This window comes from Pseudomonas sp. Pseusp11 (assembly GCF_047304405.1).
Classification (GTDB): Bacteria; Pseudomonadota; Gammaproteobacteria; order Pseudomonadales; family Pseudomonadaceae; genus Aquipseudomonas.
Map to the genome: position 1 here is coordinate 1 of NZ_JBGLZF010000037.1, position 57048 is coordinate 57048.

Sequence of the window (57048 nt, forward strand, 5' to 3'; positions counted from 1 at the left end):
TTTTTTTTTTTTTTTTTTAAAAAAAAAAAAAAAACCCCCCCCCCCCCCCCCCCCCCCCCACAGCTCCTACAGTTCCTACAGCGCCCACAGGGGTTTGCAGCGCCACTCATAGTTTTTTGAGGTTTTTGAAATGAATGTTTTGATCATTGGCAGCGGTGGCCGTGAACACGCCCTGGCCTGGAAAGTGGCTCAGGATCCGCGCGTGCAGAAAGTGTTCGTTGCCCCGGGCAACGCAGGCACCGCCATTGAAGCCAAGTGCGAGAACGTCGCCATCGACGTGCTGGCCCTCGAGCAGCTTGCAGATTTCGCGGAGAAAAACGTTTCCCTCACCATCGTCGGCCCGGAAGTGCCGCTGGTTGCAGGCGTTGTCGATCTGTTCCGCTCCCGTGGCCTGGATTGCTTCGGCCCGACCGCGGGTGCCGCGCAACTGGAAGGTTCGAAAGCCTTTACCAAGGATTTCCTGGCGCGTCACAAGATCCCGACCGCCGACTACCAGAACTTCACCGAGATCGAGCCGGCCCTGGCTTATCTGCGTGAAAAAGGCGCACCGATCGTGATCAAGGCCGATGGCCTGGCCGCCGGCAAAGGCGTGATCGTGGCCATGACATTGGCTGAAGCTGAAGACGCGGTGCGCGATATGCTCGCTGGCAACGCGTTTGGCGATGCCGGTTCCCGCGTGGTCATCGAGGAGTTCCTGGACGGCGAAGAAGCCAGCTTCATCGTCATGGTCGACGGCAAGAACGTACTGCCGATGGCCACCAGCCAGGACCACAAACGCGTCGGCGACGGCGACACCGGTCCGAATACCGGCGGCATGGGCGCCTACTCCCCGGCACCGGTCGTCACCGCCGAAGTCCATCAGCGGGTCATGGACCTGGTGATCTGGCCAACCGTGCGCGGCATGGCCGAGGAAGGCAACGTCTACACCGGTTTCCTCTATGCCGGCTTGATGATCGACAAGGCTGGTAACCCAAAAGTTATCGAGTTCAACTGCCGTTTCGGCGATCCTGAGACTCAACCGGTGATGCTGCGCTTGCAGTCGAGCCTGGTGTTGCTGGTCGAAGCGGCCCTGGCGCAAGCGCTGGACAAGGTCGAAGCACAGTGGGATCCACGTCCGAGCGTCGGTATCGTATTGGCCGCTGGCGGTTACCCGGGTGACTACACCAAAGGCGTTGCCATCAACGGTCTGGATGCAGCCGCGGCACTGGAAGGCAAAGTCTTCCACGCCGGCACTGCACTCAAGGACGGTCAGGTGGTGACGGCCGGTGGTCGGGTACTGTGCGCAACCGCCATGGGCACCAGCGTCGACGCAGCCCAGCAGCAGGCTTACAAACTGGCGGCTAAAATCGACTGGGAAGGCTGCTTCTATCGTAAGGACATTGGCTACCGCGCCATTGCCCGCGAGCGTGGCGAAAATCAGGAATAAGCCATCCATTCGGCCAGGCAAGGGCTTGCAGCCCTTGCCGGACTATTCCGGCGCCGCGCATAGTTATAATCTGGCATCAACCTACGAAGGGATTTCGCCGTGCGCTGGCTCAGGATTGCCATAGGCTTCACCGTCACTCTGCTGACCTTGCTCTGCATGCTCCCGGCCCAGGCCACGCAAGGCAGTGGCTGGGCGGTATTGCTCGACGAACAGGGCGATCTACAGCTGAGCGACATCCGCTCCGGCCGCTACACCAATCAATTCAGTCCCGTCGAACTCGACCGCCTCACCGCAGCCGGGCCCGAGGGTGCGCTGTGGCTGCGTTTCAGGCTGGCACCCGGCAAACACGAACAGTTGCTGAGGGTGTTCGCCCCCGACCTGTCGCACCTCAATCTGTATGTGCTCGACGGCGACCAGCTGATCGATCAATTGAATACCGGCACCGGGCAGCCTCAGGCTGAGCGCCCCCTGCCCAGCAACGACTTCATGTTGCCGCTGCCACAAAGCGACAAAACCCTCGACATCTATATGCGACTGGTCTCCGAACACCAGTTTCGGCCTTACATCACCCTGCAATCGGCGGTCATGAGCGCAGCCACTCAGAACCAGACGTTGATCTACGGTCTGCTCTTTGGCTGTCTCGGGATGCTGATCCTGCATAACCTGACCCGCTACACCTACACCCGCTCGCGTAGCAGCCTCTGGCTGGCAGCGTGCGAAGGGTTGCTGCTGCTCAGCCTGGTGCTGCTGCTGAACCTGGCCCGCCCATGGTTGCCGAACTGGTCCGTCGTACAAACACCCGGTGCCTATCTTGCCTTGCTGCTGACCGCACCTTGCGGCCTGATGTTCGCCTACCGCTTCTTCGCCCCGCTCGGCCCACACCCGCTGAACAAGCTGCTGCTGGGGGACATCCTGTTCATCGTGGCCTGCGGCCTGCTGCTGTTGTTCGTCAACACCCTGCCGCTGAACCTGATCACGTACGCACTGGTTGCCCTGGCCGGCCTGAGCATGCTGTTCGTCAGCGCCCATCACTGGCAAAAAGGTTATCGCCCGGCCCGCCTGTTCGTGGCGGCCATGGTGGTGTTCAACCTTGGCACGTTGATTATCCTGCCGGCGCTGCAGGGGCTGACCCTTGTCGCCCCGCAAGGCCTGATCATCACCCTGCTGGTGTTTATCTGTATCAGTGGCCTGTTGATGAGTGTGGCCCTGGGCGAGCGACAGCGTAGCATCACCGAAGACCGTTTCAGCGTCAGTCGCGACCTGGCTGCCAGCAATGCCGAAATAAACGCCAAAGCTGAATTCCTGGCGAAAATCAGCCACGAAATCCGCACCCCGATGAATGGTGTGCTGGGCATGACCGAACTGCTGCTGGGCACACCGCTGTCGGTCAAGCAGCGCGACTATGTGCAAACCATCCATAGCGCCGGCAACGAACTGCTGACGCTGATCAACGAAATTCTCGACATCTCCAAGCTCGAGTCCGGACAGATCGAGCTGGACGACGTGCAGTTCGACCTCAATGCCCTGATCGAGGACTGCCTGAGCATCTTCCGCGCCAAGGCCGAACAACAGAACATCGAACTGATCAGCTTTATCCAGCCGCAGGTACCGCGCGTCATCAGCGGTGATCCGACGCGCCTGCGCCAAACCCTGCTGAGTCTGCTGGAAAACGCCCTGAAGAAAACCGATGAAGGCGAGATTCTGATCGTTGTCGCCCTGGATGAACGCAGCGCCAAACCGCGGCTGCGCATCGCCGTACAGGACAGCGGCCAGCCGATGGAAGCTGAAGAACGCGACGCGCTGATGCACGCCGAGCTGCACAGCAAGCATTTCCTCTCGGCCACCAGCCTGGGGGGCAATCTGGGGCTGGTGATTGCCCGTCAGCTGATCCGTTTGATGCAGGGCGAATTCGGCATCAAGAGCGGCGCCAACCAGGGCAGCACATTGTGGCTGACCCTGCCACTGGACCCGGACCGTCTCGAGCATCCGACCTCGGACCTGGACAGTCCGTTGCAAGGCGCACGCGTACTGGTTGTGGACGACAACGACACCTGTCGCAAGGTGCTGGTGCAGCAGTGCAGCGCCTGGGGCCTGAACGTCAGCGCCGTACCGTCCGGCAAGGAGGCCCTGGCGCTGCTGCGCACCAAGGCCCACCTGCGCGATTATTTCGACGTGGTCCTGCTGGACCAGAACATGCCCGGTATGACCGGCATGCAACTGGCCGCCAAGATCAAGGAAGACCCGAGCCTGAACCACGATATTCTGCTGATCATGCTCACCGGCATCAGCAACGCGCCGAGCAAGATCATCGCGCGCAACTCCGGGATCAAGCGCATCCTCGCCAAGCCAGTGGCCGGCTACACCCTCAAGACCACCCTGGCGGACGAACTGAACCAGCGCAACAACGGCCCGGCCACCTCGCAGCACCTGCCCACCGGCCCTACCCTTCCGGTCAAGGTACCCAGCGACTTCCGCATCCTGGTGGCCGAAGACAACAGCATCTCGACCAAAGTCATCCGCGGCATGCTGGGCAAGCTCAACCTGCAACCGGATACCGCCAGCAATGGCGAGGAAGCCTTGGTGGCAATGAAGGCCCAGCGTTACGACCTGGTGCTGATGGACTGCGAAATGCCAATCCTTGACGGCTTCTCCGCCACCCAGCAATTGCGTGCCTGGGAAGTCGGCAACCAGCGGATTCGCACCCCCGTGGTGGCGTTGACCGCACACATCCTCGCCGAGCACAAAGAGCGCGCGCGTCAGGCCGGCATGGACGGGCACATGGCCAAACCGGTCGAGCTGTCGCAGTTGCGCGATTTGATCGAGCATTGGGTTGCCCAGCGTGATCAGCAGAACCGCACAGTGTCGACCCTCTGAGAGCCCTCGGGCTGGGACTCGGTCAAATGTCCAGAGCGCTCAAGTATTTCAGGGACTGAGACACCACAGACTTCTTCACTTTCTCCCGAAACGTGCCGTAATGAAGCGTGTTGAACGTGATCGTGGTTATCTGTTCGGTGCTTTTTTGCTCGAGCGAATCATTGTTGCTGAACAGGAACCGAGAGATATCTCGCACTATCGAAAACTTGCGGTGATAGACCGCCATATCCACCTTGTGCGTGCCGTTCATCACGCAAGGAATCATCTGAAAGTAAGCCATATCTCCCTTCAGGGTCGTGGATTCAAACATTTCGAGCGCCAGCGAATTGCGCTCCAACGCTGTCAGGGCGCGGCTGATGGGTATTGAGAATCTATCACCGATGGACTCCCGGATACGTTGTATCGCCTTGCTGCCCATCGGAGCAGCTGGCGCGGGCGAAAACGTTTGAGGTGCGGGCACATCCCATCCCAGAAAACGAAGTTGCCCGCAGTAGTAGTCGAACCAGTCGCCCGATAATCCATCATTAATTGCATCGCGTGTGGCTCTTTGCGCAAAAGCCGTGCTCATGTAGACGTCTTCGCGGTGGGACGCCGGCAGATCGCTGGCGAACGACACGATACTGCCGCCAACCACCGCTGCCGGTGGTGCAATCAGATCCGTCATGACCGAACCTCCTCTGGCTGCGTGGTGCTGCAGGCATCGTCGCGCACGGTCAACATTGCAACATTGGTCTCAATCCGGTCCTTGACCTTCAGAGCAATTTGATCTCGTACAGGTGCATATACCGTTTCCGATAGATTCGCCCGGACGTAACGGCAGCTAATGATGCCTTGTACGTCTTCGCCCCAATAGAGGTGCGCCAAAGGGCTGGAACTCAGCAATTGACGGGTTTTGAGCTCGATACATACACTACTGAACGAAGTCGGTGTTGGCGCCACGATCACCAGCAAACGAACATCCATCGCAGGTGCCGACACCTCGGTGGACTGCTCTTCGGACACTTTTTGCATATGGCTGCGCAACAAGTTGGCTGCCGGGTTGATGTCCGATTCGTTGACAATTTGTGACAGCACTTCTGCAGTCACATGCCCTTCATCTGCCCCTACTTTGGACATCGCTGCGGCCACCCACTGAACCGCCGATTCAACACTCTCTGGAGGGAGACTCAAGTCTTCGCGCGCTTTACCGCGCCACATCCAGATACCATCCAAAACTTTCATGTAGGTGTCATACCAACTCACACCCGGCTCTAGTTCTGTTTTTTTATTGGCTGCCAACTGTGCATACAACACCGTATTGACCACATCATCATAAGCGGTCAAATCCTCTGATTCGGGCACTATCAAAACCGCAGCCCCGACAATCAACACTGAATAATCACATCTCATTTAAATACCTTCATACAGAGAAGGGCAGTCGTTTTTTTTCGACCGCCCTTCCAAGCATTCATCAAATGTCGTAATCGAGCTTATCAGCCGAGTACTTCACAAGTTTCGTTGCAATCAGCTCACGAGTAGCCGCAGCCAAAAGATCATTTTTTTCGAAAGCTGCCTCACCGCGATACAGACTTACGTCACGAACATCCGTATCGACGAACATTACTTTTACCGATGAATTCCGGCGTGTAAAACGTACTGCGCCAATGGCAAAAACAGTGGTCCCGTTCACATCGATACACGAGCCGGTCGTTACTCCACCCACACCTTGTGCCAGCAAGTTGCGCTCATAAAGCGTCAATGCGGTATCGCGTTTTTGCAGGGCGGCAATCGCATCACCCGCGGTTTTCAGCATCAGTGCAGTAGCCGGACCCGGTACGGCAAGGCCTGTGACTACCGAAGCAAGAATCTCCAGCACCATCTTGTCCATGCGGACACTGGTTCCCGACACGTTCAGATCGTTGTAGTACTTGCTGATGGTCATCCAACCCGTTTCACCCATGACTTTACAGAACTGCGCATACCATTCTTTGCCCTGGTGCTCCAGTGGAAACAGTTTGTTTGCCACAAGCGACGCATAGTGAAACGCATTCTGCGCGTCACTGCGGTTAATACCGGTGAGGTTACCGCTGAAACTAATGAGGCCTTCGCCTACAACCGATCCTTTCGACGGCGCTTCAATTTCGTCACCCGGCGCCAACAAACCACGAGATCTAATAAGCGGCGTCTCACCCAGATCATAACCCTGAAGATTTTCCAAGCAGGCAGCAATATAACTTTCACTAAACATATTATTCATAACTTCTTCCTTATTGACATTAAAGCAAGCTCCTCATGAACTTGCCGAAATAAACAATAAACAAATTAACCCACTACGACAAACCCAAACATGTAACATCATCCACAACAGCAATCACACAACTAACCATTCAGACTCAGCCCAACAGCCTACACATGAATAAAAATAACTTTCAGACCTTATAAACTCGACCCCCACAGGCACTTGACCAACTGATAGACTCCGATTCACCCGTCTCTGGATGCGAGCCAAAACCATGCTCCATGTGTTATTCAGCGTTTACCTGAAGATGTTGGTGCTCTACAGCCCGTTCTTCGTGTTGTCCTGCTTCATCAGCCTGACCCGCGGTTATTCGCGCAAGGAACAACGTCGCCTGGCCTGGAAAGTGGCAATTGCCACACTGGTTTCCAGCGTCTTGCTGTACCTGTTCGGGAGGGTGATATTTGACGTGTTCGGCATTACCGTGGATGCATTTCGCATCGGCGCCGGCAGCGTGCTATTCATTTCGGCGCTGGGCATGGCTCAGGGCAAGTCGGTGGTGCAGACCGACAATGTGCAGCAGGACGTGACCATCGTCCCGCTGACCATCCCCCTGACCGTCGGCCCGGGCACCATCGGTGCACTGTTGGTGATGGGTGTCAGCCAACCGCACTGGGACGACAAACTCACGGCCATTCTCAGTATTGCCCTCGCCAGCTTCACCGTTGGCGTGGTGCTGTATTTGTCGAACCGCATCGAACGGATTCTGGGTGACCAGGGGTTGCAGATTGTCAGCCGATTGATGGGATTGTTCGTGTGCGCTCTGGCGGCACAGATAATCTTCACCGGGGTGAAAGGTTATCTGGTGCCTTAATCAGCCAAGGAGCTCTAAAAAGCCGGTTCTGCAAGCGCCTCGATCTGATGATTCGACATCAGCTCCGTTAGCATTGCGCTGCCCGAAACGCCCTTTTGCCTCAGCAACTCGGTCACTATTTCCGAAACCGCGCGCGATCGATAACCACTGAGCGCAAGGAACACGTCCCCCCGCAACGTCACATCCGATGAGTAAACACCGCGAAAGATCAGACTGTGCCCGCTGTCCAGGCCGTTCATTACCAGGTGTTCATCGACCAGGCTGACCCATAACTGATCCATGATTGAAGCGTCCAGAATCAGCTTCCCCGGAATCAAGGGTGGGAGCTCAAGCGGGTAACGACAATCGACGATAACCGATTCAAGTTTCAACCACGCCGCCTGGGTCAGCCGGCTAGTCGTTGTCCCTTGACCCATTTTGAGCACCAGGATGCTGACATCATCGGCAATCAACGGGAATAGGTCATCGGCCGTCTTCAGCCCCTCGACCACCAGTACTTCGGCGTTTCGCTGAATATACTCAAGCGGCCCGACCGTATTTTTTTGCGGATAGGTGTGCAACAAACCATTCCCGATCTGGTGCAGCATCACATTGGTTTGATGCCGGGTACCCACCAGTGTGTATTGCGCAGGAAGGGTGGTTTTCGGAATCCGGATCAATCGTCCGGTCCGGACCACATACCATTGAAGGAAGTCAGGATCTTTGACGGACAGAAAATCGGCGCATCGATGTTGGTTCGCCAGCGCCGCCAGCCGCTCACTCAATGGACCGTCCAGTGCAGCGACCCAGAGGCTGTCCACACCTGTAACCCGTACCGGTTCGTTGTGCTGTAAATCCACCTCCACGCCCTCGAGAGTCGTCGCCCTCAGACCCGCGCCCTCTACCGTCACGTCGGTAAAGGTCCAAGGGGTCCACACCTGTATCGGGGCCGGCAATGCCTCTACTTGCAAAAGTCTGGTGCCCTGGGCAAATGCCGTACTCAAATGTTTCGTATCAATAAAGCGCTGGCTGAAAATCTTGCCCGTTGAAAGATCGAACAACCAGGCGGCCTGATTATCTGGAGCAATACTCAGTAACCGTACTTCTTTTCCATGGCCAGGATCCGAGAGCAACAGCCGTTCGTCCAGGTACCAGGCGCACAAACCGGCATCCCCCGTAAAGTTGGTCAAGCCAAGGAGGGCGAAACTCGACACCGGATAGCGCGTCGACACTTGCGGCAGTGCGGACCACCATTGGGCTCGATCCCTGAACCAGGTGTCGGTGAGTCCGCCCAATCGAAGCGTGCCATCAGGCATCACATTGAAGAACAGACCGGAATCGGTCAGAGCCAGGTAGCCCTGCTCAACGGCGACAACATTATTCAGGCCCGAGGGTGCAATTTCTGTGGAAGACCATTGCACGCGGCCATCCACCATCGACCTTTGCTGTCGCACGAGGCGTTGGTCAGGCTGGTCGTAGGTAACAAATACTTCGCCCTCGGCACCGGCAGGAACAATCAGTCGAAGATCATTCAGAATCGAATCTTTCCATCCCCGCGCATGGCGACGTCGGGCCGGCGCACGGATGATCAACCCGTCAACCTCTCGGACCCAGACCAGATCGTGCCACTTGTCTTCGAACTGCCAACAAATCGAAACCAGCGCACCGGGGCGCCAATTCACGGTATCGATGGACTCTGCCGGCAACACATAGTTGCCCAGCACCTGCTTCCAGTCCGTGAGCGTGTTGACCTGTAGAACAGCCTGCAATGCCGGATCGTGACCGCGGGTGAGCGAGCCAAGCAACACCGCACCGTCATGGATCATATATGTCAGCTCATCATGCGGGCCTTCCTTTGGAATGGACCGCTGCACGATCTGAATGCCGCCATTGGCCACGGCCTCACAGCGGACAATGGTCAAGCCTTCTCTTACCAGCAAACGGTATCGTTGAAGCAGCGTGCCGGTGATCGCGTCGACCTGCCAGACATCGAAGTTCTCGGGGTGATAGAAATAGGCCGAGCCCTCGACCACCGCGCCCAATACGACCTCGTCGGCCAACAGCACATTCGGGTCGCGGATATACAGAAAACGATCCTCAGCCGAGTCGTAATACGCAGCCACCGTCCTCGGTTCGTCCGGCTTTTCAAACGGCACCACAAAGTTGTGAACGGGGGTGTAAGGCATGGCCAGGCGATGTTCACGAGCCAGTGATTTGAAGTGATCCAGCAACGCTTGCTCTCCGAGCGCCGGATCGGCCGTTTCTTCGACAACCTCCAATTGCAGGGCAACGAGATCAACGCGCACGATCTTGTTACCTGCCAGTTTGAGCAACACATCGTGAACCCCGCTACCTGTGAACCTCACAGCCAGAGTGCCCAACATGAGGCTGCCCGCAGGCTCTATCTGGATATCTGTCTCCGCCAGCCAGGTAGCCAGCAACACCCAGTGCATGGCCGCGTGACCCGGTGCGTCGAGCTCAAGACTCACCCCCTGATTGAGCAGCACGGAACATTGAGCACCGGCACCCGCTATCCGATAGGAGACCAGGCCGTGCCATGCCTTGGGTAGCACAGGCACCACCAGCGAGCGCTCAACATTATCGAGACGAACGTTGAAAACTGTTGGTTTGCAGACAGGGTTCAGTCGGTGGACGACGTACTCACCCGGAAACGAATAAAAGGAAAACAGGAACTGCCATTTCCCCTGTTCATTCTTTTTTTCCAGCCGACGTGCCGTATCGAATCCGTCAGCATGACGAAACGTGACGAACGGCAGCAACTTGTACTCATAGCCATACCAGGTTTTGGGTGTGCACGGCAAAACGATCGTCTGCCCAGGCTTCGGCGAAAAAAGCGCCGAGCCCGGCAACTCAAGGCCCAAGCGTATATCAATAGCGCGGTGGTAATCCTCATCGTAATCCGGAACCCCGAAATGATCCCGAAGCGGGAACAGTTTAGGGCTGTCGAAATGGACCGTTGATGCGCGTAAATCCAGTTCGGTGAACACCAGCAACGGATGTGCAATCCAGGCATCCGACGCCTTGTCCAAGTGAAAGCCGCCCTGAAGATACGCTTTCTCCAGTCGTTCAAAAAAGAGGCCGACCCCTTTGGCCTCCTCGGCAATGGTGGCAAACCCTTCGGCCAGCGCAGCGACACCCACCGCCAACCCGCCCAGAATCACCCCGACACCGCCCAGCACCGCAGATACGGCGCCTGCGCCGGCCAATCCCGCACCCAGCCCGGCCGCCCCCAACACAGCGCTCGCAGAGTCGAACGCCAATTGCGTCCCGAATTGCGCCTTTTCAATGTCATTGCCGGCATGGCTCAACTGGTAAATATCAAACCCGACATTCACCATTCCCAACACCGTGCCAACGCCTTCATTCGCCACATGCCCCAACGCCTTTTGCACCAATGGCGCACTGGTGCGAGCGATCAGCTTTTCATCATCCAGGGCCTGTCGCACCAGTGTCACAACGCCAATCACATCCACCACATTGCCATGGACCAGTTGGGCGTAGTTGACGTAGGCATGCAGGCGAATGGCGGTGGTCAGTGCCTTGTCGCTACCGCCGGCCGCGCCTTCGTGATGACGCAGCGAGTTCATCAAGGCTTGTACGGTGAAACCGGCATTGAGCGTATGAACACTACCGGCGTCCACAGGATCAGGCGAGTTGGCCGGCGCACGCGGTTGAGCCGCCAAGGAATGGAAGGTTTGCGAGAGGAAGTTTTTAATCCTGAGGAGTCGATGATCATCGGTGGTGACACGCACAATGGTCTGCGCTGGATCGTTATTGACCAGACTGATCTTGTAAGCGCCTGTCGGGGTGATCTCCAATGTCTCAAACAATGCAATGGCACCCGACGATAGCCCGTGTTTCTCCTGTAGCTGCCATGTCGCCTGCGCGATCTGCCCGCCCCACCAGTGAGCGTCCAGTTCCAGCAACGAACTGCCCAATACCCCATTGTTGACCAGTGACCGTCCTCGCGCGCTGGCCAGTCGCTGTCTTGCCCGGGGCGTCTGTTCAGGCAGGCTGCCTGACTCGGAAAGACTGGACACCCGGACACCCGACGGCAGCACTCGTTCATTGAGTCGGCCAGCGTCGAGGTCAATCAAATCAAAGGTTGGACGCGCAGGCTCTCCATATGCTGCGTAAGGCTTGGCCATCTCTTGCCGAACGAAAAAATGTGTCAGCGCTTTGCTGAGCGCTTCAGCGGTATCAAACTCGAAAACACTAAAATTCGGATCGTAGAAATGATAAGTACTGCGGCCTCCACTGAGTGTTTTAGCCACCAGCATCGAGTGGTTGTCAGAGTTGAGCATCAGGGTGCTACTGCCGGTTTTACCTTCGAGCGTCGCAATGACGTGTGCCAGATCGGAGCGCACCACCGGTCCGCCCAAGTCATGGACGTCAACATCGCGCAGTTCCTCGATAATGCTCACAAACGCTTTCGAATGGCCGGTGTCAGGTTCAATGACCGCCAGGTAAAACCGTTCACGCAGTGTGTTGGCAGCTTCATCACCCTTGCTGATCGCCGCCGCCATGGCCAATGCCAATGGGTAGCAACGCCCCGCGATCCGGTCGCCGACCCCCTGAAGCAACAAATCCTGCGGCACCAGTTTGAAGCTGCCGTGATCGAAACTTTCCAGCACATCGGCCATGCGCTCGGCAATCCGGTCACGGAATTCGAGTTTTGCTACCTGCTGAATACGGGCGACCTGACGCCCCCATTGCAGCAAGGTCAGAGCCCCCTCCAGCGCCTGCTTCTTCAGTTCAATGCTGGTCTCGGACAACGCCAAGGAAGGTATCGAAGCGCTGGCCAAACCGGCAACGAATGCGGGGTGATTTTCTTTGAACAGCTCCCGTTCAATCGCCCCGTAACGGTGTGACACGCCCAACTCAGACACATTGTTGGCGAGGTTTTCCAGGCGTGCGTTGACGTGTCCGAAGTTGCGTTGATCCATTGCCCGCGCGCCCAGCAACGAACCGATCAACCACCGCTGCAAGGGGTTAAGCTGTTCAACCTGCAAAGTGCCCCGGCCAATTCGATGAAGCAATTCATCAAGCGGCAGATCCCCGTCTGCCGGCTCTCCGACCAACGATGGCGGTAGCGTGATCTCCTGCGTGAGGATGGACTGGCGCTCGTCAAAACTCAGCTGCACTTGCTTGTCGAAAGTCACTTCACCAGAGACACGTTGGCTCATCGCTCGCAAAAAGGGTTCACCAAGGTGCTGCGCCAAGGACTGCAACAAATCGGTCGACATCACATGTCGACCTTCGATGACTGGCCAGCCATGGTCGAAATGGATTGTCTGACTCTTTAGTAATTGATCCACCTTGCCGACGTAACGCGCCTTGAATTGCCCGGCCTCCCAACGTTGTTTTTCCCTGCGCAGCCACTCGACGGTGTCGCTTTCGTTTTCTTTCCAGGAATGATCCAGCTCCTCCTCGGTGTCCCGGTTCACCATGGCGGCGGCGACAATAGCCACATCCTTTCGCCACGCCCCCGCTGCTGGAGGTATGGAGTGGATTTTTGCGTAATCCGCGAGTGCATCGCGCATCGCAGCAGGCCCGGTCAGATAGATTGTCACTTCGCTCTGGGGGCGAATGCCGTCGCTGTAGTAAATCGCTGCGGCTTCCACCAAAAAAGTGAGGGCGAGTTCTTCTTCAGGCGGGAGTGCATCCAACGAACCAAATTTTTTCTCGACCACCTCCCGCGCAAAACCGCTCATGGCCTCGCTATCAATCAAGGCGACCTGGTTCTCCATAGCCAAGCGGGTCGTGGCATCAACAATCTCATAGTTGAGTTTGAAACGATCGATGACAGCACTCAACATTGCCGATCCGGCATGAGCCATGAGAAACGCATTACTCAGGCTGGCCTGCTCGGCAACTGCCCGCATTCCATCCGGACGTACGAGACGTTCGACGGGGGCGCGAAAAACGCTGTTCAAGTCCGGGCGACTTTTCGCGAAACGCTCCAGTGCGGGACGATGCTCTGCAGGGATGACTTCGAAATAGTTTGTATATTTACCTCTTAACGCTTCTCGACCTGGCATCCATCCAGGATTTTGATCGAGCAACAACTGCAACACGCCCAGGCGCTCATCACTGCTGAATTGATTGATCTCCACATCGCCCAACTTTTCTACAAGAGGTGGCAAGTTATCGACATCTGCGTAAAATCCGCCTTCAGCCATCAAAGCTTCAATGCGCACCACATCGGAGGCGGCGGCAAAATTGCCTCGCAAACTTATCTCGCGCTCATAAATGCTCTGCAAGTGCAGCGGTGTTGCATTCTCCGCCAGGTTGCGGAGTTCCACTCCCGCCAATGCCAAAATGCTCTGACCATTCTTTTTCCGCAACATTTCCAGGGCCGTTTTATCCTGGCCATACCCACGGACCAGAAGATCAATCCGGGCATCATCCGCTTTAACACCGCGTTCCACCGCCTTGTTGATATGTGCGAACATTTGCTGCTTAAGAACAATGGCTCGCTCTTCATATTTGTCACCCAGCTCAAGAAATGTTCCCGTGCTATGTCCGCCATTAATCATCGCATCGGCCTTCGCGGCCTCGACAATGATCCGATTGGTTTCATAGGCCAATAACGCATCGCTGTCATACCAGAGTTTCACGGCATAATCGTGCCCGGCCAAAACCTTGCACCAAACATTAATGTAGTCGCGCTGAATATTTCCAAGCCCCCCTCCAAGCCAAACGAAGTGTAGATTTTTCGGCACTTCGGTTGCTGCGGCAGACAGCTCTGCAATGCTGGTGGACAGGCGCGTGTGAAAGCCTTCGACTCTGTCGCGGATTTCAGTCAAACCCGGAGCTTCAGCGCCCTCCGGCGCAGCTTTCGGCTCCACTTCCACAGCACGTCGATGCCGGCTCTTGGATTCAACAAAAGACCCCAGGGCTTCGCGCAGCAAACCAAGCGGTGGAAGCATTCTCGGAAAATCGAGCATGCCGATACAAGAAAAGTAATATCGAAATACCGCATCGTATTTCTCTGTACCCTTATGTTCCTGTAACGCCTTTTCAAGATCAGACAGTTTAAATAAGTCAATAAAATTGACGTAACCGCTCACACGACGAGCCGTTTGCTCACCCATAAAGATACTTCCCTGTAAAAATAAAGATTCCTCACCCATTAAAATGAATGGGGGCGTCCGACACTCATTCAACACTAACTGAACAGCACTTCAGCCCGGAAGCAAAAAACAAACAACTGATGACCAACCGAACACCCAGAAACATTAAAGCCATCAAACACAACAAAAAAAGACAAGCGAAAAAGCAACCATCAACAAACGCGACAGTTTCTTTTGCACTAGAGAAAAACAAACTTACATCAAGACATCTAATCGCCTGCCGCAAAAACTTCCTGTTTATCAACGCCAGGCCATTTTGAAACGCGGCCTCCAGCGAGGCCGCCGACACTCATGATGTTGGCTTGTCGCCATACCAACGAGGCGTATACACCCACTTGCCGCCCTCGGCACGAGGAAACACGCAAGTGGTGGAGGAGCCGATCAGCACCATGGTGCGCATGTCGACCTGATCGGGGGTCAGTTCGCCGAGCGTTGTGACCCGGAGCGTCTGGCCGGGGCGACCGATGTCACGGCCCAGCACCACCACCGTTTCCGGCGTTCGATGCCGGCCGACGATGTCCAGCGCCTGGCCCAGTTGCCATGGCCGTGCGCGGGAGATCGGGTTGTAGAACGCCAGCGCCAGATCGGCCTCGGCCGCCAGGTCCAGACGCTTTTCGATGATCGTCCATGGTTTGAGGTTGTCCGACAGCGACATCACGCAGAAGTCATGGCCCAGCGGCGCACCGGCCTGCGCAGCAGTGGCCAGAGAAGCAGAAACGCCTGGAAGGATCTCCAGATCAACGCTGTGCCATGCAGGCTCACTCGACTCGTGTAACGCCTCAAGCACCGCCGCCGCCATGGCGAACACGCCCGGATCCCCGGATGAAACCACCACCACCGAGCGTCCTTGGGCGGCCAGCTCAAAGGCGTGGCGAGCGCGTTGCATTTCCTCGCGATTGTCGGTGCAATGCAGCACCTGATCGTCGCGAAACGGCCCCGCCATGCGCACGTAGGTTTCATAACCGAGCACGTCATTGGCGCGCGCCAGTTCGGCCTTGACCGCCGGCACCATCAGTTCGGCAGCGCCAGGGCCCAAGCCGATCACAGCCAAACGACCGCGCGCACGACCGATCTGCGCAAGCTCCAGTGGCTGACTGGCCACCGCGATGGCGATCCCGCTGTCCGCCGTCACGATTGTGGCGTTCGGTACGGTGTGGCGGGCCAACTCGCTGACGCCGCTGACCGACGCAAACCGCAGCGGCACGCCCAACTCAAGCGCCGCCTCGCGCAACGCAGGGTTGGCCATGTCCAGGTCGCTGGCCAACAGGCACGCCAGCGATTGCACGGCGATTTTCGCCTGATGCAAAGCCATTCGAACGGCGCTCGGCAGGTCCGCCACCTCGGCGCTCACCGCCACCAGCACGCTGCGCGGGTAGATCATCAATTCATTGGCCGCAGGCGTGCGCTCGGCACTGCCGACATGAATCGACAACCGAGCCTGGGGATCTTCCGGTAACTGTGCCTGATCAAGCCACGGCGCAGCCCCTTCAATGCGCACGCTTTGGCCCGCGAGCAAATCCGAGACGAAGCGCTTGCCCAGTTCCAGATCACCCAGGGCGTAGCCGCTTGGTGGATTGAGCAGGCAAGTGCCGAAGCGCAATTCACCGCTGGTGGTGATCGCCGCCGCGACGTCCAGGCCGGCGGCAATCTCGCGCGCCATGACGTTCACCCCGCCGAGACCACCGAGCAGCGGCACCACCGCGCTGCCGTCCTCAGCCACGGCCAGCACCGGCGGCTCGACACCCTTCTCCAGCAACAATGGCGCCAGGGTGCGGATCACGATCCCTGCCGCGCACAGGGCGATGATCGGTGTGTCTTGTTGATAAAGCTCACGCAGGGTCGCGCCGAACTCGTGATAGACACGGTCCGCGCCCTCAACCCGCTCGGCCAGGCCGTGGATCATTGCGCCGGGATACACCTGCTGGATTTTGCGCGCGGTCGCGAGGCTGCCATTGCCCAGAATGACGATCGCCGGAACGGGACGGGACATCAACCTTGCCACCTTTCACCGGGAACGATGATCAGCGAGAAATACGGCGAGGACATCGGCTCGACCTGATCCAGCGGCACGATTTTCTGGTTGGCCATGGTCGCGCGCTCCACATACAGCGCACGCTCTGCCAGACCGAGTTCTTCGAGCACCTGACGGACCTTGGGAAAGTTGCGCCCCAGTTTCATGATCACTGCCGCATCGGCATCGGCCAGGCGACGCTTGAGGTCTTCGTGGGGCAGCACGCCGGACAACACCGACAGGCTCTGATTGCGATACACCAGCGGCGCGCCCAGTACCGAGGCGCCACCGAGCATCGAGCAGACACCCGGCACGACTTCGGCTTCGTAACGCTCGGCCAGTCGATCGTGCAGGTACATGTAGGAGCCGTAGAAGAACGGATCGCCTTCGCAGATCACCGCCACATCACGGCCGGCGTCCAGATGCGCGGCGAGTTGTTCAGCGGCCGTATCGTAGAAATCGCTGATCACTTGTTCATACGACAACGGCGCCGGGAGCGCTTCGGTGGTCACCGGATAAACCAGCGGTAGCAGGGTTTGTGGATCTTGCAGATGCGCTTCGATGATGCCGAACGCATTGCCCTTCTTGCCCTTGGCAACGAAGTACGCCACCACCGGCGATTCGCGCAGCAGGCGCAAGGCTTTGACAGTAATCAGTTCCGGATCACCGGGGCCGACGCCCAGGCCGATCAAACGTCCAGGTTGCTGCATCATTCGATCTCCGTGGCGAGGGCATTGACGGCGGCGGCGGCCATGGCGCTACCGCCCAGCCGGCCTTGCATGATGACGAAAGGCACGCCACGGCTGTCCGCCGCGAGCATCGCCTTGGATTCGGCGGCGCCGACGAAGCCCACCGGGAAGCCGAGGATCAGCGCCGGCTTCGGCGCGCCGGCATCGAGCATTTCCAACAGATAAAACAGCGCGGTCGGCGCGTTGCCGATCACCACCACGCTGCCTTCCAGATGCGGGCGCCACAGCTCCAGCGCGGCGGCGGAACGGGTATTGCCCAACTCGCGGGCAAGCTCCGGCACGCTGTCGTCGCGCAGGGTACAGATCACCGGGTTGTTGGCCGGCAAGCGCACGCGGGTCACGCCTTCGCTGACCATCCGCGCGTCGCACAAAATCGGCGCACCGGCCGCCAGTGCATCGCGCCCGGCCTTGCCTGCGCCTTCGGAAAATTGCAGACCGTCGATGGCTTCGACCATGCCGCAGGCGTGGATCACCCGCACGGCGAGTTTCTCCAGATCGGCCGGAATACGGTCGAGGTTGGCCTCGGCACGAATGATCGCGAAGGAGTTGCGATAGATCTCCTGACCGTCGCGGATGTAATCAAGCATCAAGGGAACTCCGTGAGCGGGCGTCGAGCAAGGCTGCGACCGCTTCAATAGTAAGGTTGTGTGCGTGCAGGGCGCCGAAATCCGGATGCCCTGCATCGCGAAAATAGAGGTCGTAGTGACCGGGGGCGACGGCCAGCAGCGTGACCGGTGCTACATGGGCTGCGGCGCAGGAACGCTGGCAGCCGGACAAATGCACTGTTTGATCGTGACGTTGCAACAGCGCGGCCAATTGCATGGCGTCGCTCTTGGTATCGGCCAGGCCCTTGCCGCAGCCAGCGGAACCGGTGCAGGCGATCAACCGTGACAAAGGCTGACCGGCGTCACATAGCAGGCCCAGTTGCTCCAGATATCGAATGACTTCAGGCGCCCGCTCTTTTTGAACGTTGGGCAGCAACAGACTTTGCCATGGGGTGAAACGCAGGCTTGCGTCGCCGAATTCGCACGCCAGTTGCGCCACGCCCCTGAGCATGACGGGATCGAGCCGCCCCAACGGAGGGACGGCGCCGATGTAGACGTATTCGGTTCCAACCTGTGGATGGACGCCGATGTGCAGGGCACCCGGAGTCAACAAGCGCTGCCAATCGGTAATCGACTTCAAGGGCACACGCTCGGCCAGGCGAGCGAGAAACTCTGCGAGTGGATACTCGGCCAACAAATGACGCATTCGTGTTTGATCCGGACGCGCCAGGTCGAGAAACAACTCCAGCACCGCTACCACCAGTGCGTGCCCCTGCTCGAGTGACACCGCGCCTGCGGGCCTGTCCGTAGGGCAACCCGCCAGACCGAACGCCAGCAACAGCTCGCCGTTTCGCTCAGCAGCAGACAACCACAGATCATGCGGGTGTTCGAGCATCGCCAACGCCTCGCCGCCATCGAGTTGCACGGCAAACTTGGCGCTGAGTTCGTGGAAACGTTCGTGGCTTTGCAGGGTGGTGAGGATCTGCTCCGCCAGCGCATGCGTGTCGAAGAGCATGTGCCGGTCAATCCCGGCAGACGGGCTGAGCATCAGATTGCGCACATCGTCGCCCGCCGCGGTACGCGGCCCCAACCCTGCGGCGAGCAGGCTGTCGATCAAAGCCGTCTGCTCACTGCCAATTCCGCGAATCTGCAGGTTGGCCCGGTTGGTCGCCTCGATCACGCCCCCGGCAAACCGTTCGGCCGCGCTGGCCACCGCTTCAGCCTGGGCCGCGCTGATCGAGCCGCCGTTCAATTTGATCCGGCAGATTCCGCCATCCAGCGCCGGGACGATACGCAGCAACCCCGGGCAGGCCGAGGGGCGTAAGGCGGTAGACATCGGGCGTTCGTTCAATGAGTGACCGGCTGACTGGATGCAAGTGAAGGGCGAAGGGCTGCCATTATGCCTGCTTTGCCCAAGCGCATGAAAAGTCTGCCGGTCGGAAACGCTGCCGAAGTATCAATCAAGCAAAAGAAGGCTTCGGCCTGCGTGGAATCAGAGTTCGTACTCGCTGAACTCGAGTGCAAGGGCTCGAGTGGCTTCTTCTACACGCTGTCGAATGGCGTCCATGTCTCGACGCTTGATTTCCAACCGCCGAATCCGGATATCCAGTTGAGACAGACTCTGATTTATCGTCCAGAACAGGTAGGGTGTAGTGATACCCAGCTTGATCAACCTGACATGACTGACCACCATTTCCAGATCTCCGTTGGGCTTATAACTGACCGGGACGATGTTGAATCCAAATATTTTCCCGCTCAAGCCCGCGATCTTCGCCAGCAATTCGGCGTCACTCTCCAGTTTTCCAAGTACCGACTCAACCTGTGCTATTTGAGCACTCGTGAGGTAGGGACGTGCCACTTTCAACCAGGCCTGTTTCAAACTCCCCGAGAACTGCGGCTTGATGTACTCGACCGGCTCGGCAAGCGTCCAGTCCATTGACCAGAACATACCGGAGTAATGGTCGAACCAAGGCCCCGGCTGCGTCTCGCTCTTTGCAACTTTATCCGCGCCATGCCGGGCCAGAAAAATGCAGTTTTTGACAAAGCCATTGTCGGCGACGGCCTGGCCAGCCGTGCCGATAAGCAGCACATTATTTATCATCAGCGCATCATGTTTGATGACGCCTTTGGCTAACACGTTATCCATATAAGTTTCTTTTCATCCTTGATAGTGTCGCGACCAATATCAACTACTGGGCCAGCGATTTAATACATATAAGATTGCGTAACCCGAACAAAAACCAAACTACCAAAACCATCATTACAACAGGCAATTTTTCGTCGACATTAAGTGTCTGCAAACTGAAGTACGCTTTCCCGGCCATAGACCCGCGTCAGATGACAGAAGCCGCGCTATCATGTCGCCTTTGACTATGAACATTGGATTAAGGAACAACATGGCCTCCTGGCTGACAGTAGTGGGAATCGGCGAAGACGGCTTCAAGGGCCTGGGCAAAAATGCCCGGCACGCCCTGTTGCGCGCTTCGCGGATCATTGGCGGTCAGCGACAACTGGATCTGCTGCCAGCCTGCATCCGTGGCGAGCGGCAATTGTGGCCCAGTCCGTTTTCCCTCGACCCTCTGCTGGCGCTGCGTGGCGAACCGGTCTGCGTGCTGGCCAGCGGTGACCCGATGTTCTTTGGCGTCGGGGCCAGCCTTGGCCGGCAAGTGCCCAACGATGAAATGCTGATTTTGCCAGCGCCTTCCTCCTGCTCACTCGCTGCCGCGCGAATGGGTTGGCCGTTGCAGGAGGTGGTAACGCTTTCGGTGGTTGCCCGGCCGATCGCAGCACTCAACGCGCAGTTCTTCAGTGGCGTGCGTTTGCTGGTGCTGAGCAACGATGGCCAAAGCCCGGCCGCCGTTGCAGCACTGCTGCGTGAACGCGGTTTCGGTCCGAGCCGTCTCAGCGTGCTGGAACATCTGGGCGGTGCAGCGGAGCGGCGCATCAATGGGATCGCCAATGACTGGAACGCTCCATCGGTCGCCGATCTGAACCTGATCGCTATCGAATGCATCGCTGAACCCAACACACCGCGCCTGTCGCGCCTGGCCGGCCTGCCAGACTCAGCCTTCCAGCACGACGGCCAACTGACTAAACGCGACGTGCGCGCCATCACCCTTTCTCGCCTCGCCCCGATCCCCGGCGAACTGCTGTGGGACGTCGGCGCCGGCAGCGGCTCGATCGGCATCGAATGGATGCGCGCTCACCCGAGTTGCCGGGCGCTGGCCATCGAAGCGGATGAGGGACGGCAGTCGTTGATCGAACACAACCGCGATGCCCTGGGCGTTCCCGGCCTGCAACTGATTCGCGGCAGTGCGCCGCAAGCCCTGAACGGGCTCGAACGCCCGGACGCGATTTTCATCGGCGGTGGCGTCACTCGTGAGGGCGTGCTCGATACCTGCTGGGCGCAACTCAAACCCGGCGGCCGGTTGATCGCCAACGCTGTGACACTGCAAAGCGAAGTGACCTTGATGGCCTGGCGTGAACGGCATGGCGGTGAGCTGACCCGCATTCACGTCGCCCAGGCGCAACCTTTGGGCGAGTTCGATACCTGGCGCCAGGCGCTGCCGATTACCTTGCTGGACGTGACGAAACCCCTCGATGCGTGACGAAACCGCCGAACAACCCGCCCCGCTGCGCAGCGGCCTGACCACCGGCAGCTGCGCCACCGCCACCAGCCTCGCAGCCGCCCGCTTGCTGCTCGGCGGCGTGGAAGCGGACGCCGTCGAGATCATTCTGCCCAAAGGCAAACGGGTGCAAATGCGCCTGGAATTCTGTCGGCTGACGGACGACGGTGCCGAAGCCGGAACGATCAAGGACGCCGGCGACGACCCCGACGTGACCCACGGCGCCCTGCTGTTTTCCCAGGTGCGCCTGCACAGCGAACCGGGCATCCGCTTCAGCGCCGGCCGTGGTGTCGGCACCGTCACCCGACCAGGGCTAGTGCTGAACGTCGGTGAACCGGCGATCAACCCGGTGCCGCGCAAGATGATCACCGACCACCTGACGTTACTGGCCGAGGAGCTGGATTACCAGGGCGGCTTCGAGGTCACGGTGAACGTCGAGGACGGCGAAGCCCTGGCGCTGAAAACCATGAACCCGCGGCTGGGAATTCTCGGCGGCCTGTCGATCCTCGGCACCAGCGGCATCGTCCGGCCGTTCTCCTGCGCGGCCTACATCGCCTCGATCCACCAGGGCATCGACGTCGCCAAAACCAACGGCTACCTGCACATCGCCGCGTGCACCGGCAACGCCAGCGAAGACACCATGCGCCGGGTCTACGACTTGCCGGAAATCGCCCTGATCGAAATGGGCGACTTCGTCGGCGCGGTGCTCAAGCACTTGCGCAAAGTGCCTGTGGATAAACTCAGCCTGTGCGGCGGCTTCGGCAAGATCAGCAAACTGGCGGCCGGGCACATGGATTTGCACAGTCGGCATTCAAGCATCGACCTGCCGCAACTGGCCGAATGGGCCGCGGCGGTCGGTGCCGATGCGGCGTTGCAACAGGCGATCCGCGACGCCAATACCAGTCAGCAAGCCTTGGCCATAGCCAGCGCCGCCGGGATCGCCCTCGGCGACGCGGTGTGTCAGCACGCCCTCGACTTTGCCCGCAGCGTGGTGCCGGCGCAGGTTCAGGTCGAAGTGTTCGCCATCGATCGCCAGGGCGGGATTGTCGGCCATGCGGGAGTTTTTCAATGAAGCGCGTGTTGTTGCTCGGCGGTGTCACTGAAGCATTGGCCATCGCCCGAACCCTGGGCCCGGAGCACATCTATAGCCTGGCCGGTGTCGGTCGGGTGCCGACCGATCTGAACTGCCAGGTCCGCGTTGGCGGCTATGGCGGCGCCGAAGGTCTGGCGCAGTTCATCCGTGACGAAGGCATTGACCTGCTGCTGGATGCGACCCACCCCTACGCGGCCCGCATCAGCCACAACGCCGCAACCGCCGCGAAGTTGAGCGGCATTGCCTGCTGGGCCTTGCGCCGTCCGGCCTGGCAACCACACGCCGCAGATGACTGGCGCGAAGTCAGCGACTGGGCCGAGCTGATCGAAGCGCTGAAACCCTTTCGCCGACCGCTGTTCACCCTCGGTCGCGAACCATTGCAGCACCTGCACGAAATCCCGCCTGAGCAATTCTGGACGTTGCGTGCACTGGACGTTTATCCGGGCAACGCGCGCTGCGAAGTGATCGGCGCCCGTGGGCCGTTTCTGATCGAGGATGAACGCGCGTTGTTCGAGCGGCGGCAGATCGATGTGCTGATCAGCAAGAACAGTGGCAGCACCGCCACCGAGCCGAAGCTGGAAGTGGCGCGGGAACGTGGAGTGCCGGTGCTGGTGTTGAAGCGGCCGGTGTTGCCGGGGGTTGAGCGGGAGTTTCTGACGCTTGAAGAAACACTTGTTGCATTGGCGACCTTCACTCCGTAAGGCAGGATCATTGGCTTGCATGAACAGTAACCTATTTGTTACCTTCAAGGCCGCCTGTGATCACACTCGAAGAATACTTGCAAGAAAACGAAACAAGCCCGTTCGGACGTTGGTTCTCAACCTTGAGCCCACAGGCAGCTCTCAAGGTATCCAACGCTATGGTTCGATTGGAATTGGGCAACACCTCCAACATCAAGTGGTTCGACGGTCTCGGTGAATACCGAATCAATTGGGGACCTGGCTATAGAATCTATTTGGTACAAGAGGGAAAGCGCCTGATCATCCTGTTCGGCGGTGGCGATAAGTCCACTCAAAAAACCGACATAAAACAGGCAAAAACACTAATAGCCGAATTTCGAACTCGAAAAAAAGCTGAACGGAACCGGAGGTAACTTCATGGCTCTCACCCGAAGCTACAAACACACCATTGCCGAACGCGCCAAGCGTGATCCTGAGTTCGCGCAGGCATTGCTGGATGAGGCTGCTACTCTGTTTCTCAATGGTGAGCCGGAAATGGCCAGGATCATATTGCGTGACCTCGTCAACGCTACCGTCGGCTTCGAAGAACTGGCAAAGGAAACGGCAAAACCCAGCAAAAGTCTCCATCGAATGTTATCTGCCAAGGGCAACCCCAGCATGGATAACCTGGCCGCAATATTCGCGGTGATTCGCACTACACTAGGAGTAGACATGCAAGTACATGCAGTACCTGCCCACTGACAGATCCGAAGCAGCAGTTTTACTGCGACACCACACCGCACGCAGCCTTTTTACTTATCGCCCCTGATCAGGCTAAATAGCCGCGCCTGATCGCCCACTCAAACGGATCTGTCCCATGTCCCGACAACGGCTCGCATTTGCCTGGATCGCCTGCTTTGCAGTGCTGTTCAACATGCTCGCCATGCCGATGTCCGGAGCGATGGCGCAAACGGCGAAATCGCCGGCCGAACAGTTGCTGTGGGGCAGTTTCTGCTCTTCCAGCGGCACGAAGCTGGTGGCGATTTCCCTGGGCGACATCGAGCAGAAAGCCCCGCAGAACGACGATCATTCCAACATGCAGCATTGCTGGTGTTGCTCGGGCTCCGCGCCGTTGGTGGCGTTGCCGGGGCATTCGCCGCAGTTGTATTTCGCGCGTTTCGACGCCAATCGAAGCGTGCCGCCCGCCACGCTCGACACACCGACACCGCGCCAGCAATGGCCGAGTCTCAACCCCCGCGCGTCCCCTCTGGCGTGATTCCTTCTCGCAATTGACCTGCGTTTTGAATCGTTCTGGAGAACTGCCATGTTGAACAAACTCATCGTCCTGGCTGTGTTGCTGCTGCCTGCCTGTTTTGCCAATGCCCACGAATACAAGGTTGGCGAACTTGAGATCGCCCATCCGTGGTCGCAGGAGTTGCCGCCCAACGCGCCCACCGTCGCGGCGTATTTCGTGATTCACAACAGCGGCAAAACCGCTGATCGGCTGCTCAGCGTCGGATCGCCAATATCCGGCAAGGCCGAGTTGCACGAACATGTGATGCAACACGATCTGATGAAAATGCAGCAAGTGCCCAACGTCGAAATCCCGCCTGGCGGCGAAGTCACCTTCGCCCCGATGGCGTACCACGTGATGCTGCTGGAGCTCAGAGACCGCAGCCTGTTGAGCGACGGCAAGCGCTTCCCGCTGACGATGCACTTCGAGAAATCCGGCGATGTAACGGTCGAGGTCTCGGTGCAGAAAAAGGCACCGGACGGCATGCAAGAGCACATGCACGCCCAGTAATCGCCCCCGTTGAAAACGCCTATGCGCCCGCATAGCGCCAGGTCATCCGCGCGCCGCCGTCAGCCAATGAGCCTGACCCGCGGCAGCTGGATCAGCCTGTTCGCCATGCTGATGATCTTTATCGGCCCGCTGATTTCTCAGTCGATGCCGATGGATTCGCGCGCGCCTGCTTCGAGCATGGCGATAGGCATGTCGATGGACATGGGCTCGGACATGTCGGTAATGGAGCACGCCGACCACGACGCACAACCCACCGCCGAACACTGCCGGCCGGCAGCCGAGCATCACGCGCTGTGGGAAAAATGCGGCTATTGCAGCCTGCTGTTCAATTGCCCGGCGCTCACTGGCGGTCAATCCTTCGTCGCCTTTGACAGTCCACAGACAACCACCTTCACCACACCCGCCACCCGCCTGGGCCATGCCCGGCAAACCTTCTTCCCCGGCGCCCGCACCCGCGCCCCGCCCATCGTCGCGTAAACACCTACCTCCGATCCCACACGATCCGCAAGTCAACCCAAGCAACCTGTGGGGGCGATTTTTTTGTGGCGAGGGAGCTTGCTCCCGCCTGAGTGCGCAGCACTCACAAAAGGGGCCGCTGCGCAGCCCAGCGGGAGCAAGCTCCCTCGCCACAAAAGCTCGCTCCTACAGGAATTTGCGTCGGCTGCCGGCCGTGTCGTTTACGACTGTTCGATGGAAATTGTCATGTCCAGGTTTTCTGCTGACACACGTTTGGGCGCTGCCCAGGCTTTTTTTGCCCTGAACCCATCCCGCGTTCGTTTCAGGCAAGCCACCGCCGCACTTTGCGGCTTGTTGCTGACGCCAATGGTGCTGGCCGATGAGCAAGCAGGCCACACCGAAGAACTGAGCCCGACGGTAATCACTGCCATCGCGCCGAGTTCGCCGCTGACTGTCGTCACCAACCCCAAGGACCCGCGCCAACCAGTGCCGGCCAGCGATGGTGGTGATTATCTGAAGACCATCCCCGGCTTCGCGCTGGTGCGCAACGGCGGCACCAATGGCGACCCGGTGCTGCGCGGCATGTTCGGCTCGCGTCTGAATATCCTCACCAACGGCAGCATGATGCTCGGCGCCTGCCCCGGCCGGATGGACGCGCCGACCTCGTACATCTCACCGGAAACCTACGACAAACTCACCGTGATCAAAGGCCCGCAAACCGTGTTCTGGGGCCCCGGCGCATCGGCCGGCACCATCCTGTTCGACCGAGAGCCGGAAAGCTTCGGCGAACTTGGCACCCGGGTGAATGCCAGCGTATTGGCCGGCTCCAACGGTCGCTTCGACAAAGTGCTGGACGCCGCCGCTGGCGGGCCGCTGGGTTACGTGCGCGTGATCGGCAACACCGCGCATTCCGATGACTACAAGGACGGCAACAACGACACCGTGCCCTCGCGCTACGACAAGTGGAACGGCGATGTTGCTGTCGGCTGGACGCCGAACGCCGACACCCTGCTGGAATTGACTGCCGGCAAGGGCGACGGCGAAGCCCGTTACGCCGGGCGCGGCATGGACGGTTCACAGTTCTTGCGCGAAAGCCTCGGCCTGCGCTTCGAGCAGTCGAACATCGGTGAAGTGCTGGATAAGGTCGAGGTGCAGGTCTACTACAACTACGCCGACCACGTGATGGACAACTACACCCTGCGCAAGCCGTCCGGCACCGGGATGATGGCCGGCCCGATGGCCTCCAATGTCGATCGCCGAACCCTCGGCGCGCGGATCAAAGCCACCTGGCGCTGGGTCGATGTGCAGCTGATCAGCGGACTGGATGCACAGACCAACGAACACCGCCAACGCAGCGCCATGGGCGTCGACACCTACAAGGATCTGCCTCGCACCAAGGACGCCGACTTCCACAACTACGGCGTGTTCAGCGAACTGACCTGGTACGCCGCCGACCGTGATCGCGTGATCACCGGCGCACGACTGGACCGCGCTTCGGCCAAGGATTATCGGCAGACCATCGGCTCCGGGATGATGGCCCGCCCCAACCCGACCGCCGACGACACCCGCGCCGACACCCTGCCCAGCGGTTTCGTGCGTTACGAGCATGACCTGGCCGACAGCCCGACCACGCTGTATGCGGGCCTCGGCCATGCCCAGCGTTTCCCGGATTACTGGGAGCTGTTTTCACCCAAATCCGGCCCTGCCGGTTCGGTAAATGCGTTCGACGCGATCAAGCCGGAGAAAACCACCCAGCTCGACTTCGGCCTGCAATACAAGACCGCAAACCTCGAAGCCTGGGCCTCGGGTTACGTCGGGCAGGTGCGTGACTACATCCTGTTCAACTACACGCCGGGGATGATGGGCATGACCTCGCAAGCCGAGAACATCGACGCGCGAATCATGGGCGGCGAACTCGGTGCGGCCTACAAGCTGACGCCCAACTGGAAAGCCGACGCAACCCTGGCCTACGCCTGGGGCAAGAACAGCAGCGACGGCAGCGCCCTGCCGCAAATGCCACCACTGGACGCCCGTTTCGGCCTGACCTACAGCGAAGACAACTGGAGCGCCGGCGCCTTGTGGCGGGTGGTCGCGGCGCAAAACCGCATCGACCGGAACAAGGGCAACGTGGTCGGCAAAGACTTCGACAAAAGCTCGGGGTTCGGCGTGTTCTCGCTCAACGGCGCGTACCGGATCAACAAGAACTGGAAGGTCAGCAGCGGCGTCGACAACTTGTTCGGCAAGGCCTACGCCGAACACCTGAACCTGGCCGGCAACGCCGGTTTCGGCTTCCCGGCCAATGATCCGCAAGCCATCAACGAACCGGGGCGCACGCTCTGGACCAAGGTGGACATGAGTTTCTAACAAGAAAAATCAAAAGATCGCAGCCTCCGGCAGCTCCTACGGGATGTGTGTACACCCGCAATTGCGGCGGCATCCTCGGCCCATGTAGGAGCTGCCGAAGGCTGCGATCTTTTAACAAAAACAATTGAATCGCCACGCGGAGCACACCCGATGAAACAGCCCAAACCGAATTTCTACAACCTGGCCTGGCGTTGGCATTTCTACGCCGGCCTGTTCGTCGCGCCGTTCATGGTGATGCTGGCCCTGACCGGCATCGTCTACCTGTTCAAACCGCAACTCGATCCATTGATGTACGGCAGCCTGATGAACATCCCGGCCGGTCATCACACCGTGGCCGCCGACGACCTGCTCAAACGGGTGAAAGAGGCGTATCCACAAGCCCGGATCAAACAATACCTGCCGCCGGTCAACGCTGAACGCAGCGCGCAATTTGTGGTGATCAATGAAGGCCATGAGCTGAACGTGTTCATCGATCCGTACCACGGCGACATCCTCGGCGAGCAGGATGCGAAGAACAATCTGCAGGCGCTCGCACGCTCGATTCACGGCGAGTTGATGATCGGCACCGTCGGTGATCGACTGGTGGAACTGGCCGCCGGTTGGGGCGTGGTGTTGGTGGTCTCCGGGGTGTTTTTGTGGTGGCCACGCGGTCAGTACGCCGGCGTGCTGTGGCCGCGCCTCAGTCGTCGCGGACGTGTGCTGTGGCGTGACTTGCACGCAGTGACTGGCTTCTGGGGCGCGGCGTTTTTGCTGGTGATGCTGCTCAGCGGCATGACCTGGACCGGCTTCTGGGGCAAGCAATACGCCGACCTCTGGAACCGCTTTCCGGTCGCCATGTGGAATGACGTGCCCAAGTCCGACGTCGAGGCCCGCAGCCTCAACAGCGCCACGCGCCAGACCGTGCCGTGGGCCATGGAAAATACGCCGATGCCAATGTCCGGCGACCACGCCGAACACATGGCTCACGCCAACACCCAGACCGGCCCGGCAGCGCCGACCATCAGCCTGCAAGACGTGCAAAACATCGCCGTGCAGCGCAAGGTCGAGCCCGGCTACAGCATCACCTTCCCCACCACCGCCACCGGCGTGTTCACCATCGCGGTGTTCGCCGATGACCCGCGCAACGACGCCACCCTGCATGTCGACCAATACACCGGCGACGTTCTCGCCGACGTGCGCTGGCAGCATTACAGCAACGTCGCCCGCGCCACGGAGGTCGGCGTGATGCTGCACGAAGGCAAGATGTTCGGCCCGTTCAATCAGATCATCGTGCTGCTGATCTGCCTGATGATTTTGCTCAGCGCCGTCAGCGGCGTGGTGATCTGGTGGAAGCGTCGGCCACAGGGCAAGTTCGGTGTGCCACCGTTGCGTCACGACCTGCCGAAATGGAAAACCGCAATGGTCATCATGTTCGCCCTGGCGGTAATGTTTCCGTTGGTGGGGGCTTCGCTGGTTGTCGTGTGGCTATTGGATTGGGGGCTGCTGTCACGCCTGGGCCGGCAAATTGAATCCACCTCACCTTCATCATGAAACAGGCGAGATACGCGTACGCGTAAAGCCAATACAATGCGGGCCCGCCAAGCTTTTGTGGCGAGGGAGCTTGCTCCCGCTGGGTTGCGCAGCGACCCCAAACCTGACGCCGCGGTTTCTGAGGGTATACCGCGTTTTAGGGTTTTACGACTGCTGCGCAGCCGAGCGGGAGCAAGCTCCCTCGCCACAGGTTGTGTGCTGGCTTGAACGATCATCAGGAATGAAATGACTTCGCTGAACATCACCAACCTCGCCTGGACACCCCTGGGCCACGGCCACTGCCATCACCAGTTCCAGCTGCGTGACGCCTCCTTGCACGTGGCTGCCGGTGAGTTCGTCGGGTTGATCGGCCCCAACGGCAGCGGCAAGACCAGCCTGCTGCGGTGCGCCTATCGCTTCAGCAAACCCGAGAGCGGTGAGGTAAAACTCGACCATCACAACGTCTGGAAGCAATCCTCACGCTGGTGCGCGCAACGCATCGCGGTGGTGTTGCAGGAATTTCCCGACGCCTTCGGTCTGACCGTCGATGAAGTGGTCGCCATGGGCCGCACACCGCACAAAGGTCTGTTCGATGGCGACACTCTCGAAGACCGAAAGCTCGCGACCCAAGCCCTCGAATCGGTCGGCCTCAAGGGCTTCGAAGACCACGCCTTCGCCACCCTGTCCGGCGGCGAAAAGCAGCGCGTGATCCTCGCCCGCGCCCTGGCCCAGCAACCGCAATTGCTGATCCTCGATGAGCCGACCAACCACCTCGACCCGCGCTATCAACTGGAACTGCTGCAACTGGTCAAACGCCTGCAGATCGGCACATTGGCGAGCATCCACGACCTCAATCTGGCGGCGGCCTTCTGCGATCGGCTGTACGTGATCCATCACGGTCGCATCGTCGCCAGTGGCACCCCCAAAGAAGTCCTGACCACACACCTTTTGCACAACGTGTTCGGCGTCGACGCCCTGATCGATGACCATCCCTTGCACGGCTACCCTCGAATCACCTGGATAACCCAACCATGACATTGCGTTCCCTGCTTTGCGTCGCGTTGTTGCTGGGCAGTGCCCATGCCTTCGCCGAGGCCACGAAATACCCGCTGACGGTTCAGAGTTGCAACCGTGCAGTCACCTTCAAGCAAGCGCCGAAACACGCGGTGAGCCACGACATCAACATGACCCAGATGATGCTCGCCCTTGGCCTCAAACCCAGGATGGCCGGTTACAGCGGCGTGACCGGATGGAAATCGGTGACGCCCCAGATGCAGACCATTCTCGATGGCTTGCCGGAGTTGGCAGCCAAGTATCCGTCAGTGGAAACCCTGCTCAACGCCAACGTCGACTTCTTCTTCGCCGGTTGGGATTACGGCATGCGCGTCGGCGGTGACCTCACGCCGCAAACCCTGCAACCGCTGGGCATCAACGTCTACGAACTCACCGAGTCCTGCGCGTTCGTGATGAAGCGCCCACCGGCCAGCCTGGATGACACCTACAACGACCTGCGCAACCTCGGCAAAATCTTCGACGTGCAGGATCGCGCCAATGCCGTGATCGCCCGGATGCAGGCGCAAGTCGCCGAGGTGCGCCAGGATCTGCCAGCGGACAAGCCTCGGGTATTTCTCTACGACAGCGGTGAAGACCGGGCCATGACCTCCGGGCGCCTGGGCATGCCGCAGGCGCTGATCGACGCCGCCGGCGGGCGCAACATTCTCGATGACGTCGAGGCGAGCTGGACCCGGGTCAACTGGGAGAACGTGGTCGAGCGTAATCCGCAGGTGATCGTGATCGTCGATTACGGCGAAGTCACCGCTGAACAGAAGGAGCAGTTTTTGCTGAACAACCAGGCCCTGCAATCGGTGGACGCGATCAAGAACCAGCGCTTCATCGTCATTCCTTACGTACAGGCCACCCCGGGGATCGACAACGTGCTGGCGGTCGAAACCCTGGCCAAGGGTTTCCACGGCGAATGATCGACCGTCGTTATGCCTTGTTGCTGATCGGCCTCGGCGTGCTGTTGCTGATGTCGTGTGTGGTGTCGCTGGGCTTCGGCCCGGCGCGGGTGCCGGTGGACGTGGTGTGGCGGATTCTGCTGCACAAGGCCTTCGGTCTTGGCGAGCAGAGTTGGACCGCAGGCCAGGAGCACATAGTCTGGCTGATCCGCGTGCCACGCATGTTGCTCGGCGCGCTGGTGGGCGCCGGCCTGGCGTTGATCGGCGCGGTGTTGCAAGCGGTGACACGCAATCCGCTGGCCGACCCGCACTTGTTGGGCGTGACCTCTGGGGCCACCCTCGGCGCGGTGATCGTGGTGCTGCATGTCGGTGAAATCGTCGGCCTGCTGACCTTGCCGATTGCGGCGTTTATCGGCGCATTGTTGAGCATGTTGACTGTGCTGATGATCGCCAATCGCAATGGGCGGCTGGACAGTGATCGGCTGCTGCTGTGCGGTGTCGCGGTGTCGTTCGTGATGATGGCGATCGCCAACCTGCTGCTGTTTCTGGGCGACCATCGCGCCAGTTCGGCGGTGATGTTCTGGATGCTCGGTGGCCTCGGGCTGGCGCGTTGGGAATTGCTTGCCGTGCCCGCCGCGAGTGTGTTGCTCGGGTTGGTGTTGCTGCTGGGCATGGCCCGGCCGTTGAACGCGTTGATGGCCGGCGAACAGACCGCCGTGACCCTGGGCCTGAATGCCCGCACCGTACGCCTGCGGGTGTTTTTGATTGCCTCGCTGATGACCGGGGTGCTGGTGTCGATCAGCGGCTCGATTGGTTTTGTCGGGCTGATGGTGCCGCACATTGCGCGGCGATTGGTGGGTGCCGAGCATCGGCGGTTACTGCCGGCGTGCGTGTTGTTGGGCAGCCTGTTCCTTGTCTGGGTCGACGTGGCCGCACGAACGTTGATCGCCCCGGAAGACCTGCCCATCGGCGTCGCCACCGCTGCGATTGGCGGGCTGTTCTTCATCGGCCTGATGCGCCGGCGCTGACCTCTTCCATATCGAATGTACACAGCCCCCTGTAGGAGCTGCCGAGTGAAACGAGGCTGCGATCTTTTGATCTTAAAAAATCAAGATCAAAAGATCGCAGCCTTCGGCAGCTCCTACAGTGGATTGCAATTCTGCGTTTGTTTTTGCGTGTTTATGTGAATACCAAAATACCAGACCTTTCCCACGCATCTTTCAGGTTGTCCGTCGGAAGCGGGCTCTCTAGTCTCTGGCTGTCGCTGACAACTCAGCGATCGGGTGTGAGAAGCCCGGCAACTTATGGTCATCCAGTGTCTGTACACGCATAATCGCCGCCAGCTTATTAGCTGCCTGCAAATGTGTTATGGCGGCTGTGTGCGGGCGGACTTCGGTCCGGCCGGGTGTCCATAACCGGTCTTCTCACCTCGCACATAGCTGCCACCTCTTCCCGTGTGAGAAGCGGCAAGTGGAGGCTCCAACGCTGGAGAAATTTTTCAATGGACAAATTAATTCCCGACCCACCCTTCAACACCACCACCAACGCCGAAGCCTCGCGCAACGAAGAATTACTCAAGGATCGCGAAGCCATAAAACGCGCCCTCGACTATTACCTCGATCCCCCGGCGCCCTACACCGAAAAACCCCGTCGCCCCAGCACCATGTTCATCGTCGCCCCGAATATGGATACCGAAAGCCTGCTGGCCCACGCCTGTGAATCGTTAGCCACAGCGAGCGTCCTGACCAGCGACTTCGCCAACGACCTGACCGGCCCGCAGCGCTACACGGCGCTGGCGATTCAACAGAGCATCATGCTGGCGGAACTGGCGGTGAACCGGGCATTGGATAACGTCGACCCGGCGTAGTCCCCCTGCTCGCGATGGAGGCAGCACCTTCAGCATCATTGGTGACTGACACATCGCATCGCGAGCAGGCTCGCTCCCGGTGAGCCCCCTGCGAAAGCTTAGTGAGCGATCGCAGGGGGTGGCGGGAGTAGCCATTTCATTGTTGGTTCATCGACCCTTAAAATGCACGCCTGACTATTCTCAGGATGAGCCTCATGTTGAAAACTGTTTTCCTGTCGCTGCTTGTGTTCGGCTCCAGCTCGGTGCTGGCCGATACCAAGGTCGATGTCTCAAAGATTTACGGCAACATCCAGTTCGTCGACTCTTACCCAGACTACAAGGTCAAGATTGACAACGGCTGGCCCGATCTGAAAGTAAAAAAAGTCGATAGCTACCCCGACTCTGTCGGCAAATGGAAAATTGTCGATAGCTACCCCGATTACAAGATTCAAATCGTTGACTCCTACCCTGACTTCACCATCAAGTATGTGGACTCCTACCCAGGCGTGAACTGACAAACTTTGCATCACCGCTGCCGTCACGCGGCAGCACCACAATGAAGCACGTCCGCGCACCACGCACCGCCGCTCGTCCTCTCCTGGTGCGTTCAATCCCCGCGCAACCGCTCTAACACGACATTTCCTTGCCCGTCCCCGACCGGGCACAGCCCTTGCAAAACAGCCTTCAGTCGTCCGCATCTGCCAACCATAAAAAACTTTAACGTTCATGGAGATCGCACAATGAAGCGTCGCAGTTTGATCAAGGCTTTCACACTCACGGCCAGCATTGCCGCGATGGGCATGACCTGGACTGTCCAGGCCGCCGAGACCATCAAGGTCGGTATTCTGCATTCGTTGTCCGGGACCATGGCGATCTCTGAAACTTCGCTCAAAGACATGGCGTTGATGACCATCGACGAAATCAACGCCAAGGGTGGCGTGAACGGCAAGATGCTTGAACCTGTGGTCGTGGACCCGGCATCGAACTGGCCGCTGTTCGCCGAAAAGGGCCGGCAGTTGCTGACCCAGGACAAGGTGGCGGTGGTGTTCGGTTGCTGGACCTCGGTGTCGCGTAAATCGGTGCTGCCGGTGTTCGAAGAGCTCAACGGCTTGCTGTTCTACCCGGTGCAATACGAAGGCGAAGAGATGTCGCCGAACGTGTTCTACACCGGCGCGGCGCCCAACCAACAGGCGATCCCGGCAGTGGAATACCTGATGAGCGAAGAAGGCGGCAGCGCCAAGCGCTACTTCCTGCTCGGCACCGACTACGTCTACCCGCGCACCACCAACAAGATCCTGCGCTCGTTCCTGCACTCCAAAGGTGTGGCGGACAAGGACATCGAAGAGGTCTACACCCCGTTCGGCCACAGCGACTATCAAACTATCGTGGCCAGCATCAAAAAATTCTCTGCCGGTGGCAAGACGGCGGTCATCTCCACCGTCAACGGCGACTCCAACGTGCCGTTCTATAAAGAGCTGGCCAACCAGGGCCTGAAAGCCACCGACGTACCGGTCGTGGCGTTCTCCGTGGGTGAAGAAGAACTGCGCGGCATCGACACCAAACCGCTGGTGGGCAACCTCGCGGCGTGGAACTACTTTGAGTCGGTGGAGAACCCGGTGAACAAGAAGTTCGTCGATGACTGGAAAGCCTACGCCAAGAAACACAACCTGCCGGGCGCCGACAAAGCGGTGACCAACGATCCGATGGAAGCCACTTACGTTGGCATCCACATGTGGGCGCAAGCCGCCGAGAAAGCCAAATCCACCGACGTCGACAAGGTCCGCGAAGCCCTGGCCGGCCAGACTTTTGCCGCACCGTCCGGCTACACCCTGACCATGGACAAGACCAACCACCACCTGCACAAGCCAGTGATGATCGGCGAGATTCAGGCCGACGGTCAGTTCAACGTGGTGTGGCAGACCGAAGGGCCGATCCGCGCCCAACCGTGGAGCCCGTTCATCCCGGGTAACGACAAGAAGCCGGAGTATGCAGTGAAGAGCAATTAAGCCACTGGGGCCTGAGCATGGAGCTCGGGCCCGACACCACTCCTGTGTGAGCGGGCTTTGTGGTGAGGGGGCTTGCCCCCATTGGGCTGCGAAGCGGCCCCAAAAAACGGGACTACTGCGTAGTCCAGCGGGAGCAAGCTCCCTCGCCACAAAGTTTGCTCCCACACTTAGTCCGCGCAAGGACACTGACATGCCCACTGCCTTTTACCGCTTGATCCTTGCCATCGCACTGTTACTGCCGATGGTCTCCCACGCCGGCGACGCCGAAGACTTCGTCGCGGCCAATCCCGTGCAGCAAGCCAAGCTTCTGGAAACCTGGGCCGCGCAGCCCGATCCGGCCCGTATCGAACTGATCAACGCCCTGCAACAAGGCGAGCTGACCATCGATGGCCAACCGAAAACCCTGCGCCTGAACAATCGCCTGCGGGGTCTGATCGACACCGCTTTGGCCAGCCACCAATTGCTCGCCGCCGACGCCAAAATCCGTCTGGCCGCCGCGCAGCAATTGCAGAAAAGCGCCAAACCGGCGCAGCTGAAATTCCTCGACCAACAGTTGACCAGCGAACAAGACGAAAGCGTTCACGCCGCCCTGAGCCTGGCGTTGGCCAATCTGCAACTGGTCGACAGTGACCCGACCGTGCGCCTCGCCGCCGTGCGTTTGCTCGGCGAAACCGGCGACCCGCTGGCTCGCACCCGCCTCGAAGGCTTGCTCGAACCCGGCGTCGAAGCCGACGCCAGCGTACACACCGCCGCCGAAACCAGCCTGGCCCAGGTCAAACGCAAACTGCTGATCGGCGAAATGCTCGGCCAGGCTTTCAGCGGTATGTCCCTGGGTTCGATTCTGCTGTTGGCGGCCCTCGGGTTGGCGATCACCTTCGGCCTGCTCGGGGTGATCAACATGGCCCACGGCGAGATGTTGATGCTCGGCGCTTACTCGACGTACGTGGTGCAGTTGATGTTCCAGCGTTTCGCCCCGCAGGCCATCGAGTTCTATCCGCTGATTGCGCTGCCGGTGGCGTTTTTCGTCACCGCCGCCATCGGCATGGCGCTGGAGCGCACGGTGATTCGCCACCTCTACGGCCGCCCGCTGGAAACCCTGCTCGCGACGTGGGGCATCAGCCTGATGCTGATCCAGTTGGTGCGGCTGGTGTTCGGCGCGCAGAACGTCGAAGTGGCCAACCCGGCGTGGTTGTCGGGCGGGATTCAGGTGCTGCCCAATCTGGTGCTGCCGTACAACCGTATCGTGATCATCGCGTTTGCCTTGTTTGTGGTGGTGCTGACCTGGCTGCTGTTGAACAAGACGCGCCTTGGCTTGAACGTGCGCGCCGTCACCCAGAACCGCAACATGGCCGCCTGCTGCGGCGTACCCACCGGGCGCGTGGACATGCTCGCCTTCGGCTTAGGCTCGGGCATCGCCGGGCTCGGTGGCGTGGCGCTCAGCCAGATCGGCAACGTCGGCCCTGACCTCGGCCAGAGCTACATCATCGATTCGTTCCTGGTGGTGGTGCTCGGCGGTGTCGGTCAATTGGCCGGCAGCGTGTTGGCCGCATTCGGCCTGGGCATCGCCAACAAGATTCTCGAACCGCAGATCGGTGCGGTACTCGGCAAGATCCTGATCCTCGCGCTGATCATTCTGTTCATCCAGAAACGTCCGCAAGGCCTCTTCGCACTGAAAGGACGGGTGATCGACTGATGAATCAACCTCTGATGCTCACGGCTACACAAAAGGCCGGCCCGAAAGTCACCATCGCCGTCGGCGCGGTGATCCTCGTATTGTTGCTGGCGTTGCCGCTGCTGTCGTTGTTGTCGCCGGACAGTGCGTTTCATGTCTCGGCCTACACGCTGACGCTGATGGGCAAAATCCTTTGCTACGCCATCGTCGCCCTCGCCCTCGATCTGGTCTGGGGTTACGCCGGCCTCCTGTCCCTCGGTCACGGTCTGTTCTTCGCCCTCGGCGGTTATGCGATGGGCATGTACCTGATGCGCCAAGCCTCGGGTGACGGCTTGCCGGCGTTCATGACGTTCCTGTCGTGGACCGAATTGCCGTGGTACTGGACCGGCACCAGCAGCTTCCTCTGGGCCATGTGCCTGGTGGTATTAGCGCCGGGATTGCTGGCGCTGGTGTTCGGTTTCTTCGCCTTCCGCTCGCGGATCAAGGGCGTGTATTTCTCGATCATGACCCAGGCCCTGACCTTCGCCGGGATGCTGCTGTTTTTCCGCAACGAAACCGGGTTTGGCGGCAACAACGGCTTCACCAACTTCCGCAGCATTCTCGGGTTTGGCATCACCGAGCCGGGGACTCGCGCGGTGTTGTTTTTCGCCACGGTACTGCTGCTGGTGGCGAGCCTGTTCATCGGCTGGCGGCTGGCGCAAAGCAAGTTCGGCCGGGTGTTGACCGCGTTGCGCGATGCCGAGAACCGCCTGATGTTTTGCGGCTACGACCCGCGCGGCTTCAAGCTGTTTGTCTGGGTGTTGAGTGCGGTGTTGTGTGGCCTGGCGGGGGCGCTGTATGTGCCGCAAGTCGGGATCATCAACCCGAGCGAAATGTCGCCGACCAACTCGATCGAAGCGGCTGTCTGGGTTGCCCTGGGGGGGCGCGGCACGCTGATCGGCCCGCTGCTGGGTGCCGGTGTGGTCAACGGGATGAAGAGCTGGTTCACCGTGGCGTTTCCGGAATACTGGCTGTTCTTCCTCGGCGCGCTGTTCATCGTCGTGACGTTGTATCTGCCTAAGGGTGTGATCGGTCTGCTGAAGAAAAGGGGTGAATCATGAGAATCACAGCGACTGCGGAATTCATGCTCGAACCGGCCTTTTTCCCACCGCAGCCCAACAAGGACGCCGGCAGCAGCCGCGATGCCATCGGCCTCGGCCAACGCGTCGGCCCCGGCCTGAATACGCGCCACGGCACCATCCTGACCCTGGAAGACATCAGCGTCAGCTTCGATGGTTTCAAGGCACTCAACAATCTGAACCTGTACATCGGCGTCGGCGAATTGCGCTGCATCATCGGCCCCAACGGCGCGGGCAAAACCACGCTGATGGACGTGATCACCGGCAAGACCCGCCCCAGTCACGGCAAGGCCTGGTTCGGTGAAACCCTGGACCTGACGCAGATGAGCGAAGTGCAAATCGCCCAGGCCGGTATCGGTCGCAAGTTCCAGAAGCCAACCGTGTTCGAAGCCCTGAGCGTGTTCGAAAACCTGGAGCTGGCGCAGAAAACCGACAAGTCGGTGTGGGCCAGCTTGCGGGCTCGCCTGAGCGGCGAACAAAGGGATCGCATCAGCGAGGTGCTGGAGACGATTCGCCTGACCGCCTCGGTCAATCGCCCAGCGGGTTTGTTGTCCCACGGGCAGAAGCAGTTTCTGGAAATCGGCATGCTGCTGATGCAAGACCCGCAACTGCTGCTACTCGACGAGCCGGTGGCGGGCATGACCGACGCCGAAACCGAATTCACCGCCGAGCTGTTCAAGCGCCTGGCCGGCAAGCATTCGCTGATGGTGGTGGAACACGACATGGGCTTCGTCGGCTCCATCGCCGACCACGTCACCGTGTTGCACCAGGGCAGCGTGCTGGCCGAAGGGTCGCTGGAGCAGGTGCAGGACAATGAGCGGGTGATCGAGGTCTACCTCGGCCGCTGATGAGCAATTGATCGATTCCGCGCTCTGCGTGGGAACGATCACAGGGGGAATTTTGAAGATGCTGCAAGTCGACAAGCTGCACCAGTACTACGGCGGTAGCCACATCCTGCGGGGCCTGACGTTTGAGGTGAAGGTCGGCGAAGTCACCTGCCTGCTCGGGCGTAACGGCGTGGGCAAGACCACCTTGCTCAAATGCCTGATGGGTTTGCTGCCGGCCAAAGAAGGCGCGGTGAACTGGGAAGGCAAACCGATCACTGCGTTCAAGCCGCACCAACGGGTGCATGCCGGCATCGCTTACGTGCCTCAGGGCCGGGAAATTTTCGGCCGGCTGACCGTGGAAGAAAACCTGCTGATGGGCCTGTCGCGGTTTCCGGGTTCCGAAGCCAAAGAGGTCCCGGCGTTCATCTACGAGCTGTTCCCGGTGCTGCTGCAAATGAAGCAACGGCGTGGCGGTGACTTGTCCGGCGGTCAGCAACAGCAACTGGCGATCGGCAGGGCACTGGCCAGTCGTCCACGGCTGCTGATTCTCGATGAGCCCACCGAAGGCATCCAGCCGTCGGTGATCAAGGAAATCGGCGCAGTGATCAAAAAGCTCGCGGCCCGTGGCGACATGGCGATTTTGCTGGTGGAGCAGTTCTACGATTTCGCCGTCGAGCTGGCCGATCAATACCTGGTGATGTCCCGGGGCGAGATCGTGCAGCAGGGTCGTGGCGAAAATATGGAAGCCGAAGGTGTGCGTGGACTGGTTACGATCTAACCTGCAGCCTTCTGACGATAAATTAGACGATATGAATTTACCTCTCCCCACTGCGCTGTTTACCCCGAGCTGGCATGCCGAGCTGGAGCTGGGCTACGCCCGTTTCGGCGCCAGCACCCGCCCGGTGCAGCGCCGTCATCAAGGCCCGCTGCGGGTGCAGAAGCACTTGTATGCCGAAGGCCCCGAGGTGTGTCAGCACATCATCGTCCACCCGCCGGGGGGGATTGCCGGCGGTGATCGGCTGGATATATCGGCCAGCGTCGGCACGCACGCCTGGGCGCAAATCACCAGCCCCGGCGCCGCCAAGTGGTATCGCGCGGCCGGGCCGGCTTATCAGAAACTCGACTTGCGCGTTGCCGCCGGTGCTACGTTGGAGTGGCTGCCGCAAGAGACGATTATCTTCAGCGCCGCTCAGGCTGAACTCAGCACGAGCATTGATCTTGAGGGCGATGCCCGGTTGTTCTACTGGGACGTGGTAGCGCTGGGGCGTCCGGCCAGTGGCGAGCGCTTCGACCTCGGGCACTTCCAGGCCCACCTGGATATCCGCCGCGACGGCCAGTTGCTCTGGCACGAACGCCAGCGCATTGCCGGGGATGACGGTTTGCTGGACTCGCCGATCGGGCTGGATGGGCAACCGGTGTTTGCGACGTTGCTGGTGACCGGAGAAATTGATAGTGAATTGCTGGAGAAGTGCCGCTCGCTGCCCAATGAGGTGCGCGGGGATCTGACGCAGCTGCCGGGGCTGTTGGTCGCCCGGTGCCTGGCCAGCGAGGCGCTGTTGGCACGGGGCTGGCTGATTGATTTATGGCGATTGCTCCGGCCGGCGTTGCTCGGCCGCGAAGCCGTCCCGCCCAGAATATGGGCCACCTGAATACGCTCCTACAGAAGACTTTTTAACTGCCGATTATGGATTTCTACGATGGACCTGACCCCACGCGAAAAAGACAAGCTGCTGATCTTCACCGCCGGCCTCGTGGCCGAGCGGCGTTTGGCTCGCGGCGTGAAACTCAATTACCCGGAGGCCATGGCCTATATTTCCGCGGCGCTGCTCGAAGGCGCGCGTGACGGCCAGACCGTGGCCGAGCTGATGCACTACGGCACCACCCTGCTCAGCCGCGAACAAGTGATGGAAGGCATCCCGGAAATGATCCCGGAGATCCAGGTCGAAGCGACGTTTCCCGACGGCACCAAACTGGTCACCGTTCACCAACCGATCGCCTGAGGCCGCGCCATGACTTACCACATCCGCGATGCGCTGCACGCCGATCTGCCGGCGATCCGCGACATCTACAACGATGCCGTGCTCAACACCACGGCGATCTGGAACGAACAAGCCGTAGACCTGGGCAACCGCCAGGCCTGGTTCAGCGCGCGGCAAGCCCAGGGCTATCCGATTCTGGTGATCGTCGACGGCGACGACAACGTACTCGGCTACGCTTCATTCGGTGACTGGCGGCCCTTCGACGGGTTCCGCCACACAGTCGAGCACTCGGTGTACGTGCGCAACGACCAGCGTGGCAATGGCCTCGGCCCGCAACTGATGGCAGCGCTGATCGAGCGCGCCAAAGGCTGCAACAAACACGTGATGGTCGCCGCCATCGAAAGCGGTAACGGCGCCTCGATCCGGCTGCACGATCGGGCCGGTTTTGTCGTCACCGGCCAAATGCCGCAGGTGGGTACCAAGTTCGGCCGCTGGCTGGACCTGACCTTCATGCAACTGATCCTCGACCCCGGCGCAATGCCACCCGGTTCCCACAAGGAGTGATGCCCCATGAACGCCGCCCAACTGCGACGCGTCAACGTTGAAAGCTTTGCGCACTATCGTCAGGGATTGATTGATCTGCTGCTCGACGCCGTCGGCTATGGCGCCAGCGTCGGGTTCATGGCGGACCTGGACACCACTCAGGCCCGAGCCTATTTCGACGAAGTCCAGGACAACCTGAACAAAGGCAACGTGCTGCTGTGGGTGGTGGTCAAGGACGAACAGGTACAGGCCAGCGTGCAACTGAACCTGTGCCAGAAAGCCAATGGGCTGAACCGCGCCGAAGTGCAGAAACTGCTGGTGCGTGAACACGCCCGTCGTCGCGGCCTGGGCCAGCAGTTGATGAATGCCCTTGAGCTTACGGCCCGCCAGCACAAGCGCGGCATGCTTTACCTCGACACCGAGGCCGGCTCCCCCGCCGAAGACTTCTACAAGGCCCTGGGTTACACCCGTGCCGGCGAAATTCCGGACTACGCCTGCGACCCGAACGGGCGCTACAAACCGACTGCCCTCTACTACAAGATTCTCCAAGGAGCCCAGTGATGATTCCCGGTGAGTACCAGATCCAGTCCGGCGACATCGAGCTTAACGTGGGCCGACGCACTCTCAGCCTGAAGGTGGCCAACAGCGGCGACCGGCCGATCCAGGTCGGCTCGCATTATCACTTCTTCGAAACCAACGACGCGCTGACCTTCGACCGCGCCGCCAGCCGTGGCATGCGCCTGAACATCCCCGCCGGCACCGCGGTGCGCTTCGAACCGGGGCAGAGCCGCGAGGTCGAGCTAGTGGACCTGGCCGGGCATCGCCGGGTGTTCGGGTTTGCCGGCAGGATCATGGGCGACCTCGACTGACACGCAAACCCTGTGGCGAGGGAGCTTGCTCCCGCTCGAGTGCGAAGCGCTCGCAACACAGCTGGTGCGATCTATCTGAATAATCGGAGCGGCAGATTTTACGACTGCTGCGCAGCCGAACGGGAGCAAGCTCCCTCGCCACAATGGACCGCGGACTACCGCACTTCACTTTCAAGGCAAGCGCATGAAAATCTCAAGACAAGCCTACGCCGACATGTTCGGCCCCACCGTCGGTGACAAGGTCCGCCTGGCCGACACCGAACTGTGGATCGAAGTGGAACAGGACTTCACCACCTACGGCGAAGAGGTGAAATTCGGCGGCGGCAAGGTCATTCGCGACGGCCAGGGCCAAAGCCAACTGCTGGCACGCGATGTCGTCGACACCCTGATCACCAACGCGCTGATCATCGACCACTGGGGCATCGTCAAAGCCGACGTCGGCCTCAAGGACGGGCGTATCGCGGCCATCGGCAAGGCCGGCAACCCGGACATCCAGCCCAACGTCACCATCGCGGTCGGCGCCAGCACCGAAGTGATTGCCGGTGAAGGCATGATCCTCACCGCCGGCGGCATCGACACGCACATCCACTTTATCTGCCCGCAGCAGATCGAAGAAGCGCTGATGAGCGGCGTCACCACCATGATCGGTGGCGGCACGGGACCGGCCACCGGCACCAACGCCACCACCTGCACTTCAGGGCCGTGGCACCTGGCGCGCATGCTCCAGGCCGCCGATGCGTTCCCGATGAACATCGGCCTCACCGGCAAGGGCAACGCCAGCCTGCCGGAACCCTTGATCGAGCAGGTCAAGGCCGGCGCCATCGGCCTCAAGCTGCACGAAGACTGGGGCACCACCCCGGCGAGCATCGACAATTGCCTGACCGTGGCTGACCAGTACGATGTGCAGGTGGCGATTCACACCGACACCCTCAACGAGTCCGGCTTCGTCGAAACCACCCTCGCCGCCTTCAAGGGCCGCACCATCCACACCTACCACACCGAAGGTGCCGGTGGCGGTCATGCGCCGGACATCATCAAGGCCTGCGGTTTCGCCAACGTGCTGCCGAGCTCGACCAACCCGACCCGGCCGTTCACCCGCAACACCATCGACGAACACCTCGACATGCTGATGGTCTGCCACCACCTGGACCCGAGCATTGCCGAAGACGTGGCTTTCGCCGAAAGCCGCATCCGCCGCGAAACCATCGCCGCCGAAGACATCCTCCATGATCTGGGCGCCTTCTCGATGATCAGCTCCGACAGCCAGGCCATGGGTCGCGTCGGCGAAGTCATCACGCGCACCTGGCAGACCGCTGACAAAATGAAAAAACAGCGCGGTCCGCTACCCCAGGACGGTGAAGGCAACGACAACTTCCGCGCCAAACGCTACATCGCCAAGTACACGATCAACCCGGCGATCACCCACGGCATCAGCCATGAAGTGGGCTCGATCGAAGTCGGCAAGTGGGCGGATCTGGTGCTCTGGCGCCCGGCATTTTTCGGGGTCAAGCCGACGTTGATCCTCAAGGGCGGTGCCATTGCGGCTAGCCTGATGGGCGATGCCAACGCGTCGATCCCGACGCCGCAACCGGTGCACTACCGCCCGATGTTCGCCAGCTACGGCGGCTCACTGCACGCCACCAGCCTGACCTTTATCAGCCAGGCGGCACAGGAAGCCGGTTTGCCTGAAGCCCTGGGCCTGAAGAAGAAAATCGCCGTGGTCAAAGGCTGCCGCGATGTGCAGAAAACCGATTTGATTCACAACGATTATCTGCCGAACATTGACGTTGACCCGCAGACTTATCAGGTCAAGGCCGACGGTGTCTTGCTCTGGTGCGAGCCAGCGGATGTGTTGCCGATGGCTCAGCGTTACTTCCTGTTTTGAGATTCGGTCAGGCATAAACCCGGCGCGAGGGGTGTCATTCTTCGTGCCGGGTTAGCTGTTTCTCAGGTCAATCCGTTGCTGGTGCGTTCATAAAGGCGATGTCCACCCTTTGCAGTTTCGCCCGATCCATCGCCTGTTGGGTCAGGGTTTTAAGCAGCGTTTTCATCTCGATATCGATCAGGTTCAACTCGGCGGCATAGGCTTCGTCAGTCATGACCTGGCCCGGAGCAATTTCGCTTTCCAGCTTACCCAGTTCAGCGGCGAGTACCCGGAGCTCCTGCTTCAGATCGGCCTTTGCCTGCAACGAAAGGTTCGGTTCGGAGGCCCTCTTTTCAAGCGCCATGTAAAACTCCGTCGTTGCATCGATTCGGCGCCTGAAGACCTTGAAGGCGCTTCGATTCGAGCCCTGGAGATACGTTTCCCAGAACGGCTGTTCGATGATCGAGTCACGCAGTAAATCGCCGGCTTCCAGTTCCAGGACCCGCCGATATGCACTCTCGATCATCTCGGGAGTCACACCGGTGTGCGTGCGAAATTGCAAATCACGGGACTGCCAGGGCAGGTCCAGTCGCTCCGCCAGATCCGTCATGTAAGCCAGGTGAACCTCGACCTCATCGATGCTTCCCCGGACTCGGCCGTTTGCATCGACATCCCTGAATTGCTCACCGTTCTCCAGGCGCTCGGCGACCACTTTGTGGGCGATCCGGCTCAACTCGTCCAGACGCGACTTGCCTCTGGCCAGTTGCACCAGTTCGGCCTCCACCAGGCTCGGGTTGGCCAATGCGTAAGCCTCATGGATCAATACTTCTACGCCCATCGAATTGAACAACTGCGCCCCGGCGTCAACACAGTTAGTGACCTCGTCCCGGCCCATGACAAATAGATTGCGCCGCAGCGTGCTGTCCTTGGACATGGCGTCCAGCATTCGCCACAGCTTGCTCGTCATATCCGCCCGGAAGGCTTTATCGTTCTTGAAATGGACGGATTCGGTCAGTTTCCTGATCTGATTAAAAAAGGGCACCGAGCCAAACTCATCCTCAACGCTGTTCCATGCCTCTTGCCTGGCGACCCATTCGGGCCGCGTCAGGCCTTCCTCCCAATTCAGACTGTCGCGAACACCACGGGGCGGGTAAGGGCGATCAGGGTCCATGCCGACAGACTGGATGTACTCTCTGAGCGTCTGCAGATTGAAACGCGGCAACCATCGCTCATCGCGACTCAAGAGGGTGCGAGCCAACAGCTCCGCTTCAGCGGAGCCACGCCTGACCATGGGAATATAGGTAAGCTCGTTACGCCGCAAATCCAGGTAAAAGTGGCGGTATCGCGGCTGGGAAAACAGCCCGTCAGGCCAGGTTCGAATACCGGTATCGGCAAGCAGCACGGTATGTAATCTGCGCATGCCGCCAATGTCCGGAACCTGCCGCAACGGGTTTCCTTGCAGGTCCAGGGTTTCCAGACGGGAAAGATTCCTCAGACCGGCGATCGACTGCGCGTTCAACTCGATTCGATTGTTCCTGAGGCTTAACTCCGTCAGTCCACGCGCTCGCCCCACCGCACGGGGAAGCTGTGTGAGCTGGTTGTCGTGCATGTCCAGCGAGCACAAACGGGGAAAATGATCGAGAAAAGACACCTGTGCATCGGCAAACCCGGTCCCGGACACATGGAGTCTGGTGACGTGGGCAAAATTGCCTTCCAGGGCAGGCATCGTCTGCAGAAGGTGCCCCAGCGGCATGCTTTCGAGGTTGAGCACATCGCCTCGCAGATTGCCAAGCGGCCCCAAATCGCGTAACCCGGTTCGCTGCCAGCACTGCCGAATGGCTTTGTACAGGGTGTTTCTGGACTGCCACTCAGCCCTCCCGGCCGAGCTATACCTGAAGGCTTCGGTCGGCGAATCCAGCCAGCGCTGGAAATTGGCGTTGAGGCGATTGAATTCGGCTTCAAGTGCACTTGCTCGCTGCTCTGGGTGGCCGCCCTGACCGCCGGCATCCAGATAAGCCTGAGCTTCGGCCTCCGTCCAACCCGGGCGCACACTCCTGACCCGCTCCTGTGGTGTCAGTCGTCCGGTGAGTCGCTGAATGCCTGAAGAAGCTTGCATACCACCGCGCAACTTCATCGTCTCGGGATCGTAGGTGGGCTTGCGCAAAGGATTTTCCACCAGCATCAGACGCAGCTTGTCACGAGCCAATGGCGCATTTTGAACAGTGCGCTTGAGCATCGCGCCCTGGTTGATCTCATAGCCCAGTGCTCTGCGCTCAGCGTCAGGCAGGGCGTGCAATACCGATGAAAACAGATCATCGGCACCGTGCAGGTGGTGATCATCGGCATCCCGCGCTTCATACCCCTCATCCGTGCTGATCAGCACTTTGCGCACCGGCGCGTCTTCAGGGCCAACACTGTCGCGCACACGGCCAGTCAGCGAGTGTTCGCGAATTTCGATGCGCACATCGCCCGGCCAGTTCGGCAAGGTTTCCAGGGTGTGTAGTGCCAGCCTCTCTGTGTCCAGTGCATGCAGTGAATCAAGGAAAAGCCCTTCATAGGCACGCGCCAGACGCAACTCCAGCAAAGCGGCTCGCACCTGTTGCCGCAAGTGCAACCCAATGTGCTTTTGTTCGGCAAGCGCCTTCAAGTCAGCGGGTTCAGCGGCGCTCAGCAGTTCCTCGGCCATGCGGGTGGGCAATTGGGAATAGGCGTTCTGAAGCACCAGCACGCCGGCATTGCTTGAGCGTTGCAGGCCATTCCCGGGCAGTTTTCCCGTGTCCGTCCATGTTTTGAACCGGTTGATCTCATCGATCAGCAACGCTGGCGGCGCTTCGTTTTCGACATGCAGCCGACGCAATATCGCTTCTTCAACACCACTGGCAATACGGATGTGTTCAAGCATCGCATCATCGAACGCATCGACGATTGTCCCCAAACGTCGCATGAGCTGGGCCTTGGTCCATTCAACGGGACGGTCGAACTCGGCATGCCAGGTACCGGCATTGTTGTGCTCGAGTTTTGGCTTGTAGGCCGTCGGCCGGCCGGGATGCTGGATTCGCGATTGACCCGTCTGCGGATCGTCTTGTACGGCGAAATATCTGCCGTCACGCGACAGAAACTCCTGACCGTCATGCCGATGCAGGCCTCGCTCGTTAAGCGTTGAATCCGGAGCCAAATCGACCTGATGCTCATAAGGGTTCAAGTCAGGATTCCACAAACGGGTCTTGCCGTCGTCAAGCACGACCGGCTTCAACTGGTCGATAAACGTCGAAGGCTTGATCGCTGCCGCCGCGCCCGTCGGTAGAACATGCCCTGCCCCCATGATTGCCAGCTGGGCAGCATTGATCAGGACACCGCACAGAAGCGCCGCCGCTTCATCCTTGTCTCCCTTGCTCCAGTCCTCGATGCCCTCCATGGTTTCGAGCACCATTTGCCCGACCATGATGCCCAGCATGGCTTCTCCCAAACCCGGTACCAGCATCGCGCCGAAGTTGAATACGTTCCAGCCGATACTCGCGTAACTGTTCAATCGCGCCCAACGGGCGTTGGCATCTTCGTCGTCAGTGGGAACGGCAATGTGTCGCGCATCCGCGATGGCCTTTTCACACCGCCATCGACCGAGCGCAGGCCAAAGCAAACCGTCAATCACGTTGGTGATCGGCTCCGCATCGGGGTTCTCCACCGCCGTCTCCCGCCACCACGGCCCCATGTTCAAAGGTTCACGCTGCTGCCAGGTGAAGGTGGTAAAGCGTTCTCTGACGCGAGTGAAAAACCTGCCCTTGTCTTTTTGCGGCACGAACCGGCTGAAGAATTGTTGATAGTCCGAGGAGCGCAGCTGACTCGTCAGTTCCTTCATGAAATCAGTGAAGGAGCCGTATTCTTTCAAGGGATGATCAGGGTCATCAGGCACATAGGCAATCAGGGGGCCCTCAAGCCGACTTTGCTTATAAACATCTTCCCTGCGCAGCATTTCCTCGACAACGCCGCTGGGGCCGTTGGCAAAAAAGGCCTTGAGTAGTTTGAACTGGTCAAACTCTTGCCCGGGCAAAATTGCCAATCGCTGCGCCCACTCCATCATTGTTCTTTGATGTACCGGGACCAGACTGTCATAAAGTTTTTTTATTTGCGTTGGATCAGCCACGGCACTGAACAGCACAATACCGGTTAACTTCACACCCATCAGTGTCAAGCGATGAGACTGTAAAGGGCGATGCCCCATCAAGACAGTTGCCTGGTTTTCCCGCAGTTGCTTTAGTTTCCCATATGCATAAGAGGTGATATCGCCCTTCAAGTACGCAATTAATGCCGATTCACTGAACGCGGCCTTTTCGGTCCCGATGAAGTGCTGCTCAAGGGACGCCTTCGCATCAGCCCGGGCCGGGTCCAGCAAACCGGTAATGTGCCGCTGATACTGCGCACCGAGATCCAGCTCCCGGCAAAGACTCGCGAAACTTTCGACGGTCAACGGATGGCGCTTCAGCGCACCTTCGGCATCGGTAACGAAAATGCCGGAGCCGTCGCGAAAGGCGCCTGCACGGGTGTCAGCGTCCTCGAAGTTGTGCAGCGCGGCCTCCATCAGGGTGGACTGCCTGAGCCGGCTGGCTTGGGTATCGATGCCAAAACCCAGCGGGGCTGGAATATAAAGCCGTACTGTAGTTGCCTGGACATCCAGGTCCAGGTTCCGTTTTTCTTTCAGCGCTTGAATGAGCAAGGGTTCAGCGAATGCATTGATGTCCTTTTGTAAATCCCCCAAGACGTCATCGAGGTTGTCTTGCAATCGCCAGCGCTCACTGATGAGTTCCTTGAGATACTGACGGTCGATAGCGCTGGCCTTGACGTACCACTCGGGAAAGTCGGGTGGCTGGCTTGCATTTGATACAAGTCTTGATACCGATGGTTTCTTTATTAACGCCGGAACTTTGGTTGCAAGATAATTCAGATAAATGTTTTCGCTGACAGCGAAAGCTGGAGAAGCGTCCAAAACAGATCCTTCTGATATTTCATTCATTACGCATGTATCCCTATGCGATCAACAGAACACCTAGCTTATTCAATAGCGAAAAAAACAAAAGCTCAAATAGTTGTTGGAAAACAGCGACAAAACAAACAACACCACTCAACTTGAGAATCTAAAAAATAATTAAATACCACCCGCAAAATTCACAAGCCTGATCCGCCTTGTCAGCGGTAGTTTTTACCCGCCGGCAAAGGGGCTAAGATGCCAAGAGTTTCCAGTCAGGTACCGGCCATGCGCTTATCCGAATTCATCAGGCAACACGTGGACCGTATCGTCGATGAATGGGAACAGTTCGCCAGAACGATCGCCCCGGCGGCCGAGTACATGGATCAAGCAGCCTTGCGCGACCACGCCAAGGCGATTCTGCTGGCTGCCGCGCGAGACATGTCCACTGCACAAACTGCCAACGAACAACAGGCCAAAGCCAAGGGCGAAGGCCCGGAGAAGACCCCGAGCCTGGACAAGGCCGGCGCCAGCCATGGCGAGCTGCGTCATACCGTGGGTTTCGACCTGGTGCAGATGACCAGCGAATTTCGCCATTTGCGTGCCTGCGTGATCCGCCTGTGGGTCAACAGCCTGGACGCCCCCGACATCGCCTATTTCCAGGACATGATCCGTTTCAACGAGGCCATCGACGAAGCCCTGGCCGAATCCACCGAGGCTTATGCCGAGCAGGTCAATCGCTCCCGGGACATCTTTCTGGCGATCCTCGGCCATGACCTGCGCGCACCGCTGCAAGCAGTGAGCATGTCCACGGAAATGCTGCTGCGCAAAGCCGCTCTCGAAGGCGACGCGCTGACGTGCGCAATCCATATCCAGCGTGGCGCGCGGCACATGGCGGTGATGGTCAGCGATTTGCTGGAGCTGGTCCGCAGTCGCCTGGGCAAGCGCCTGCCGATTGAACCGGCGCCCATGGACCTGGCCGAGACGGCGCGCGAAGCGATTGCCCAAGCCTGCGCGGCTCATCCGCAATGCGATCCGACATTGAGCGTCGAAGGTGATACCCAGGGTGTATGGGATGGCCGAAGGCTCGCTCAAATGCTGCAGAACCTGATCGGCAATGCGTTGCAACACGGTTCGAACCACTGCGCGGTCAAACTGACCCTCAGGGGTGAAACGGACAACATTCGCCTCACCGTGCACAACGACGGTACGCCGATTCCACCCGAGGCGATCGGCACCATCTTCGATCCGCTGGTACGCAGTGCCGATGAAGAACTCGGCGCGCCGAGCACCAGCCTTGGTCTGGGGCTGTTCATCGTCAAGGAAGTGGTTGATGCCCATGAAGGGACGATCGAGGTCAGTTCCAGCGCCGAGCAGGGCACGCTGTTTACCGTGGTGTTGCCCAGGAAGGTGTGACGCCTTGGGACCGCTGTGGCGAGGGGGCTTGCCCCCGTTCGGCTGCGCAGCAGTCGTAAAATCGACGCATGCGGTCAGTCTGAAAAACCGCGATGACCGGATTTGGGGTCGCTACGCAACCCAACGGGGTGGTGCGGCGTTCCGACAAGCCCCCTCGCCACAGGTTTAGTGTTTACAGCTACTCGATCACCAGCCGCCCCAACCGCTGCTTGAGCATGCGGTTCTCGGCCCGCAGTTGCTGGACTTCTTCAAGCAGGTCCAGCGCCAGGGCGACGCCTTCCCATTCCAGCTCCAGCTCGCGCCGCAGCTTGGCGGCGCGCTTGGCCAAGGTCAGTTCATAGTCGGTGAAACGCCAATCCTTGGGCACAGCCCCCTGCGGTTCGAGGATGCCGTGTTCAACGATCTCGATCACATGCACGTCCGACAATTCGGTCGCCTCGCAGAATTCTGCCAGGTCCAATTGAACGATCACGGGGTCGCTCATGATTGGGCTCCTCCTTATCTCGGAATCAAAAATTCTCTCGCGGATCAAAAGCAGCTTTCTTCGCCAACTCCTCCCACAACGCCTTGACGTCATGGTCGAGTTTTTTCGGCATCACCGCCTTGAGCTGCACGAACAGGTAGCCACGGTGGCCTGCCTTGTGCAGCAGGCCGTGGCCCTTGGCGCGCATGCGCTGGCCATTCTGGCTGCCGGCCGGCACCTTGAGGTTGATCTTGCCGGTCAGGGTCGGCACCGCGACTTCGGTCCCCAGCGCCAGCTCCCACGGTGCCAGCGGCAAGGTGATGATCAGGTTCTCGCCTTCGACGTCGAATTTGGGGTGCGGCGCAAAACGAATGGTCAGGTACAGGTCGCCATTGACCCCGCCACCGATGCCCGGTGCGCCCTGGCCCTTGAGGCGAATGCGCTCGCCGTCGGTCACGCCGGCCGGGATCTTTACGTTCAGGCTTTTGCTGGTGTTGCTGACATGCTGGCCGGCAGCGTTGTAATGCGGCACCTGAAAGCTGACCTTCTTCGATTCGGTCGACAGGGTTTCTTCCAGAAAAACCGGTAATTCCATTTCCACGTCTTGCCCTCGACGCCCGGCGCTACGGCCCGACCGTCCACCACCACCGAAACCCGGACCACGGTTGCCGAAGATCGAACTGAAGAAGTCCGAGAAATCGCCCGTGTCCTGACCACCGCCACCGAAACCACCACGACTCTGCCAACCCGGCGGGCCCTGGAACGGCTGGCCATGGTGACCGTATTTGCGCAAGTCGTCGTATTCGGCGCGCTTGTCGGCGCTTTTCAGCGCTTCATAGGCTTCGGACGCGTCCTTGAATTTGGCTTCGGCGTCCTTTTCCTTGCTGACATCGGGGTGGTATTTGCGCGCCAGCTTTCGATAGGCGGCCTTGATCGCCTTATCGTCCGCGGTCGGCTCCACACCGAGAATCTTGTAATAGTCTTTGAAGTCCATCGAGGGAATCACCATCCATTATCGAAATCGCGCCGCTCGGCACAGCATGCTCTTGTGTGCAGCGCCTTGATTGACCGATCTCAATTGTGTGACCGGGCAGCGCATCAGAAGTTTATCGGCAGCAGGGCGCGGTTCTTGCAGTCGCCCAGGCATTGCCAAACCTATGCAGGGAAGTTTGGGGGTGATGGACCATCTTTCAAGCGCTGATCGATGCGATTTAACAGATAGTCGGCCTTCGAATCTGCGCCGCACTGACATACACTGCGCGGCCGTTTTTTAACCGGAACCTGAAAGACATGAAAAACGCATCTCCAGCCCGTGCCTGCGGTATCGACTTCGGCACGTCCAACTCCACCGTCGGCTGGCTGCGCCCCGGCATGGAAACGCTGATCGCGCTGGAGGACGACAAGATCACCCTACCCTCGGTGGTCTTCTTCAATATGGAAGAACGCCGCCCGGTGTACGGCCGGCTGGCGCTGCACGAGTACCTGGAAGGTTACGAAGGCCGGCTGATGCGCTCGCTCAAGAGCCTGCTGGGTTCCAAGCTGATCAAGCACGACACCAGCGTCCTCGGCACGGCGATGCCGTTCAAGGACCTGCTCGGGCTGTTCATCGGCCAGTTGAAGAAGCGCGCCGAAACCGCCGCCGGTCGGGAGTTCGAGGAAGTGGTGCTGGGCCGTCCGGTGTTTTTCGTCGATGACGACGAGGTGGCCGACCAGGAAGCCGAGAACACCCTGGTGGACGTGGCCCGCGCCATCGGCTTCAAGGACGTCTCGTTCCAGTACGAGCCGATCGCCGCGGCGTTCGACTACGAGTCGACCATCGAAAAGGAAGAGCTGGTACTGATCGTCGACATCGGCGGCGGTACGTCGGACTTCTCCCTGGTGCGCCTGTCCCCTGAGCGACGCGGGCACGACAACCGTCACGACGACATCCTCGCCACTGGCGGCGTGCACATCGGCGGGACCGATTTCGACAAGCAGCTGAGCCTGCAAGGCCTGATGCCGCTGTTCGGCTACGGCAGCCGCATGAAGAGCGGCGCCTACATGCCCACCAGCCATCACATGAACCTGGCGACCTGGCACACCATCAACTCGGTGTACTCGCAGAAATCGACCCTGGCCCTGGGCAGCATGCGTTACGACATCGAAGACACCGGCGGCATCGATCGCCTGTTCAAGCTGATCGACCAGCGCGCCGGGCACTGGCTGGCGATGGAAGTGGAAGAGACCAAGATCCAGCTGACCCACGCCGACAGCCGTCATGTGCCGCTGGATCGCATCGAGTCCGGTTTGAGTGTGGAACTGACTCGTGCGCTGTTCGAATCAGCCATCGACAATTTGCTGGAGCGGGTGCGCAACAGCGTGACCCAGCTGCTGAACGACGCCAATGTGCGGGTCGATCAGGTGGATACGGTGTTCTTCACTGGCGGTTCGAGCGGGATTCCGGCGCTGCGCAACAGCGTCTCGGCGATGTTGCCGAACGCGCAGCATGTGGAAGGCAACATCTTCGGCAGCATTGGCAGCGGGTTGGCGATCGAGGCGGCCAAGCGTTACGGCCCGATGGATTGACCTGAAACCCAGTGGCGAGGGGGCTTGCCCCCGTTGGACTGCGCAGCAGTCCCTTCTTTTGGAGATAAGGGGGGCCGCTTCGCGACCCAACGGGGGCAAGCCCCCTCGCCACAGTAGATCAACACTGGATCAAACCATCCCCACCTGCTTCAACTCACTCTTCAGGTACGCGTAATAAATCGGCCCCGCCACCACCCCCGGCAGGCCGAACGCGGCTTCGAACACTAGCATCGCCAGCAGCAACTCCCACGACTTGGCACTGATCTGCCCGCCTACGATGCGCGCGTTGAGGAAGTATTCGAGCTTGTGGATAAAGATCAGATACCCCAGTGCCGCCACCGCCACCCAGATCGACAGCGACAAGCCGACGATGGTGATCAACGTGTTCGACATCAGGTTGCCGATCACCGGCAACAAGCCGAGCAGGAAGGTCAGCACGATCAGGGTTTTGGTCAGCGGCAGCTTGATCCCGAACATCGGCAGGACCACCGCGAGGAAAATCCCGGTGAAAAAGGTGTTGAGCAGGGAAATCTTGATCTGCGCGAAGACGATGTTGCGAAACGCCTGGACCAACAGATGCAAGCGGTCGAACAGCGCCGCAGCCAAGGGCTTGCGCTTGGTCAGGTCCGGCACGCGCTGCAAGGCGATGATCGCCCCCAGCACCATGCCGATCAGCAGCGTCACGAACATGTGCGCCGCGTCCTTGCCCACCAGTTGCAAGTCGCTCAAGTGCTTGCTCATCCACTCACCGATGGCCACCCGGAACTCGGCGGCACTGGCCGGCAAATAAGCGTCGATGAACGGCGGCAGCTGCCCGCGTGCGCGGTCGACCACACCCATGAATTTGTCGAGGGAAGCACCGGGGTTTTCCGCCTCGTGCAGCAGAAAACTGATCGCACCGGCAAAGATCAGCGCCAGCACACTGACCACCAAAGTCCCCAGTAACGCCACCGCCAGCCAGCGCGCGCGGCGGCCTTCGATCAGCCGTTGCAATTGCGGCGTGAGCATGTTGACCAGTTCAAACACCAACAACCCGGCCAGCAGGCTGGGCAGCAATCGCAGAGGGATCACCAGCAGCAAACCGCCAAAAATGATGACCCAACTGATGAGCAACAAGACCTGACGCTGAGAAAACGCTGACATACAGCCTCAAAACGAACGACGTAAAAGGATTGGCAGTCTGCCAGCGTTCCGGCGCCGAAGCGAGCGGATGACTCACAAGCGGCGTCGCCCCGAAAAGTTCGCAGCCTGCGGCAGCACCCACAGGCGCGTAGGAACTGCCGCAGGCTCGGGCCGCGTTCGGACGATCTTTTGATTTTTTACTTTTTCTTCAGGCACTCGCTCATGAACGCTTTGCGCGCATCGCCCTTGAGGGCCTTGGTGGCGGCATCGGCGTTGCAGGTTTTCATTTTTTCTTGCTGAGGAGTCAGGGGTTTGGCGGCATCGGCGGCCGGCGCGGCTTTGAGGCAGGTGCTCATGAAGGCTTTGCGCTCGTCGCCTTTAAGGCTCTTGGCGGTAGCGTCGGCATTGCAAGTGGTCATCTTGTTCTGTTGGGCAGTGGCAGCAAAACCCTGAGAGCAGAGCAGCAGACCGATCATCAACAACGGGGCACGCAACATCTTCATGGAGTTTTCTCCTTGTTACCGCACCGATGGGTACGGCCTCGCTCTGGAGTGTAGACAAAGCCTGTTACACGTTCACCTGCTATCAAGGTGGCTGCGCCGATACTGTTCCGGCGTGCACCCGGCCTGGCGCTGAAACATCGCGATAAACGCCGAGCCGGTGCTGTAACCCATGTCGAAGGCGATTTCCTGAATGCTGCGATGGCTGTCCAGCGCTTCGATCGCCGCCAGAAACCGCAACCGTTGCCGCCATTCACCGAAACTCATGCCCAATTCGCGAACAAACTGCCGGGCCAACGTGCGTTCGCAGACGTGAATCTGCCCGGCCCAATACGCCAACGGCCGGTTATCCCCGGGCTCGGCCTGCAAGGCTTCCAGAATGCCAAGTAACCCGGGGCTGCTGGCGTAGGGCAAATAGCACTCATGCATTGGCGCCTGTTGCAGTTGGTCCACCAGCACTTGAGCCAGACGCTGATCCGCGTCGTGCTCGGGAATTTTCACATCGCGGGCGGCGAAGTCTTTCAGGATCGCCTTGAGGATGTCGCTGATCGCCAGGGTGCAGGCCTGTTGCGGTAGATTGCGGCACAGCGTCGGCGCGAGGCAGACCGCGCGATAGTTGATCGGCTGATGGCTATAGAAACTGTGTTCGGTCCCGGGCGGCACCCACACCGCGTATTGCGGCGGTGACATGAAACGGCTGCCATCGACTTCCATGTGCAACACGCCATGGGCCGCGTACTCCAGCGTGCCCCACGGATGCCGGTGAGGCGCAGCGTATTCGTGGGCGTTGAAGTCGGCATAGCGGAAATACACCGCCGACGGCAGTTCGCTGAAATCCAGCAGGTCGATGTGTTTACTGTTCATGCTGTCCGGAATCAGGGGCAGATTGTCTGGATCGCAGTATAGGCTTGCATCCAGACAGACGGATAATTGCCCCTCATTAACGTTCTGGCTTTTTCCCGATGCAATACGCTTATCCCCTGCTGGCCATCTTCATTTGGGCTGGCAACACCGTGATCAACAAACTCGCGGTGGGCGCAATCTTCCCCGCCGAAATCGGCTTCTACCGCTGGCTGCTGGCCGGGATTCTGTTCACGCCTTTCATGCTTAAGCCGGTGATCGCCCATTGGCCGGTCATACGCCCAAACCTGGGGAGGATCTTCATCCTCGGCGTACTCGGCATGGCGGTTTATCAGAGCCTGGCCTATTTCGCTGCAACACTGACGTCGGCCACCAACATGGGGATCATTCTGTCGCTGATGCCGTTGATGTCGCTGGCCATGGCGATAGTCAGCCTCGGCCAACGCCTGACCGCCGGAGCCCTGGCCGGTGCGGTATTGTCGTTTGCCGGTGTTCTGGTGGTGGTGTCGTCCGGCAGCCTTGGCGCGTTGCTGGAGCACGGGGTGAACCTGGGCGACGCGATGATGCTGATCGCCACGCTGGCGTATGCGGTTTACAGCACCTTGCTGAAAAAGTGGCAGCTGCGCTTGCCGCCGCTGGTGTTGCTGTATTTACAGGTGCTGGTGGCGGTGGTGGTGCTGTTTCCGCTGTTCCTCGCCTCACCGAAAATCGGCCCGACCCTGCATAACATTCCGCTGGTGCTTTACGCCTGTCTGCTGGCCTCGATGCTTGCGCCGCTGGCGTGGATGCAGGCCGTGGTACGCCTGGGCCCGAGCCGGACCACGCTGTTTTTCAATCTGCTGCCGTTGATTACGGCGCTGATTGCGGCGGTGGTGCTGCATGAGCAGTTGGCGTTGTATCACCTGGTGGGTGGGGTGCTGACGTTGGGTGGGGTAATTCTTTCCGAGCGCTGGACCACCACGTTGGGCCGCGCATAACCCTTTGTGGCGAGGGAGCCTGCTTCCGCTCGAGCGCAAAGCGGTCGCATTCTGGTGGGGGGGTGGCGGGCCCCCCGGCGCCAGCAACCCCGCCCCCGGGGGTTAAAGCCAGGCGCCGTCAACCCCCCCGCCGGCGCGCCAAACCACCCCCCCCCCACCCC

General features: G+C 59.6%; 47 protein-coding genes. 32 read left to right on the top strand and 15 right to left on the bottom strand.

The genetic code is table 11. The features are described 5' to 3' along the window. Nucleotides 1-130 precede the first annotated feature (130 nt). Nucleotides 131-1426, top strand: coding sequence for a phosphoribosylamine--glycine ligase (gene purD, locus ACCC96_RS23865; protein ID WP_413697074.1), 1296 nt, complete (start codon nt 131-133; stop codon nt 1424-1426). A 99-nt stretch (nt 1427-1525) separates the two neighbouring features. Further along, nucleotides 1526-4300: a hybrid sensor histidine kinase/response regulator gene (locus tag ACCC96_RS23870; protein WP_019650622.1), complete on the top strand. Its 2775-nt coding sequence runs from the start codon at nt 1526-1528 to the stop codon at nt 4298-4300. A 22-nt stretch (nt 4301-4322) separates the two neighbouring features. On the opposite strand, the gene ACCC96_RS23875 is transcribed toward ACCC96_RS23870, so the two are convergent. The 3 genes from ACCC96_RS23875 to ACCC96_RS23885 all read right to left on the bottom strand — a co-directional run bounded on the left by ACCC96_RS23875 (nt 4323) and on the right by ACCC96_RS23885 (nt 6536). Continuing rightward, the gene (locus tag ACCC96_RS23875; protein WP_019650623.1) at nt 4323-4964 is read right to left on the bottom strand and encodes a hypothetical protein; all 642 of its coding nucleotides are present in this window, start codon (nt 4962-4964) and stop codon (nt 4323-4325) included. Continuing rightward, nucleotides 4961-5689: a hypothetical protein gene (locus ACCC96_RS23880; protein WP_413697075.1), complete on the bottom strand. Its 729-nt coding sequence runs from the start codon at nt 5687-5689 to the stop codon at nt 4961-4963. The genes ACCC96_RS23875 and ACCC96_RS23880 overlap by 4 nt, the downstream gene beginning before the upstream one ends. Nucleotides 5690-5750: 61 nt before the next feature. Next, nucleotides 5751-6536, bottom strand: a complete 786-nt coding sequence (locus ACCC96_RS23885) for a hypothetical protein (RefSeq protein WP_413697076.1) — start codon at nt 6534-6536, stop codon at nt 5751-5753. 256 nt (nt 6537-6792) lie between these two features. Here ACCC96_RS23885 and ACCC96_RS23890 point away from each other — a divergent pair, with 256 nt between their 5' ends. After that, nucleotides 6793-7389 (top strand): MarC family protein, encoded by a 597-nt coding sequence (locus ACCC96_RS23890; protein ID WP_019582263.1) that lies wholly within the window; start codon nt 6793-6795, stop codon nt 7387-7389. A 14-nt stretch (nt 7390-7403) separates the two neighbouring features. Here the strand turns inward: ACCC96_RS23890 and ACCC96_RS23895 are convergent, their stop codons facing one another. The 6 genes from ACCC96_RS23895 to ACCC96_RS23920 all read right to left on the bottom strand — a co-directional run bounded on the left by ACCC96_RS23895 (nt 7404) and on the right by ACCC96_RS23920 (nt 19976). Further along, nucleotides 7404-14486, bottom strand: a complete 7083-nt coding sequence (locus tag ACCC96_RS23895; protein WP_413697077.1) for a TcdA/TcdB pore-forming domain-containing protein — start codon at nt 14484-14486, stop codon at nt 7404-7406. A 328-nt stretch (nt 14487-14814) separates the two neighbouring features. Then, nucleotides 14815-16515: a precorrin-3B C(17)-methyltransferase gene (gene cobJ, locus ACCC96_RS23900; protein WP_413697078.1), complete on the bottom strand. Its 1701-nt coding sequence runs from the start codon at nt 16513-16515 to the stop codon at nt 14815-14817. Continuing rightward, entirely contained in the window at nt 16515-17246 is a 732-nt protein-coding gene (locus tag ACCC96_RS23905; RefSeq protein ID WP_018928431.1) for a precorrin-2 C(20)-methyltransferase, read from the bottom strand. The genes cobJ and ACCC96_RS23905 overlap by 1 nt, the downstream gene beginning before the upstream one ends. Next, complete coding sequence (locus ACCC96_RS23910) at nt 17246-17872, bottom strand: precorrin-8X methylmutase (protein ID WP_413697079.1); 627 nt, start codon at nt 17870-17872, stop codon at nt 17246-17248. The genes ACCC96_RS23905 and ACCC96_RS23910 overlap by 1 nt, the downstream gene beginning before the upstream one ends. After that, a complete protein-coding gene (gene cobG / locus ACCC96_RS23915) occupies nt 17865-19166 on the bottom strand; it encodes a precorrin-3B synthase (RefSeq protein ID WP_413697080.1) in 1302 nt (433 codons plus the stop codon). The genes ACCC96_RS23910 and cobG overlap by 8 nt, the downstream gene beginning before the upstream one ends. Before the next feature lie 156 nt (nt 19167-19322). Next, nucleotides 19323-19976: a hypothetical protein gene (locus tag ACCC96_RS23920; protein WP_413697081.1), complete on the bottom strand. Its 654-nt coding sequence runs from the start codon at nt 19974-19976 to the stop codon at nt 19323-19325. Nucleotides 19977-20226: 250 nt separating this feature from the next. Between ACCC96_RS23920 and cbiE the strand changes: the two genes are divergently transcribed. The 26 genes from cbiE to ureC all read left to right on the top strand — a co-directional run bounded on the left by cbiE (nt 20227) and on the right by ureC (nt 44044). Beyond that, complete coding sequence (cbiE, locus tag ACCC96_RS23925; protein WP_413697082.1) at nt 20227-21438, top strand: precorrin-6y C5,15-methyltransferase (decarboxylating) subunit CbiE; 1212 nt, start codon at nt 20227-20229, stop codon at nt 21436-21438. Then, nucleotides 21431-22528 (top strand): cobalt-precorrin-5B (C(1))-methyltransferase, encoded by a 1098-nt coding sequence (locus ACCC96_RS23930; RefSeq protein ID WP_413697083.1) that lies wholly within the window; start codon nt 21431-21433, stop codon nt 22526-22528. Before cbiE ends, ACCC96_RS23930 begins: the two co-directional genes overlap by 8 nt. Continuing rightward, the gene (locus ACCC96_RS23935) at nt 22525-23250 is read left to right on the top strand and encodes a cobalt-precorrin-6A reductase (protein WP_413697084.1); all 726 of its coding nucleotides are present in this window, start codon (nt 22525-22527) and stop codon (nt 23248-23250) included. Before ACCC96_RS23930 ends, ACCC96_RS23935 begins: the two co-directional genes overlap by 4 nt. A gap of 56 nt (nt 23251-23306) precedes the next feature. Then, complete coding sequence (locus ACCC96_RS23940) at nt 23307-23642, top strand: type II toxin-antitoxin system RelE/ParE family toxin (protein ID WP_052965863.1); 336 nt, start codon at nt 23307-23309, stop codon at nt 23640-23642. Between the two features lie 4 nt (nt 23643-23646). Then, nucleotides 23647-23970, top strand: a complete 324-nt coding sequence (locus tag ACCC96_RS23945) for a DNA-binding protein (protein ID WP_413697085.1) — start codon at nt 23647-23649, stop codon at nt 23968-23970. A gap of 115 nt (nt 23971-24085) precedes the next feature. Continuing rightward, nucleotides 24086-24484, top strand: coding sequence for a DUF2946 domain-containing protein (locus ACCC96_RS23950; RefSeq protein WP_413697086.1), 399 nt, complete (start codon nt 24086-24088; stop codon nt 24482-24484). 48 nt (nt 24485-24532) lie between these two features. After that, a complete protein-coding gene (locus tag ACCC96_RS23955; RefSeq protein ID WP_413697087.1) occupies nt 24533-25012 on the top strand; it encodes a copper chaperone PCu(A)C in 480 nt (159 codons plus the stop codon). 21 nt (nt 25013-25033) lie between these two features. Beyond that, nucleotides 25034-25489 carry a DUF2946 domain-containing protein gene (locus tag ACCC96_RS23960; RefSeq protein ID WP_413697088.1) on the top strand — a complete coding sequence of 152 codons (456 nt, stop codon included), beginning with the start codon at nt 25034-25036 and terminating at the stop codon, nt 25487-25489. A 225-nt stretch (nt 25490-25714) separates the two neighbouring features. Then, complete coding sequence (locus ACCC96_RS23965; protein ID WP_413697089.1) at nt 25715-27832, top strand: TonB-dependent copper receptor; 2118 nt, start codon at nt 25715-25717, stop codon at nt 27830-27832. 150 nt (nt 27833-27982) lie between these two features. Next, nucleotides 27983-29362 (top strand): PepSY-associated TM helix domain-containing protein, encoded by a 1380-nt coding sequence (locus ACCC96_RS23970; RefSeq protein WP_019650638.1) that lies wholly within the window; start codon nt 27983-27985, stop codon nt 29360-29362. Between the two features lie 225 nt (nt 29363-29587). After that, the gene (locus tag ACCC96_RS23975) at nt 29588-30376 is read left to right on the top strand and encodes an ABC transporter ATP-binding protein (RefSeq protein ID WP_413697090.1); all 789 of its coding nucleotides are present in this window, start codon (nt 29588-29590) and stop codon (nt 30374-30376) included. Further along, entirely contained in the window at nt 30373-31320 is a 948-nt protein-coding gene (locus ACCC96_RS23980) for an ABC transporter substrate-binding protein (RefSeq protein WP_413697091.1), read from the top strand. The genes ACCC96_RS23975 and ACCC96_RS23980 overlap by 4 nt, the downstream gene beginning before the upstream one ends. Further along, entirely contained in the window at nt 31317-32327 is a 1011-nt protein-coding gene (locus ACCC96_RS23985; protein WP_413697092.1) for a FecCD family ABC transporter permease, read from the top strand. The genes ACCC96_RS23980 and ACCC96_RS23985 overlap by 4 nt, the downstream gene beginning before the upstream one ends. Before the next feature lie 473 nt (nt 32328-32800). Further along, a complete protein-coding gene (locus ACCC96_RS23990; protein WP_019650642.1) occupies nt 32801-33166 on the top strand; it encodes a DUF6124 family protein in 366 nt (121 codons plus the stop codon). Between the two features lie 194 nt (nt 33167-33360). Beyond that, nucleotides 33361-33660, top strand: a complete 300-nt coding sequence (locus tag ACCC96_RS23995; protein ID WP_019650643.1) for a hypothetical protein — start codon at nt 33361-33363, stop codon at nt 33658-33660. 225 nt (nt 33661-33885) lie between these two features. After that, nucleotides 33886-35151, top strand: a complete 1266-nt coding sequence (gene urtA / locus ACCC96_RS24000) for an urea ABC transporter substrate-binding protein (protein ID WP_007937152.1) — start codon at nt 33886-33888, stop codon at nt 35149-35151. A 190-nt stretch (nt 35152-35341) separates the two neighbouring features. Further along, the gene (gene urtB / locus ACCC96_RS24005; protein ID WP_413697093.1) at nt 35342-36844 is read left to right on the top strand and encodes an urea ABC transporter permease subunit UrtB; all 1503 of its coding nucleotides are present in this window, start codon (nt 35342-35344) and stop codon (nt 36842-36844) included. Then, complete coding sequence (urtC, locus tag ACCC96_RS24010) at nt 36844-37923, top strand: urea ABC transporter permease subunit UrtC (protein WP_413697094.1); 1080 nt, start codon at nt 36844-36846, stop codon at nt 37921-37923. Before urtB ends, urtC begins: the two co-directional genes overlap by 1 nt. Further along, nucleotides 37920-38789, top strand: coding sequence for an urea ABC transporter ATP-binding protein UrtD (urtD, locus tag ACCC96_RS24015; RefSeq protein WP_019582244.1), 870 nt, complete (start codon nt 37920-37922; stop codon nt 38787-38789). The genes urtC and urtD overlap by 4 nt, the downstream gene beginning before the upstream one ends. Nucleotides 38790-38847: 58 nt before the next feature. Beyond that, the gene (urtE, locus tag ACCC96_RS24020; RefSeq protein ID WP_413697095.1) at nt 38848-39546 is read left to right on the top strand and encodes an urea ABC transporter ATP-binding subunit UrtE; all 699 of its coding nucleotides are present in this window, start codon (nt 38848-38850) and stop codon (nt 39544-39546) included. Between the two features lie 31 nt (nt 39547-39577). Further along, entirely contained in the window at nt 39578-40417 is an 840-nt protein-coding gene (locus ACCC96_RS24025) for an urease accessory protein UreD (protein WP_413697096.1), read from the top strand. 48 nt (nt 40418-40465) lie between these two features. Further along, complete coding sequence (ureA, locus tag ACCC96_RS24030) at nt 40466-40768, top strand: urease subunit gamma (protein WP_007937143.1); 303 nt, start codon at nt 40466-40468, stop codon at nt 40766-40768. A gap of 9 nt (nt 40769-40777) precedes the next feature. Next, nucleotides 40778-41311 carry a GNAT family N-acetyltransferase gene (locus ACCC96_RS24035; RefSeq protein ID WP_258672225.1) on the top strand — a complete coding sequence of 178 codons (534 nt, stop codon included), beginning with the start codon at nt 40778-40780 and terminating at the stop codon, nt 41309-41311. 6 nt (nt 41312-41317) lie between these two features. Further along, nucleotides 41318-41851 (top strand): GNAT family N-acetyltransferase, encoded by a 534-nt coding sequence (locus ACCC96_RS24040; RefSeq protein ID WP_413697097.1) that lies wholly within the window; start codon nt 41318-41320, stop codon nt 41849-41851. Then, a complete protein-coding gene (locus ACCC96_RS24045) occupies nt 41851-42159 on the top strand; it encodes an urease subunit beta (protein WP_019650651.1) in 309 nt (102 codons plus the stop codon). Before ACCC96_RS24040 ends, ACCC96_RS24045 begins: the two co-directional genes overlap by 1 nt. Nucleotides 42160-42343: 184 nt before the next feature. Next, complete coding sequence (ureC, locus tag ACCC96_RS24050) at nt 42344-44044, top strand: urease subunit alpha (protein ID WP_413697098.1); 1701 nt, start codon at nt 42344-42346, stop codon at nt 44042-44044. 67 nt (nt 44045-44111) lie between these two features. On the opposite strand, the gene ACCC96_RS24055 is transcribed toward ureC, so the two are convergent. Continuing rightward, the gene (locus ACCC96_RS24055; protein ID WP_413697099.1) at nt 44112-49031 is read right to left on the bottom strand and encodes a dermonecrotic toxin domain-containing protein; all 4920 of its coding nucleotides are present in this window, start codon (nt 49029-49031) and stop codon (nt 44112-44114) included. A 240-nt stretch (nt 49032-49271) separates the two neighbouring features. Between ACCC96_RS24055 and ACCC96_RS24060 the strand changes: the two genes are divergently transcribed. After that, nucleotides 49272-50399: a sensor histidine kinase gene (locus tag ACCC96_RS24060; protein WP_413697100.1), complete on the top strand. Its 1128-nt coding sequence runs from the start codon at nt 49272-49274 to the stop codon at nt 50397-50399. 178 nt (nt 50400-50577) lie between these two features. On the opposite strand, the gene ACCC96_RS24065 is transcribed toward ACCC96_RS24060, so the two are convergent. Both ACCC96_RS24065 and ACCC96_RS24070 read right to left on the bottom strand, forming a co-directional pair. Next, nucleotides 50578-50883, bottom strand: a complete 306-nt coding sequence (locus ACCC96_RS24065) for a chaperone modulator CbpM (RefSeq protein ID WP_413697101.1) — start codon at nt 50881-50883, stop codon at nt 50578-50580. Between the two features lie 25 nt (nt 50884-50908). Beyond that, the gene (locus tag ACCC96_RS24070; protein WP_413697102.1) at nt 50909-51856 is read right to left on the bottom strand and encodes a DnaJ C-terminal domain-containing protein; all 948 of its coding nucleotides are present in this window, start codon (nt 51854-51856) and stop codon (nt 50909-50911) included. Nucleotides 51857-52152: 296 nt separating this feature from the next. Between ACCC96_RS24070 and ACCC96_RS24075 the strand changes: the two genes are divergently transcribed. Continuing rightward, a complete protein-coding gene (locus ACCC96_RS24075) occupies nt 52153-53427 on the top strand; it encodes an Hsp70 family protein (protein WP_019650657.1) in 1275 nt (424 codons plus the stop codon). Nucleotides 53428-53556: 129 nt separating this feature from the next. Here ACCC96_RS24075 and ACCC96_RS24080 read toward each other — a convergent pair whose 3' ends face one another. The 3 genes from ACCC96_RS24080 to ACCC96_RS24090 all read right to left on the bottom strand — a co-directional run bounded on the left by ACCC96_RS24080 (nt 53557) and on the right by ACCC96_RS24090 (nt 55913). Beyond that, nucleotides 53557-54570 carry an AI-2E family transporter gene (locus ACCC96_RS24080; protein ID WP_018928460.1) on the bottom strand — a complete coding sequence of 338 codons (1014 nt, stop codon included), beginning with the start codon at nt 54568-54570 and terminating at the stop codon, nt 53557-53559. A 176-nt stretch (nt 54571-54746) separates the two neighbouring features. Further along, the gene (locus ACCC96_RS24085; protein WP_105340437.1) at nt 54747-55052 is read right to left on the bottom strand and encodes a PsiF family protein; all 306 of its coding nucleotides are present in this window, start codon (nt 55050-55052) and stop codon (nt 54747-54749) included. A gap of 72 nt (nt 55053-55124) precedes the next feature. After that, entirely contained in the window at nt 55125-55913 is a 789-nt protein-coding gene (locus tag ACCC96_RS24090; protein ID WP_413697103.1) for an AraC family transcriptional regulator, read from the bottom strand. A gap of 98 nt (nt 55914-56011) precedes the next feature. On the opposite strand from ACCC96_RS24090, the gene ACCC96_RS24095 reads away from it, so the two are divergent. Further along, a complete protein-coding gene (locus ACCC96_RS24095; protein ID WP_018928463.1) occupies nt 56012-56887 on the top strand; it encodes a DMT family transporter in 876 nt (291 codons plus the stop codon). Nucleotides 56888-57048: the final 161 nt, after the last annotated feature.

What these genes read in the sequence shown, in the direction of transcription:
- purD (WP_413697074.1), top strand. Translation starts at nt 131, where the DNA reads ATGAATGTTTTGATCATTGGCAGCGGTGGCCGTGAACACGCCCTGGCC.
- ACCC96_RS23875 (WP_019650623.1), bottom strand. Translation starts at nt 4,964, where the DNA reads ATGACGGATCTGATTGCACCACCGGCAGCGGTGGTTGGCGGCAGTATC.
- ACCC96_RS23880 (WP_413697075.1), bottom strand. Translation starts at nt 5,689, where the DNA reads ATGAGATGTGATTATTCAGTGTTGATTGTCGGGGCTGCGGTTTTGATA.
- ACCC96_RS23885 (WP_413697076.1), bottom strand. Translation starts at nt 6,536, where the DNA reads ATGAATAATATGTTTAGTGAAAGTTATATTGCTGCCTGCTTGGAAAAT.
- ACCC96_RS23890 (WP_019582263.1), top strand. Translation starts at nt 6,793, where the DNA reads ATGCTCCATGTGTTATTCAGCGTTTACCTGAAGATGTTGGTGCTCTAC.
- ACCC96_RS23895 (WP_413697077.1), bottom strand. Translation starts at nt 14,486, where the DNA reads ATGGGTGAGCAAACGGCTCGTCGTGTGAGCGGTTACGTCAATTTTATT.
- cobJ (WP_413697078.1), bottom strand. Translation starts at nt 16,515, where the DNA reads ATGTCCCGTCCCGTTCCGGCGATCGTCATTCTGGGCAATGGCAGCCTC.
- ACCC96_RS23905 (WP_018928431.1), bottom strand. Translation starts at nt 17,246, where the DNA reads ATGCAGCAACCTGGACGTTTGATCGGCCTGGGCGTCGGCCCCGGTGAT.
- ACCC96_RS23910 (WP_413697079.1), bottom strand. Translation starts at nt 17,872, where the DNA reads ATGCTTGATTACATCCGCGACGGTCAGGAGATCTATCGCAACTCCTTC.
- cobG (WP_413697080.1), bottom strand. Translation starts at nt 19,166, where the DNA reads ATGTCTACCGCCTTACGCCCCTCGGCCTGCCCGGGGTTGCTGCGTATC.
- ACCC96_RS23920 (WP_413697081.1), bottom strand. Translation starts at nt 19,976, where the DNA reads ATGGATAACGTGTTAGCCAAAGGCGTCATCAAACATGATGCGCTGATG.
- cbiE (WP_413697082.1), top strand. Translation starts at nt 20,227, where the DNA reads ATGGCCTCCTGGCTGACAGTAGTGGGAATCGGCGAAGACGGCTTCAAG.
- ACCC96_RS23930 (WP_413697083.1), top strand. Translation starts at nt 21,431, where the DNA reads ATGCGTGACGAAACCGCCGAACAACCCGCCCCGCTGCGCAGCGGCCTG.
- ACCC96_RS23935 (WP_413697084.1), top strand. Translation starts at nt 22,525, where the DNA reads ATGAAGCGCGTGTTGTTGCTCGGCGGTGTCACTGAAGCATTGGCCATC.
- ACCC96_RS23945 (WP_413697085.1), top strand. Translation starts at nt 23,647, where the DNA reads ATGGCTCTCACCCGAAGCTACAAACACACCATTGCCGAACGCGCCAAG.
- ACCC96_RS23950 (WP_413697086.1), top strand. Translation starts at nt 24,086, where the DNA reads ATGTCCCGACAACGGCTCGCATTTGCCTGGATCGCCTGCTTTGCAGTG.
- ACCC96_RS23955 (WP_413697087.1), top strand. Translation starts at nt 24,533, where the DNA reads ATGTTGAACAAACTCATCGTCCTGGCTGTGTTGCTGCTGCCTGCCTGT.
- ACCC96_RS23960 (WP_413697088.1), top strand. Translation starts at nt 25,034, where the DNA reads ATGCGCCCGCATAGCGCCAGGTCATCCGCGCGCCGCCGTCAGCCAATG.
- ACCC96_RS23965 (WP_413697089.1), top strand. Translation starts at nt 25,715, where the DNA reads ATGTCCAGGTTTTCTGCTGACACACGTTTGGGCGCTGCCCAGGCTTTT.
- ACCC96_RS23970 (WP_019650638.1), top strand. Translation starts at nt 27,983, where the DNA reads ATGAAACAGCCCAAACCGAATTTCTACAACCTGGCCTGGCGTTGGCAT.
- ACCC96_RS23975 (WP_413697090.1), top strand. Translation starts at nt 29,588, where the DNA reads ATGACTTCGCTGAACATCACCAACCTCGCCTGGACACCCCTGGGCCAC.
- ACCC96_RS23980 (WP_413697091.1), top strand. Translation starts at nt 30,373, where the DNA reads ATGACATTGCGTTCCCTGCTTTGCGTCGCGTTGTTGCTGGGCAGTGCC.
- ACCC96_RS23985 (WP_413697092.1), top strand. Translation starts at nt 31,317, where the DNA reads ATGATCGACCGTCGTTATGCCTTGTTGCTGATCGGCCTCGGCGTGCTG.
- ACCC96_RS23990 (WP_019650642.1), top strand. Translation starts at nt 32,801, where the DNA reads ATGGACAAATTAATTCCCGACCCACCCTTCAACACCACCACCAACGCC.
- ACCC96_RS23995 (WP_019650643.1), top strand. Translation starts at nt 33,361, where the DNA reads ATGTTGAAAACTGTTTTCCTGTCGCTGCTTGTGTTCGGCTCCAGCTCG.
- urtA (WP_007937152.1), top strand. Translation starts at nt 33,886, where the DNA reads ATGAAGCGTCGCAGTTTGATCAAGGCTTTCACACTCACGGCCAGCATT.
- urtB (WP_413697093.1), top strand. Translation starts at nt 35,342, where the DNA reads ATGCCCACTGCCTTTTACCGCTTGATCCTTGCCATCGCACTGTTACTG.
- urtC (WP_413697094.1), top strand. Translation starts at nt 36,844, where the DNA reads ATGAATCAACCTCTGATGCTCACGGCTACACAAAAGGCCGGCCCGAAA.
- urtD (WP_019582244.1), top strand. Translation starts at nt 37,920, where the DNA reads ATGAGAATCACAGCGACTGCGGAATTCATGCTCGAACCGGCCTTTTTC.
- urtE (WP_413697095.1), top strand. Translation starts at nt 38,848, where the DNA reads ATGCTGCAAGTCGACAAGCTGCACCAGTACTACGGCGGTAGCCACATC.
- ACCC96_RS24025 (WP_413697096.1), top strand. Translation starts at nt 39,578, where the DNA reads ATGAATTTACCTCTCCCCACTGCGCTGTTTACCCCGAGCTGGCATGCC.
- ureA (WP_007937143.1), top strand. Translation starts at nt 40,466, where the DNA reads ATGGACCTGACCCCACGCGAAAAAGACAAGCTGCTGATCTTCACCGCC.
- ACCC96_RS24035 (WP_258672225.1), top strand. Translation starts at nt 40,778, where the DNA reads ATGACTTACCACATCCGCGATGCGCTGCACGCCGATCTGCCGGCGATC.
- ACCC96_RS24040 (WP_413697097.1), top strand. Translation starts at nt 41,318, where the DNA reads ATGAACGCCGCCCAACTGCGACGCGTCAACGTTGAAAGCTTTGCGCAC.
- ACCC96_RS24045 (WP_019650651.1), top strand. Translation starts at nt 41,851, where the DNA reads ATGATTCCCGGTGAGTACCAGATCCAGTCCGGCGACATCGAGCTTAAC.
- ureC (WP_413697098.1), top strand. Translation starts at nt 42,344, where the DNA reads ATGAAAATCTCAAGACAAGCCTACGCCGACATGTTCGGCCCCACCGTC.
- ACCC96_RS24055 (WP_413697099.1), bottom strand. Translation starts at nt 49,031, where the DNA reads ATGAATGAAATATCAGAAGGATCTGTTTTGGACGCTTCTCCAGCTTTC.
- ACCC96_RS24060 (WP_413697100.1), top strand. Translation starts at nt 49,272, where the DNA reads ATGCGCTTATCCGAATTCATCAGGCAACACGTGGACCGTATCGTCGAT.
- ACCC96_RS24065 (WP_413697101.1), bottom strand. Translation starts at nt 50,883, where the DNA reads ATGAGCGACCCCGTGATCGTTCAATTGGACCTGGCAGAATTCTGCGAG.
- ACCC96_RS24070 (WP_413697102.1), bottom strand. Translation starts at nt 51,856, where the DNA reads ATGGACTTCAAAGACTATTACAAGATTCTCGGTGTGGAGCCGACCGCG.
- ACCC96_RS24075 (WP_019650657.1), top strand. Translation starts at nt 52,153, where the DNA reads ATGAAAAACGCATCTCCAGCCCGTGCCTGCGGTATCGACTTCGGCACG.
- ACCC96_RS24080 (WP_018928460.1), bottom strand. Translation starts at nt 54,570, where the DNA reads ATGTCAGCGTTTTCTCAGCGTCAGGTCTTGTTGCTCATCAGTTGGGTC.
- ACCC96_RS24085 (WP_105340437.1), bottom strand. Translation starts at nt 55,052, where the DNA reads ATGAAGATGTTGCGTGCCCCGTTGTTGATGATCGGTCTGCTGCTCTGC.
- ACCC96_RS24090 (WP_413697103.1), bottom strand. Translation starts at nt 55,913, where the DNA reads ATGAACAGTAAACACATCGACCTGCTGGATTTCAGCGAACTGCCGTCG.
- ACCC96_RS24095 (WP_018928463.1), top strand. Translation starts at nt 56,012, where the DNA reads ATGCAATACGCTTATCCCCTGCTGGCCATCTTCATTTGGGCTGGCAAC.